The following is a 55,284-nucleotide window of genomic DNA, read 5'->3' as shown; positions in this document are numbered from 1 at the left end:
CCCCGACGACCGCGCCGACCGGGAACGCCGCGACCTGCGCGCCGATCCCGTGGAAGGCGATCCAGGCGCCGAGCGCGCACGCCGCCGCCCACAGCCAGAACGCCGGCCGCCGGGTCATCACGGGGCCGAGATCCGCAGGGTCCGCACGATGGCCTCGACCTCGGCGGCCAGCGTGCGGTAGGCGCCCGGCGGACCGGACGCCGTCACGGTCGCGCCGAGCGTGTCCCGGGCGAACACGGTCGCCGTGCCGGTGCGCTCCCGCCCGGCGAGCTCCCCGGTCAGCCCGGTCAGCCCGTGCGCGGTCGTGACCGGGACGGGCCGCGCGCCCAGCCGCGCCCGGCCGCCGGCGGCGACGATGCGGCCGAGGCCGTCCCACAGCTTCCGCGCGTCCAGCGGTGCCAGCGGCACGACGACGCGCACGTACAGGCCGACGCCGGCGTTGGACAGCTCCACGTTGTTCGCGAGAGAGGAGTCGGCCTTGTCGAGGACCCAGCCCGCGGACGGGACCGAGAACGTCACCGGGCGGACGCCGTCGCGTTCCGTCCCGACCGCGAGGACCGCCCCCGCGGCGAGCGGTTCCGCGCCGCTGCCGAGGGCCTTGTCGAGCAGCGGGAGCCCCGCGGCGAGCACCAGCAGCACGAGCGCCACGAGCCCCGTTCCCCACCAACTCACCCGCGCCACGCGACCCCCCGATGACGTGCGCTGCGGAAATGCCCCTTGACACAGGGACTAAACAAGATCAGTGCGCGCGAGCCGCCCAGTGCGCGGGCCGTCCGACCGCCGCCGGCAACCGCGTGCCGGCGTCGCCCCGGGCCGAGTCGAGCTGCGCCCGGGTGAGGAAGAGGCAGCCGGTGAGGTCGGCGCCGCGAAGGTCGGCGTCCCGCAGGTCCGCCCCGATCAGGTCGGCCCACCGCAGGTCGGCGCCGCGCAGGTCGGCCGCGATCAGGTACGCGCCGCGCAGGCAGGCGCCGCGCAGGTCGGCGCCCTTCAGCCGCGCTCCGATGAGGTCGGCGCCGCGCCGGTCCTTCCGGCGGCCGGGCACGCCGGCCCTGGCCAGCTCGCTCGCGCGCAGGAGCAGGGCGTTCACCCGTTCGCGCACCGCCGGAACGTCCGTCTCGGCGAGTTCCGCGGGGCGGCCGAGGGTGCGGCGCTCGACGTCGTCGTACGCCTTGCGGAGCTCGTCGCGGACGGGCTCGGCGGCCGGCATCTCCACGGCCTCGGCCAGGTACCAGAGCAGCTCGTGGAGCTGCCGCATGACGGGGAACACCTGGAACATCCCGCGGGCGACGTCCGGGTCGCCGCGCCAGTCGCGGCCGGCGAACGTCCGCTGCGACACCTTCTGGCCCGCGCCGAAGCAGTCGAACACCGTGCAGCCCTGGAAGCCGCGCTGCCGCAGCTCGGCGTGGACGCCGCAGCGGAAGTCGGCCAGCAGGTTGCGGCACGGCTCGCCCGCGTCCTTGTCCATCGCGAAGTCGGCCGACCTGGCGAACGGCAGCGCGACGCAGCACAGGCCGAAGCAGCTCGCGCAGTCGGCCTTCAGGCCCGCCCTCTCAGGCACCCCGCCCCCGTTCATGGACAACGCCCCATTGTCGCCCCCCGCCGCCCCTGCTCCGGACGGCCGGTGCGGGACGGCGGCGTGGGATAGAGTCCGGAAACGCCCATGACGACGCCCATGACCGAGTCCGCCATCGTCTCCCGGCTCCGCGCCGCCGGCTGCGTGTTCGCCGAGGACGAGGCGCGGCTGATCCTCGCCACCGCCCGCACGCCGGACGACGCCTCCGCCATGGTGGACCGGCGCGCCGCCGGGCAGCCCCTCGAACACGTCCTCGGCTGGGCCGAGTTCCTCGGCCTGCGGATCGCCGTCGGGCCCGGGGTGTTCGTGCCCCGCCGCCGCACCGAGTTCCTGGTCCGGCAGGCCGCCGCGCTCCTCCCGCCGCGCCCCGTCGTCGTCGACCTGTGCTGCGGCTCCGGCGCACTGGGCGCCGCGCTCGTCGCCGGACTGGACGAGTACGCCCTGCACGCCGCCGACGTCGAGCCCGCCGCCGTGCGCTGCGCGCGCCGCAACATCGCCCCGTTCGGCGGCCACGCCTACGAGGGCGACCTCTTCGCGCCGCTCCCGGACGCGCTGCGCGGCGGCGTCGACGTGCTGCTCGCCAACGTCCCGTACGTGCCGACCGGCGACGTCGCGCTGATGCCGCCCGAGGCGCGCGACCACGAACCGCGCGTCGCGCTCGACGGCGGCGCCGACGGCCTGGACGTCCTGCGCCGCGTCACCGCCGGGGCGGCGGACTGGCTCGTCACCGGCGGCCACCTGCTGTTCGAGACGAGCGAGCGGCAGGTCCCGGACGCGGTCGCCGCCGTCGAGCGGGGCGGGCTCGCCGCCGCCGTCGCGACGTCCGAGGAGTTCTACGCCACAGTCGTCATCGGGGCAAAGCCGGTGTAAAACCCGTCGCACGGGTACAGGTCGCCTAGGACGACCTGAAGGAGTGAAATGCAATGCGCCGCATCAGTGCAGCGCTCAGCGCCGTCATCGGCACGATCGTCAGCATCGTCACGCTGCCCTTCCGGGTCCTGCAGCGGTTGCTGACCCCCTCGCGCAGGACCCGCACCCACCGGTGACCGCGAGCACGTGGGACCGGCCGCCCCGGGCCATTCCCCCTACGGCCCGGGGCGGCCGCACGTGAAAATGCTTTGCGCGTTCCCCGGCTCTTCCCGCACCCTGTGAGTACCGAATTACAGGGGTCTGTAGCTCAAAGGGAAGAGCGCCCGCCTTGCATGCGGGAGGTTGCCGGTTCGAGTCCGGCCCGATCCACGCCGCAGAGGCCTGAACGGTGAGGCGCCTGGCTTCCAACCAGGAGAACCGAGTTCGATTCTCGGGTGCGGCTCTGGACTGGACCGGCGGGAGCAACGACCCCCGGCTGGTCCTGCACGTGCCCGAGGCGGGCGGACGCCACCGCCGCCGGCGGGCGCCCATGCTGGATCATCCAAGGGCAGGATGCGTGATTCTGGATCACGTCATGCAGGTTCGACCCCTGCTCCAGCAGCGATGCGTCAATGGCGCGCGTCGATCCGGGTGTGCGCCGTCGTCCAGGCGCGGGCCTGCTCGGTGAGGGTGATGCCGAGACCGGGGCGGGCCGGGACGTGCATGCGCCCGTCCTCGATCGCCGGCCTTTCGTTGAACAGCGGTCCGAGCCAGTCGAAATGCTCCACCCACGGCTCGCCCGGATAGGCGGCGGCCAGATGCAGGTGGATCTCCATCGCGAAATGCGGCGCCATTTGGAGATGGTGGTGGTCGGCCAGTGCCGCGACTCTGAGGAAATTGGTGATGCCGCCGATGCGGGGCGCGTCCGGCTGGATGATGTCGGCGGCGCGCCGGTCGATGAGCGCGCAGTGCTCGGCGACGCTGGTGAGCATCTCGCCGGTCGCGATCGGCGTGTCGAGCGCGGCGGCGAGCGCCGCGTGGCCCTCGGCGTCGTAGGCGTCCAGGGGCTCCTCGATCCAGGTGAGGTCGAACGCCTCCAGGGCGCGGCCCATGCGCTGCGCGGCGGGCCGGTCCCACTGCTGGTTCGCGTCCACCATCAGCGGGAACGCGTCGCCGAGCCGCTCGCGGACGGCGGTGACGCGGCGCATGTCCTCGGCGTGGTCGGGATGCCCCACCTTGATCTTGACGCCGCCGATGCCGGCGGCGGCGGCCGCCTCGGCGTTGTCGAGGACCTCCTCCAGCGGCGCGTGCAGGAAGCCGCCCGAGGTGTCGTAGCAGCGGACGGAGTCGCGGTGCGCGCCGAGGAGCTTGGCGAGCGGCAGGCCCGCCCGCTTGGCCTTCAGGTCCCACAGCGCGATGTCGATCGCGGCGATGGCCTGCGCGGCGAGCCCGCCGCGGCCGGCCGAGGCGCCGGCCCATGCGAGCTTCGTCCAGATCCTCCCGATGTCGCTCGGGTCCTCGCCGATGAGGGCGGGCGCGATCTCGGCGGCGTGCGCGAACTGGCCGGGCCCGCCGGCGCGCTTGGAGTAGCCGAACCCGATGCCCTCGTGGCCGTCCTCGGTGCCGATCTCGGCGAACAGGAACACGACCTCGGTCATCGGCCGCTGCCGCCCGGTCAGCACCTTGGCGTCGCTGACCGGGACGGCGAGCGGCAGCGCCACGGACGACAGCTCGATCCAGGCGACCCGGTCCAGGGTCGCCTCGCCGGCGGGGACCCCGGTCATCTCAGCGCGCCCGCTTCACGAGTTCGGCGAGGTCGGCGGTCTCGGCCTCGGTGAGGTCCGTCAGCGGCGGGCGGACCGGGCCCGCCGGGTGGCCGGTGACCCGCAGGCCCGCCTTGATGATGCTCACCGCGTAGCCCTTCTTGCGGTTGCGGACGTCGCAGTACGGCAGGACGAACTCGGCGAGCCGCCGTGCCACCTCGTCCCGGTCCCGGTCGCGGACGGCGGCGTAGAACGCGAGCGCGAACTCCGGGACGAAGTTGAAGACCGCCGAGGAGTAGGTCGTGACGCCCATCTCCAGGTAGGGGAGCGCGAACGTCTCCGCGGTGGGCAGCCCGCCGATGTAGACGAGCCGGTCGCCGAGCCGCGACCTGATCCGCGTCATCAGCTCCAGGTCGCCGACGCCGTCCTTGAATCCGACGAGGTTGGGGCATGCCTCGGCGAGTCCGGCGACCGTGGCGTCCTGGTAGACGGCGTTCGCGCGGGAGTAGACCGTCACCCCGAGCCGGGTCGCCGCGCAGACCGCGCGGACGTGCGCGGCCAGGCCGTCCTGCGACGCCTCCGTCAGATAGGGCGGGAACAGCAGGACCCCGTCGGCGCCCGCGTCCTCGGCGTCCCGGGCCATCCGCGCGGCCGTCGCCGTCCCGTACCCGGCGGGCGCGATCACCGGCAGGCCGCCGGGGGCCTCGGCGACGGCCGCCCGCACCACCCGCCCGACCTCGTCCAAGGTGAGCGAGAAGAACTCGCCCGTGCCGCCCGCCGCGAACAGGCCGGCGACGCCGTACCCGCCGAGCCGGGCGATGTGCCGCCGGTAGCCGTCCTCGTCGAAGGACAGGTCGTCGTGGAAGTGGGTGACGGGGAACGACAGGAGCCCGGACCCGAGCCGCGTCGCGATCTCTTCGGGCGCAGTCTGCTTCATGCCCCGAGGCTAGGATGGCCGATTGATCCAGGTCCAACACGAAAAATGCATCCACTGATACCCGCAGGGAATCGATGTTCACGCTCACCCAGCTCACGAACTTCGTGGCCGTCGCCGAGGAGCTGCACTTCGGCCGCGCCGCCGAGCGGCTCCGGATGACGCAGCCGCCGCTCAGCCGGCAGATCCAGCTGCTGGAGAACGAGCTGAAGGTGCGGCTGTTCGACCGGACGAACCGCTCGGTCCGCCTCACCCCGGCCGGGCGGGCGTTCCTGGTCGAGGCGCGCCGGCTGCTCCAGCAGGCCGACCACGCCGCGATGTCCGTCCGGCAGGTCTCGGCGGGGGATGCGGGCAGCATCACGCTCGGGTTCACGGCGGCGAGCGCGTACGCGACGCTCGGCCGGCTGCTGGAGGTCGCGCGGACGGCGCTGCCGGACGTCGGGATCGTCCTGCGGGAGATGGTGACCAGGGACCAGGTGCGGGCCCTCGCCGACGGCAGCCTTGACCTCGGGCTGGTGCGGCCGCCGGTCACCGACCCGGACCTGGAGGAGCGCCCGGCCGACCGGGAGGCGCTGCTCGCGGCGATCCCCGACGGCCATCCGCTGGCCGAGGGGGACGGGCCGCTCCCGCTGGCCGCGTTCGACGGGCGGCCGTTCATCATGTACTCGCCCGCCGAGGCCCGCTACTTCCACGAACTCGTGATCAGCCTGTTCCGGCAGGCGGGTGTCTCGCCCGTGTACGCCCAGTACCTCAGCCAGGTGCACAGCATCCTGGCGCTGGTCGGCTGCGGCTGGGGCGTCGCGCTGGTGCCCGCCGCCGCGTCCCGGCTCCGCTACGCGGGCCTGACGTTCCGGCCCGTGGACGTCCCCGGCCCGGGCCCCGTCGAACTGAGCCTGACCTGGCGCCGGAGCAACGACAACCCGGCGCTCGCCAAGCTGCTCCGGCACCTTTGACCCGCCTTGACCGGAGCGCGGGGCGTCACTTATTTTGTCGTTAAAATATTGGTCTTCAAAGTATCCGGCGGCAGGTGGAGGGACGATGAGCGATTACCCGGCGTATGCGCCGTCCGAGGAGCATGAGCTGCTGCGGCGTACGGTGCGTGAGCTGGCCGAGGCCAAGATCGCTCCTTTCGCGGCGGAGGTGGACGAGGAGTCCCGGTTCCCGCAGGAGGCCCTGGACGCGCTGGTCGCGGCGGATCTGCATGCGGTGCACGTGCCCGAATCGTACGGGGGCGCCGGAGCGGATGCGCTCGCCACGGTGATCGTGATCGAGGAGGTCGCGCGGGCGTGCGGGTCGTCGTCGCTGATCCCGGCGGTGAACAAGCTGGGCACGGTCCCGGTGCTGCTGGCCGGCGGGGAGGAGCTGAAGAAGAAGTACCTGGCGCCGGTCGCGCGGGGGGAGGCGATGTTCTCCTACGCGCTGTCGGAGGCGGACGCGGGTTCGGACGCGGCGGGGATGAAGACCCGCGCGGTGCGTGACGGTGACACGTGGGTGCTGAACGGCGCGAAGATGTGGATCACCAATGCGGGGGTGTCGGAGTACTACACGGTGATGGCGGTGACCGATCCGTCGGCGGGTGCGCGGGGGATCTCGGCGTTCGTGGTGGAGAAGGGCGATCCGGGGGTGTCGTTCGGGGCCAAGGAGCGCAAGCTGGGCATCAAGGGCTCCCCGACGCGGCAGGTGGTCTTCGAGGACACCCGCATCCCGGCCGACCGGATCATCGGCGCGGAGGGGACGGGTTTCAAGACGGCGCTGGCGACGCTGGACCACACCCGGATCACCATCGCCGCGCAGGCTCTCGGCATCGCCCAGGGCGCGCTGGACTTCGCGCTGGGGTATGTGAAGGAGCGCAGGCAGTTCGGCAAGCCGATCGCCGATTTCCAGGGTGTGCAGTTCATGCTGGCCGATATGGCGATGCGGCTGGAGGGCGCCCGGCAGCTGACCTACCACGCGGCGATCAAGTCCGAGCGGGCGATGAGCGGCGAGAAGATCCCCGACCTCACCTTCATGTCGTCGGCGTGCAAGGCACTGGCCTCGGACGTGGCGATGGACGTCACCACCGACGCCGTGCAACTGCTGGGCGGGTACGGGTACACCCGCGAGTTCCCGGTGGAGCGGATGATGCGCGACGCCAAGATCACCCAGATCTACGAGGGCACCAACCAGATCCAGCGCATGGTCATGGCCCGCCAGCTCCTCAAGTAACCGGCAGCCGCACCTCGAAGAGCGCACCGCCGCCGGGGGCCTCGCCGACGGTGAGGGTCCCGGCGTGCGCCCGCACCAGGTCGCGGGCGATGGCGAGGCCGAGCCCGGCGCCGCCCTCGTCGCGGCTGCGGGCGTCGTCCAGCCGCACGAACCGCTCGAAGATCCGCTCGCGGTCGCCGGCGGGCACGCCCGGCCCGTCGTCGGAGACCCGCAGCACCGCTCGGCCGCCCTCCTCGCGCAGCGACAGCCGCACGGACGTGTCCGCGTGCCGCTCGGCGTTGTCGAGCAGGTTGCCGAGCACCCGCACCAGCCGGCCCGGCACGCCCATGACCCGCGGGTCCGCCTCGACCGACGCCTGCACGGGGATCCGGTCGCGCGGCGCCCGCCGGTCCAGCTCGTCCCGGACCAGGCCGCCGAGCGCGACCGGACGGGCCGGGGGGCGCTCGCCCGCGTCGATGCGGGCGAGCAGCAGCAGGTCGGCGGCGAGATGCTGGAGCCGCACGACGTCCTCGACGAGCCCGTCCACGTCCAGCAGCTCCGGGTGCGCCGCCGCCACCTCCAGCTGCGTGCGCAGCGACGCGATCGGGCTGCGCAGCTCGTGCGAGGCGTCCGCGACGAAGCCGCGCTGCCGGGCCACGGACTCCTCCAGCGCGGCGAGGGTCTCGTTCGTCGTCGCGGCGAGCCCCGCGATCTCGTCCCGCGCGTCCGGCACCGGCACGCGCCGCGCCAGGTCGCCGGACGAGGTGATCTCCGCCAGCTCCGCCCGGACCGCCTCCACCGGGCGCAGCGCCCGCCGCGTCACCAGCCAGGTCACGCCCGCGACCACGGCGAGCAGCAGCGGCAGCCCGGCGAGCATCGCGCGGGCGACCGTCCCGGTCGCGTCCCGCGCGGCGGCGAGGTCGGCGCCCGCGTACACGGTGACCGTCTCGTCCCGGGGCGTCGTCACCTCGATCGCCGCGAACCGGTAGTCGGCGGTGCGCCCGTCCACGGTCGCGGTGCCGGTGGTGAGCTTCGGGTCGTCGTCTGACACCTCGCCGCGCCCCGGGTCGTCGTCGCGGTCGTCGCCGCGGTCGTCGTCGTCGCCGCGGGTGGCCGCGCCCGGCCGCACGCCGGGGGAGCCGGTGCCGCGGACGGCCTCCAGGTCCTCGCTCACCGCCCGGACGCGGCCGTCCTCGCCGACGACCTGCACCGGATGGTCCTCGGCGTCCGGCAGGTCGAGGCTCCGGTAGGCGACGCCCGTCGCGAGCTGCGACGCGACCTCCCGGGCCGCCACCTCGGCCCGCAGGTCCGCCTGCCCGGTGAGGTTCGCGCGCAGCAGCAGCACCACCGCGAGCCCGGCGGCGACCAGCGCGCCCGCCACCACGGCCGTGGCGCCGATGGTCGTCCGGGCCCGGACGGACCCCGGCCGCCCCGCCATGTCAGGCGCCCCCGTCCCGGGCCAGCCGGTACCCCGCGCCGCGCACCGTCGTGATCGACCGGCGCCCGAACGGGACGTCCAGCTTGCGGCGCAGCGCGCTCACGTACACCTCGACGATGTTGGGGTCGCCGTCGTAGGCGAAGTCCCAGACCGCCTCCATGATCTGCGCCTTCGACACGACCCGCCCCGCGTTCGCCGCCAGGTGCTCCAGCACCGCGAACTCCTTGGCGGTCAGCTCCACCTCCGCGTCGCCCCGGAACACCCGGCGGGACGCCGGGTCCACGGTGAGGTCGCCGAGCACGATGGCGGGCGCGGCGCCGCGCGTCCGGCGGCGCAGCAGCGCGCGGACGCGCGCCACCAGCACCACATAGGAGAACGGCTTCGTCAGGTAGTCGTCGGCGCCCGTGTCCAGGCCCTCGGCCTCGTCGTACTCGCCGTCCTTGGCGGTCAGCATCAGGATCGGCGTCTCGTCGCCCGCCGCCCGCAGCGCCCCGCACACCCGGTAGCCGTTCATCCCGGGCAGCATGATGTCGAGGATGATCAGGTCGTAGCCGCCGCCGAGCGCCCGGTGCAGGCCCTCGGCGCCGTCGTGGACGGCCTCCACCACGAAACCCTCGGCGGTCAGCCCCCGCGCCAGCGACGTGGCCAGGCGCTTCTCGTCCTCCACGATGAGCAGGCGCATGCCCTCAGCCTGCCAAACCGCGGCTGAAGGCGGCTTCAGGTTGCTTCAGGACCGCTACAGGAACGCCCGGCATCGTCGGTGGCGCAAGGTCAGACGACACGGAGGGCGGGAATCCGATGAAGATCGACGCACGGCGCATGGTGACGGGCCGCGGGCTGCTGGTGACCGTGGTCGCCGCGGGCGTCCTGGCCGGCGGGGGAGCGACGGCCGCCGTCGCCGCCGCGCACGACGACGACCCGGCCCCGCGCGCCACCCCGGCGGGCGAGCGCCACGACGACGCCGCCCCGAAGACGGCCGTGTCGCTCGCGCAGGCGGTGGACGCCGCGCTGAAGGCCGCGCCCGGCACGGTCGCCGAGATCGAGCTCGACGACGAGCACGGCAGGACGGCCTGGGAGGTCGACGTGGTCGCCGACAACGGGCAGCGGCGCGAGGTGACCGTCGACGCCGCCGACGGCAAGGTCCTCACGAACCGCGCCGACGACCGCGACGACCACGGCCGCGATGCCGACGGCCGCGATGACGACCCCGCCGCGCTGCGCGGCGCGAAGGTGACCGCGACGGCCGCCGCGGACGCGGCGCTGAAGGCGGTCCCCGGCCGTGTGACGTCCGCCGACTTCGAGACCGAGCACGGCAAGGCCGTCTGGGAGGTCGACGTCGCGGGACGGGACGGCGCCGGGCACGAGGTCACCATCGACGCCGGCAGCGGGAAGGTCCTCGCCGAGGAGGTCGACGAGGACTGACGAGGCGCCGGGCTGGGAAGGGACCTGTAGGAGGTGCGCATGAGCGAACAGAGACCCGGCCCCGACATCGACACGAGCGTCTCGCACGTGGCGCGCATCTGGAACTACTGGCTGGGTGGCAAGGACAACTATCCGGTCGACCGGGAGGTCGGCGACCAGATCCTCGGGATGCTGCCGGACGTGGCCCGGCTGGCGCGCGCGTCCCGGCTGTTCCTGAACCGGGTGGTGTGGCACCTGGCCGCCGAGGCCGGCATCCGCCAGTTCATCGACATCGGGACGGGCCTGCCCACGGTCGACAACACCCATGAGGTCGCCCAGCGGGCCGCGCCCGAGTCGAGGATCGTCTACGTCGACAACGACCCGCTGGTGCTGGAGCACGCGAAGGCGCTCCTCACCAGCACGCCCGAGGGCCACACGTCCTACATCCACGCCGACCTCCGGGAACCGGAGGCGATCCTGGAGGGCGCCGCCGAGACGCTCGACTTCGGCAGGCCGGTGGCGTTCACGCTGATGGGCATCCTGGAGTTCATCCCCGACGACGAGCAGGCGTACGGGATCGTGCGGCGGCTCATGGCCGCGGTGCCCTCGGGCAGCTACTTCGCCATGTACGACGGGACGAACGTCGTCCACGGCGAGGCGTCCGACCGGATCGTGGAGGTGTGGAACGCCGCCGGCAACGCGCAGCTCGTGCTGCGCACTCCGGAGCGGATCGCGGGGTTCTTCGAGGGGCTGGAGGTGCTGGAGCCGGGGATCGTCCCGGTCACGCACTGGCGCCCGGAGACGCCCGGCCAGCCGGAGGCCGTCGACGCCTACGGTGCGGTGGGCCGCAAGCCCTAGCGGGCGGCGCCCTTGACATGCAGCCATCCGGTTGCCTAATCTTTCAGGCAACCGAATGGCTGCATGTTTGGACGACGGCATGGACGAGGACGGGATCTTCAAGGCGCTCGCCGACCCGAGCCGCCGCCGGCTGCTGGACGGCCTCAACGCCCGCAGCGGCCAGACCCTCCGCGAGTTGTGCGCCGGGCTGGAGATGACCCGGCAGTCGGTCAGCAAGCACCTGGCGGTCCTGGAGGCCGCGGGCCTCGTCACGACCGTGCGCCGGGGGCGCGAGAAGCTCCACTACCTCGACGCCGCGCCCATCAACGCCATCGCGGACCGCTGGATGAGCCGGTACGACCGGGAGCGGGCGCGCGCGCTCGCCGACCTGAAGACCGCATTGGAGCAGACGCCGATGACCGCAAGCGAGTTCGTCTACACGACCTACATCAACACCACGCCGGAGCGCCTCTGGGAGGCCCTCACCGACCCCGCCTTCACCCGCCGCTACTGGGGCGTCTCCTTCGAGACCGACTGGAAGCCGGGCTCCGCGATCACCTGGCACGAGGAGAACGCGACGACCGCCGACCCCGAGCAGGTCGTCCTCGAAGCCGACCCCGGCCGCCGCCTCTCCTACACCTGGCACACCTTCACCCCCGAGTGGGCGAAGAGCGTCGGCGTGGACGAGGAGACCCGCCAGAAGCTCATGGCGGAGCCCCGCTCCACGGTGACGTTCGACATCGAGCCCGTGGGCGAGACGGTCAAGCTGACCGTGCTCCACCGGGCCGGCGAGGCGCTGCTCGGCATGTCCGAGCAGGGCTGGCCGCACGTGCTGTCCGGGCTGAAGACGCTCCTGGAGACCGGCGTGCCCCTCCCGACCGCCTGACCCGGCCGCCCTCTAGCATGATCGCGGTCGATCATGTGAGGAGCGGATCGTGCGAGAGATCGCGGTGTTCGGCGGCAGCGCCCACCCGGAACTGGCCGCCGAGGTCTGCGCCCACCTGGGCGTGCCGCTGAGCCCGTCGCGCGTCGACCGGTTCGCCAACGACTGCCTGGAAGTGCAGCTGCAGGCCAACTGCCGGGAACGGGACGTCTTCCTGATCCAGCCGCTGGTCGCGCCCGTGCAGGAGCACCTCGTCGAGCTGCTGCTGATGTGCGACGCCGCGCGCGGCGCGTCGGCGAGCCGCATCACCGTGGTCATGCCGCACTACTCCTACGCCCGCTCGGACAAGAAGGACGCGCCGCGCATCTCCATCGGCGGGCGGCTGGTCGCCGACCTGCTCGTCGCCTCGGGCGCGAGCCGCGTCCTCGCCATGACCCTGCACTCGCCGCAGGTGCACGGGTTCTTCTCCGTCCCCGTCGACCACCTGCACGCGCTGCGCGAGCTCGCCGACCACTTCCGCGGCCACGACCTGTCGAGCACCACCGTCGTGTCGCCCGACCTCGGCAACGCCAAGGAGGCGGCGGCCTTCGCCCGCCGCCTCGGCGTGCCGGTCGCCGCCGGGGCCAAGCAGCGGTTCGCCGACGACCGGGTCAAGATCAGCTCGGTCATCGGCGACGTCGCCGGGCGCGACGTCATCGTCCTGGACGACGAGATCGCCAAGGGCAGCACGGTGCTGGAACTGCTGGACCGGCTCCGCGAGCTCGGCGTCCGGACGATCCGCATCGCCTGCACCCACGGGCTGTTCGCCGCCGGCGCCCTGCAGCGGCTGGCGGCGCAGCCCGACGTCCTGGAGATCGTCTGCACCAACACGGTGCCCGTCCCGAACGGGAGCGAGAAGCTCCGCGTCCTGTCCATCGCCCCGGCCCTGGCCGAGGCCGTCCGCCGCATCCACGACGGCGAGTCCGTGAGCGCCCTGTTCGAATCCCCCTGACCGGGCATGTGACCCGCGTACACCCAGCGCATGGCAGGAGGCACCATGGCGGTCGCATCGTCCGCGTCGCCCGTCCTGGCCGGATCGGACGCCGTACGGGAATGGCAGGAGGACCTCTACCGGGACCTGCACCGGCACCCCGAGCTGTCGCACCAGGAGCACCGGACCGCGGGGAAGGCCGCCGAGCGCCTCCGGAGGGACGGACTCGACGTGCACGAAGGCGTCGGCGGCACCGGTGTGGTCGGCGTCCTGCGCAATGGCGACGGTCCCACGGTGCTGCTGCGCGCCGACACGGACGCCCTGCCGGTGCGGGAGGCGACCGGGCTCGACTACGCCAGCACCGCCACGGCGAGGGACGGCGACGGCAACGAGGTGCCGGTGGCCCACGCCTGCGGCCACGACGTGCACGTGGCCTGCCTGCTGGGGGCGGCGTCCCTGCTCGCCGGCGCCACCGGCCACTGGAACGGGAGCCTCGTCGCGCTGTTCCAGCCGGCCGAGGAGACCTCCGGCGGCGCCCAGGGCATGGTCGACGACGGTCTCGCGGACCTGATCCCGAAGCCGGACGTGGCGCTGGCGCAGCACGTCCTGGCCGCGCCGGCCGGGCGGCTCGGCACCCGGCCCGGTCCCGTCTTCACGACCGCCGACAGCATGCGGATCACCCTGCACGGGAAAGGCGGGCACGGCTCCATGCCCCAGGCCGCGGTCGACCCCGTCGTGCTCGCCGCGATGATCGTGGTGCGGCTCCAGACGGTCATCTCGCGCGAGACCCCGCCGGGGGAGACGGCGGTGCTGACCGTCGGCAGCATCCAGGCCGGCACGAAGAGCAACGTCATCCCCGACAACGCCGTGCTGCAGCTCAACCTGCGCTGCTACAGCGAGCGGACCAGGAGCGGCATCCTGGAGGCGATCCGCCGCATCGTCACCGCCGAGTGCCAGGCGTCCCGCTGCCCGAAGGAGCCGGAGTTCGAGCTGTTCGACCGCTTCCCGCTGACCGCCAACGACCCGGACGCGACCGACCGGGTCGCGCGCGCCTTCGCCGACGCCTTCGGCGACCGGGCGGGGACGCTGCCCGAGCAGACCGCGAGCGAGGACTTCAGCGACATCCCCGCCGCGCTGGGCGTCCCCTACACCTACTGGGGGCTCGGCGGTACGGACGCCGGACTCTACCACCGGGCCGAGGAGGCCGGGCGCGTCCTGCAGGACGTCCCGGTGAACCATTCGCCCGCGTTCGCGCCGGTCGTCCAGCCGACGCTGGAGACCGGGACCGCGGCGCTGGTCGTCGCCGCGCTCGCCTGGCTGGCCCGCTGACTCACCCCCGGCCGGAATCCGGGCCGGGCGAGGCGTCGTCGGACGGGCCGCTCACCGAGCGCTTCCCCGGCGGGCGCGGGGCCTGGAGCCCGTACCGGACGCCGAGCATCCGGATGATGAAGCAGGCCGCCACGGCGCCCAGCGCGGACGGCAGGCCGTAGCTGCCCGTCTCCACGGTCGCGACCGTGATCCCGGCCGCGACGAGGGCCGGGATCGCGTACAGGTCGCTGCGCAGCACCGTCGGGATCTGCAGGACGAGGGCGTCCCGGATCGTGCCGCCGCCCACCGCGGTGACCACCCCGAGCAGCAGCGCGGGCGCGATGTTCAGCCCGGCGGTGAGCGCCTTGCTCGCGCCGATGACGGCGAACGTGCTCAGCCCGACCGCGTCCATCACCGTGATCGGCATGTCGAGCCGGTCCAGCCGCCTGCTGAAGACGAACGCGATCAGCCCGCCGCCCGCGGCGAGGGCGAAGTAGCGCCAGTCCACGAAGGTGGCGGGCGGGATCGCGCCGATGAGGACGTCCCGGATGACCCCGCCGCCGAGCGCCGTGATCATCCCGAGCGACACGACGCCGACCACGTCCAGCCGGGCCGCGCGCACCGCCGTCAGCGCCCCGTTCAGCCCGAAGGCGAAGGTGCCGGTCAGGTCGAGCGCCAGCAGCAGCGGCGGTTCGGTGCTCATCCCCGATGCCTACCACGGGCCGGAGCGGCGGCGTTCACCGGCGCATGCCGCTGCCGCCGGGCTCCTCCTCGCCGTCGGTGCTGGGCTCCAGCTCCAGGTACTCGTCCTCGGGCCACAGTTCGTCGGCGAGGCCGGCGAGGTACTCCTCGTCGGCGGGATCGAGTTCGGCGACCATGGACTCCGGGTGCGCGGCCCCGGCGGCCGGCGGGTCGTGCGCGGCTCGTGCCGGCATCGGGCGGAGCAGGCGGGGCAGGCAGAAGCCGAACAGGGCGAGCAGGGACACGAGCACCAGGACTGTGATCACACCACACCGTCCTTTCGCGGTCGAGTTCCACATGATTCTTGCGTAAGTAGCAAAACAGTTGAACGTTATCGGGACGGTCCGCCCGATGGGAGCCCGACATGCGGAGCGCCGGGGACAATGGCCCGGTGGAGTCTCCTGTGGACGCGCGGGCGCGCGAGCTGGCGAGGACGATCTGGGACCACCTCGTCGTGTCCGACCCCCACCCCAAGGCTGACGTGATCCTCGCGCTGGGGTGCCACGACACGCGGGTGGCGGCCCACGCGGCACGGCTCTGGCTGGCCGGCCGGGCGCCGCTGGTGGTCGTCTCCGGCGGGCGCGGCAAGATCACCTCGGACTGGGCGGAGACCGAGGCGCGGGTGTTCGGGCGGGTGGCGCGGGCGCACGGCGTCCCGGCGGAGGCCCTGCTGCTGGAGGAGACGGCGGCCAACACGGGGGAGAACATCACCGCGTCCCGGCGGCTGCTGGAGGGACGGGGGATCGCGGTGGGGAGCGGGATCCTGGCCGCCAAGCCCTACATGACGCGGCGGGCGCTGGCGACGGCCCGGCGGCAGTGGCCCGGCCCGGCCTGGTCGGCCTCGGCGCCGGAGCTCGGGTTCGACGACTTCGGCGCGGACGAGCGCCGGTTCATCGAGCTGATGGTGGGGGACCTGCAGCGGATGGTGGTGTACGCCGAGCGGGGCTTCCAGGTGCCGATGCCGGTACCGCCGGCCGTGTGGGCGGCGTACGAGGAGCTCGCGCGGCTCGGGTACGACGGGCACGTGATCAGATGACCGTGCCCCGGGCGACTAGCCGGCCGTGACGGGACGGTGGGGAGCGATCGCCCTGCCGTCGGGGAGCAGTTCGCCGGTGTCCTCGAAGACGACGATGCCGTTGCACAGCAGGCTCCACCCCTGCTCGGGGTGGTTGGCGATGATGCGCGCGGCCTCGCGGTCGAGGTCGTCCGATGCCGGACAGTGCGGCTCGTGCTTGCAGATGGTGGCGTGCTGAGCGGTCACGGGTCGTCCCTCCACGGTGCCCCTGTGATTAAGGACATAGTGCAGCCTGCCGCCGCGCGTCCGAAATATGCAAGTGGATGGCGAATTCTTTACTGTTCAGCGCGTGTGAAGAGCGGAGAGATCGGGCAATCCGGACGTTTCACCGCACAATGTCCCCGGCGTCGTTCCCGGTATCGGGCTCGCCGCCGTGGTCCACGTCCAGGCCCACGACCGACGTGCAGCCCGTGCAGATCCATTCGGCGATGACGGCCTCGGAGTTGGTGCCGTGCGTCCGGTACGGGCGCTCGACCGCCCGCCGGCGCATCCCGTGGCCGCACGAGGAGTGCAGGATCCGGCCGCAGGTCGGGCACGGCCACACGTCCTCCCGGCGCAGGTCGCAGCGCGGGCACAGCGGCGCCTCGTAGTGCCCCGCCGGCTCGCCGAAGGCCATCTCCTCCAGCCAGTCGTGCTCGAGGTCGAGGTACTCGTCCCCCGGCCAGTGGTGGTCGGCGAGCCAGGCGAGGTACTCCTCGTCCCCGGGGCCGAGGACGGTCGTCAGCGACTCGGGGTGCCCGTCGTCCGAGCCGTGTCGGTCCGAGCGGGGTCGGCGCCTGCCGTGCCGCGCGGTGGCCAGGAGCGTCAGCAGGCCCAGGAGCGCGGCCGCGGCCAGGCCTGTCGCCAGGGGCATCGCGGCGTCCTTACATGATCTTGCGGCGGGAAGGTCCGATCATGAATGCACTTCACAAAACGCTGCGAACGCTACAACGCGGGGTTGACAACGGAAAAGTCGATCAGAAAGATCCTTTACTAAATCATGATCGGACTCGGTGTCCGAAACCGCGTCCTCACGCCGTCCGCAACCGCGCGGCCTGCGGGAACCGCGGACCGCGGGCCCCCGGGGCGGCCCGCGCCGCGCGGCCCGGTTTCACTCTCCGCTGAATCCGGGTTTTCCCGGAGTCAGTCCTTGCGGCCGAGCACGGCCACCATCTGGGTGTGCAGCGGGTGCTCCAGCGGCCCCGCCGGCCCGTCCGGACGCCACTCGGTCACGTGCGCGACCCCCGGCTCCAGGATCGTGAGCCCGTCCATGAACCGCTCGATCTCCGACGAGTGCCGGAAGTAGGAGCCGCCCAGCCCCGACTGCAGGATCCGCTTGGCCTCCTCGACGCGCGGGTCCTCGCCGGAGTCGTGCAGGTGCGTGAGGACGACGTGGCTGCCGGGCGCCAGGAACGGGACCAGCGCCTGGACGACGCCCGCCGGGTCGCGCTCGTCCGGCACGTGGTGGATGACGGCGGCCAGCACGATCCCCACCGGCCGCGACAGGTCGATCAGCCCGGTCAGCGCCGGGTCGGAGAAGATCTTCTCCGGTTCGTACAGGTCGCCCTGGATGAACGTCGCGACGCCGTCCTCGGTCAGCAGCGCGCGCCCGTGCGCGAGGACGATCGGGTCGTTGTCGACGTAGACGACCTTCGCGGCCGGGTTCGCCGCCCGCGCGAACTGGTGCACGTTGGACGAGGTCGGCAGCCCGGAGCCGATGTCGACGAACTGGTCGATGCCGAGGTCGCCGGCCAGGTAGGTCACCGCCCGCTCGATGGCGACCCGGTTGCCCCGCGCCACCACCGGGGCCTCCGGCACGAGCTGCATCACCATGTCGGCGACCTCGCGGTCGGCCGCGAAGTTGTCCTTGCCGCCGAGGAAGTAGTCGTACACGCGCGCGAACGTCGGCGTGGTCGGATCGATGCCGGGAGGCGCGCTCTCGGGGAGGTCGTCGGCCACGGTGTGCGGCTCCTTCTGTGCTGCGCCCGCGCTGCCCGCGCCGGACGGTCCTGGGGCCCCAAGCGTAAGCCCGGACGCCTTGCGCGGCAGGGGTTTTCGCGCCGAGCCTGCGGTTTTCCGCAGGGTGCGGGTGCGGGATCCGGCCGGACGGGTCGGCGGCGCTCTCCATGGTGGCGGGCGCCGCCGGTTCCTAGCGTCGTCGGCATGATCGGACTGATGAACGCGGCGTCGGGCGGGGCGCCCGCCGGCGGGATCGCCGGGTGGGCGACCGACCTGATGGACCGGCTCGGCGCACCCGGCGCCGGGCTGGCGATCGCGCTGGAGAACCTGTTCCCGCCGCTGCCGAGCGAGGTGATCCTCCCGCTCGCGGGGTTCACGGCGGCGCAGGGCCGGATGAGCCTCACCGCGGCGATCGTGTGGACGACGCTCGGCAGCGTCGCCGGCGCGCTCGCCCTCTACGGGATCGGCGCCCTCATCGGGCGCGACCGCGTCCGCGCGGTCGCGGCGCGGCTGCCGCTGGTCAAGGTCGAGGACCTCGACCGGACCGGGGCGTGGTTCGCCCGGCACGGCGGCAAGGCGGTGTTCTTCGGCCGGATGGTCCCGATCTTCCGCAGCCTGATCTCCGTCCCGGCGGGCGTGGAGCGGATGCGGATGCCGGTGTTCCTGGCCTACACCGCGCTCGGCAGCCTGCTCTGGAACACCGCGTTCGTGCTCGCCGGATACGGCCTCGGCGACAACTGGCGGACGGTCGAGGAGTACGTCGGCGTCTACTCCAAGGGGGTGGTCGCGGCCGCCGCCGCGGCGGCCGCGGCACTCCTCGCCGTGCGTATCGTGAAGGCACGGCGGGCCGGTGCCGGGGGGCGGCGGCCGGCGGGGGCGCACCGGGCGGAGGCGGGAGTACGCGAACGTGACCGCATCCACTGACGCCGTGCGCTCCGCACGCTCGGGCCGCCGCGGCCCCGCGGCGGTCGTGCGGGCCCTGGCGGGGCTGGTGCTGGGCGCCGCCACCGCCGGCGCGGAACTGGTGCTGCTGGCCGGGGCGGCGGTGCTCATGGCGTACTCGCTGGCCTTCTCCCGCGGCCGGCGGGCGGTCCCGGCGGCCGTCGCGGACGCCGCCGAGCTGCTGGCCGAGCTGGAGCTGCGGCGGCTGCGCGCCTTCCTCGGCGAGGACCGGGGCGTCCAGTACGGCCCGCTGCGGGCGCTCGCCTACCTCGTCCTGCGGGTGCCGGTCGGCCTGCTCGGCGCCGCGATCCTGCTGCTGATCGCCTACGGGGCGGTGACCGCCGTCCGGCTGGCGGTCAGCTGGTGGATCACCGGCGACTACCTCGACGGCATCCCGCCGGCCTGGTGGATCGTCCTCTACACCGCCGTCGCGGGCGGGGTGCTGCTCTTCCTCGCCGCGTACGGCCTGGTCGGCGTGGTGGCGCTGGAGAAGGGCGTGGCGCGGCGCTGCCTCGGGCCGAGCCCGCTGGAGGAGTACGAGCGCCGCATCGCGCAGCTGTCGGTCACCCGCGCCGAGGTGGTGGACGCGGTGGACGACGAGCGCCGCCGCATCGAGCGCGACCTGCACGACGGCGTCCAGCAGCGGCTCGTCGCGCTCGGCATGCTGATCGGCCGGGCCCGCCGCGCCGGCGACGGCGAGCGGGCGGCGGAGCTGCTGCGGCAGGCGCACGAGGAGTCGCAGCGGGCCCTCGCGGACCTGCGGGAGGTCACCTGGCGGGTGTACCCGGCGGCGCTGGACGGCGAGGGGCTGCGGGCGGCGCTGGAGACGGTGGCGGAGCGGTCCGCGGTGCCGGTGACGATCGACTACGACGTGCCGGGGCGGCCCCCGCACGCGGTGGAGACCGCCGCGTACTTCGTCGTCTGCGAGGCCGTCACGAACGCCGCCAAGCACTCCGGCGCGAGCGCCGTGCGGGTGGCGGTCGAAGGATCCGGGACAATGATCGGCGTGCGCATCGAGGACGACGGGTCCGGGGGAGCCGACCCCGGCGGCGGCGGGCTGGCCGGGCTGGCCCGGCGGGTGGCCGCGCTGGACGGGACGTTCAGCCTGCACAGCCCGTCCGGCGGCCCGACCGTGATCACCGCGGAGCTGCCGTGCGGGTGATGCTGGCCGAGGACTCGACGCTCCTGCGCGAGGGCCTGGTGCGGCTGCTCGCCGAGGAGGGCCACGAGGTGGCCGCGGCGGTCGGGGACGGCGACGCGCTGCTGGCCGCGATGGCGGCCTCGGAAGAGCAGGGCACGCCGGACGTCGTGGTGGTCGACGTCCGGATGCCGCCGACGCACACCGACGAGGGCCTGCGCGCCGCGCTGGAGATCCGGCGGCGCTGGCCGGGGGTCGGGGTGCTCGTGCTGTCGCAGTACGTGGAGAAGCGGTACGCCGCCGAGCTGATCACCGCGGACACCGCCGGGGTGGGCTACCTGCTGAAGGACCGGGTCGCCCAGGTCGACGAGTTCCTGGACGCGCTCGACCGCGTCGGCGCGGGCGGGGCGGCGTTCGACCCGGAGGTGGTCCGGCGGCTGCTGGCGCACAGCACGCACGCCGATCCGCTGGCCCGGCTCACCCCGCGCGAGCGCGATGTCCTCGACACCATGGCACAGGGCCACACCAACGCCTCGATCGCCGCCAACCTGCACATCTCGCAGAGCGCGGTCGAGAAGCACGCCAACGCGATCTTCGACAAGCTCGACCTGTCGCACGCCACCGGCTACAGCCGCCGCGTCCTCGCCGTCCTGCGGTATCTCGGGACGTGAGCGGCCCGCCCTGAGAATCGGACTAACTGCCATAAATCGGGTATGGGTCCTGCACCGATCCTCATCGTGGAGGGAGGAATCGTGGCGGACACCAACCGAGGCGTCGTCTACCAGGCACCGGGCAAGGTCACGGTCGAGGACCTGGACTTCCCCAAGCTCGAACTGGCCGAGCAGAACGGGCGCAAGCTCCAGCACGGCGTGATCCTGAAGGTCCTGGCCACCAACATCTGCGGCTCCGACCAGCACATGGTGCGCGGCCGGACGACCGCGCCCGCCGGGCTCACGCTCGGCCACGAGATCACCGGCGAGGTGATCGAGACCGGCAGGGACGTCGAGTTCATCAAGGAGGGAGACCTCGTCAGCGTCCCGTTCAACATCGCGTGCGGCCGCTGCCGCAACTGCAAGGAGCGCCACACCGGCGTGTGCGAGAACGTCAACCGGGAGCGGCCGGGCGCCGCCTACGGCTACGTCGACATGGGCGGCTGGCACGGCGGCCAGGCCCGCTACGCCGTCGTCCCCTACGCGGACTTCAACCTGCTCAAGTTCCCCGGCGACCGCGACACCGTGATGGCGAAGATGCCCGACCTGGCCATGCTGTCGGACATCTTCCCGACCGGCTACCACGGCGCCTACACGGCGGGCGTCACCACCGGCTCGACCGTGTACGTGGCGGGCGCGGGACCGGTCGGCCTCGCGTGCGCGACCGCCTGCCTGCTGCTCGGCGCCGCCGTCGTGATCGTCGGCGACATGAACGGGGAGCGGCTCGCGCAGGCCCGCGGCTTCGGCTGCGAGACGATCGACCTGTCGCAGCACGGCGACGTGGGCGCGCAGATCGAGCAGATCCTCGGCGTCCCCGAGGTGGACGCGGCCGTCGACTGCGTCGGGTTCGAGGCGCGCGGCCAGGGCCACGAGGGGGCGCAGACGGAGCAGCCCGCGACCGTCCTCAACACGCTGATGGCCATCACCCGCGCCGCCGGCGGGATCGGCATCCCCGGCCTGTACGTGACCGGCGACCCCGGCGCGGCGGACGAGAACGCGAAGGTCGGGCAGCTCGGCCTGCGGATCGGGACCGGCTGGGCGAAGTCGGAGTACTTCGTCACCGGACAGTGCCCGGTGATGTCCTACAACCGGCAGCTGATGATGGCGATCCTGCACGACCGGGTGCAGATCGCGCGGAACGTCAACGCGTCGGTGATCCCGCTGGACGAGGCCCCCGAGGGGTACGCCGAGTTCGACCGGGGCGCGGCGCGCAAGTACATCCTCGACCCGCACGGCGTGCTGGGGGCCGCGGCCTGAGGCCCGTCACCTGATGCCCCGGGCGATCCGCAGCGCCGTCGCCATGACGGTCAGCTGCGGGTTCACCTCGGGGCACGTCGGCAGCACGGAGGCGTCCGCGAGGTGCACGCCGCGGACGCCCCGCAGCCGCCCGGCCGGGTCGGCGGGGGCGGCGCCCGCGTCGGCGCCGAGCTTCGCCGTCCCGGTCGGGTGGAAGCCGGCCAGGTGCAGGCCGGCGCGCGGCGCCGCCGCGACCGCCTCGGCCAGCCCGTCCTCGTCCCGGACGACGGGCGTCCCGGCCAGCCCGGTCAGCACCTCCTCGGCCCCGGCGGCGAACAGGACCCGCCCCATCGCGACCATCGCGCGCCGGAGGCGCCCGGCGTCGCGCGGGGCGAGGTCGTAGCGGAGCAGCGCGCGGTGCCCGGAGCCGTGCACCCGGCCGGACGGCGCGTCGGCGATCATCGCGCCGAGCACGCCGAGACGGCGGGCGCCGTCCAGTTCGCCGCGCAGGTGCCGGCCGATGCCCGGCAGCGGGAACGAGGTCATGCCCGGCGGCGCCGCCGTCGCCTCGATGAGGATGCCGTCGCCGTGCAGTTCCTCGATGCCGACGCTCTGCATCACGCCCGACCACGAGTCCACGGGCTCGGCGAAGCGCCCCGCCATGTTGGTCGCGGGATGGACCGCCATGCCGCGTCCGAGCTCCGGATGCCCGCCGAGACCCGAGCGCCGCAGCAGCAGGGGCGTCTGCGTGGCGCCGGCCGCGACGACGACCCGGGGCGTGAGGATCTCGAAGGACGTGCCGTCCGGGCGGCGCGCGCGCACGCCCGTGGCGGTCCCGCGTTCGACCAGGATCCGCTCGGCCCGCGCACGGGTCACGATGCGCGCGCCCGCCTCGCACGCCTGGGGGAGCGCGTTCAGATGCACGCCGTACTTGGCGTTGTGGGGGCACCCCACGGCGCACTGGGCGCTGCCCCGGCAGCCCGGTGCGTTGCGGCGCAGCGGCGCGGCCCGCCAGCCGAGCCGCTCGGCGCCCGCGAGCGCGAGCAGCCCGTTGCGGCCGAGCGGCCCGGCCGGCTGCCGCGCGACCCGCAGCGTGGCCTCGACCTCGTCGAGATCCGCGCCGAAGTCCTCGACCGGGACGCCGAGGGACGCCCAGCGCCGCAGGACGCGTCCGGGCGTCCGGTAGCAGGTGCCGCTGTTGACGACGGTCGTCCCGCCGACCGCGCGGCCCTCCGGCAGCAGCACGGGCGGGCGGCCGAGCGCCACCGCCGCACCGCCGTCCCGGTACAGGTCGAGGAACCGGTCGAGCGGCGGGCGCGCCCGGAACTCGGCGACGGTGAACCGGCGCCCCTCCTCCAGGACCACCACCGACATGCCGCGCCGGGCGAGGGTCCGCGCCGCCATCGCACCGCCCGCACCGGACCCGATCACGACGGCGTCCGCCGTCGCGCAGGCCGGCCATTCGCCGGACGGCGTGCAGTCCAGCGCGGCGTCGGGACGCACCGGCCCCTCGGGCTCCGGCGGGCCGGGCAGCAGCGCGGTCCCGGCGGCGAGCAGCAGCGGGATCTTCACCGCCTCGACGACCCGGGCGGTGGCCGCGCGGGACGCCAGCAGCGCGCAGAGCGCGTCCCTCCGGCCCGCGTCCAGCCCCTCCAGGGGGCGGCCGGTGGTGAGGCGGGACAGCGCGTCCAGCGTCCCGGCTCCGGCGGCCAGCCCGAGCCGCGCCGGTCCGGGCAGCGTCCGCGCGATGGCCTCGGCGCCGGCGGTGACGCGGGCCAGCTCGGTCTCGTCCTCGATGCCGAGCAGCACCGCGATCGTCCCGGCCATGGCGCTCACCGCAGCCCCACCTCCGCGTGCCCGGTGCCGTCGAGCCGCCAGGCGCGCTCGGTCCGCCAGGAGCGCCCGGCCCGGCGCGCCAGGACGATCCGCACGTCGGCCCGCTCGGAGTTGTGGCAGACGGCGGGGGAGCCGTCGGGGTCGGCGTAGTCGACGGCGACGGTCTCCTCCGGCCGCTGGGAGACCTCGACGCGCAGCAGCCGGTCGCCGATCCGACCCCGGACCGTCCATACCGGCAGCCCGATGTCGGCCCGCATGCGGAGCGCCGCGAGCAGGGGGTCGCCGGACGGCCAGTCCCGCCCGTCCACCCGCAGCCGGACGAACGGCAGGGGCGGCAGCCGGTCCAGCCCCGGCCGCGTCGAGACGGCCGCCACGATCTCGCACACGTCCCCGCCGCCGAGGTCGGCGTGCAGCCACGCCCACCGGCGCGCGTTCCCGTGCCCGTAGATCCGGGCGGACCCGCCCGGCGCCCCCGCCGGCTCCAGGACCCGGCCGCCGAACCGCACCACGCCGTCGTAGGCGGCCGCCGGCTTCGGGACGATCTGCGCCGCCGGCAACAGCTCCCGCTCCCACGCCCAGCGCGGGAACGTGTGGATCGGCCGCCCGCCGCCCGACTCGCGCAGGTCCCAGGAGACCGGCCCGGCCGTGCCGGTGAGCCGGTCGCCGGTCTGCACGACGGGCCCGGCGGCGAACGCGGCGTCCTCGGGACGACTCCACTCGTACGGCCCGAACCGCCCGAGGACCGGCGTCTCGCCGGGCGGGAACACCGCGGCCCAGCCGTGCGCGCGCACCCCGCCCCCGGTCGCCGCGACCAGCTCGTGGTGGAGCCACACGCCGGTGCCGGTCGCCGGATCGGTCAGCGTCGTGTACCAGACCTCCAGCCGCCCCGCCTGCCCCCGCCACCGCGACCGCATCGGATCGGTCTCCCGCGCCGGGACGCGGAAGCTCGCCAGGAACGCCGCGAGGTCCCGGCGCACATGGAACCGCAGCCGCGCCTCGCCGACGACCGTCCCGTCCGCGTCCGTCACCGTGAGCGGCAGCGATGTCATCGACCGGACGGGCCGCCGCGCCGAGACCGACTTCCAGCCGTCCAGGTGCAGGCGCCGCCCGTCGGCGGCCGTGAAGTCCATCGTGTAGCGGATCCGCCGGGCGGCCACCGGCGCGACGCGCAACCGCCCGGACGCGGCCGGATCGTCCGCCCACCCCGGCACGGCGACGCGCCCGGTGAGCGCACCCTCCGTGTCGCCCCATGGACGCAGCACCTCGGGGAGGTCGACGTCCAGCTCCAGCCGCATCGGCCGACCGCGCTCCTCTCCCGCGAGCCGCAGGGTCCCCTCCATGACCTCGCTGAACGTCGTGCGGCGGGTGCTCATCGGGCGTCCAGCATGATCGCCTCGGTCTCCGCGAAGTAGGCGGCGGCCGCCGTCCGCGCGCGCTCGGCGTCGCCGTCGCACAGCGCGCGGACCAGCGGCGCGAGGCGGTCCGCCGCGGCGGCCGGGTCGGCGAACGCGTGCGTGAACCCCTCCCGGACGGCCATGTAGGCGTTCAGCAGGGCGTTGACCATGAACCCGTACACGCGGTTGCCGGTGGCCGCCGCGATGACCCGGTGGATCTCGCACTCGGCCAGCTGCGCGGCGTCCCCGTCCGCCGCCTCGCGGACCTCCGCCTCCAGCTCCCGCAGCCGCGCCCGCTGCGCGTCCGTCGCGTTCGCCGCCGCCTTGGCCGCCACCTGCGCGCCGACCTCGCGCCGCACCTCGAAGATCTCCACCATCCAGGCCGGGCCGACCGTGCTGACCAGCATCGGCAGCAGCTCGGGCCCGCCGAGCCGCTCGTAGTCGCGGACCCGCGTCCCCACCCCGTGCCGCGTCTCCAGCAGCCCCAGCTGCGCGAGCCGGACGATCGCGTGCTTCAGCGACGTCCGGGTGACCGCGTAGCCCGCGGCCAGCTCCCGCTCCGGCGGCAGGTAGGAGCCGGGCGGGTAGCGCCCGCTCAGCACGTCGTCGCGCAGCCGGTCGACGAGCGAGTCGACGACGGTGTCGCGGGGGATCGGCGAGGACGGCACGGGGCACCTCCAGAGGTCCAGTGGCTCAGCCACTGGACCACGCCGGACGTCCCGGCGTCAAGACCGTGGCAGGCTGGACACCCGGAGAACGAAAGGGGAACGCGCACATGCTCGGCACGCTCGACTGGGGACCGGCGGACGAACGGCACGACCTCCTCGCGGCGCCCGTCGCCGCCGCGATCGGCGCGGTCCCCGGGGCCGAGGTCGCGGAGATCGACCCGGAACTCGCCGACACCGCCGCGTTCTGCGAGCGCTACGGCGTCCCCCTCGACGCCAGCGCCAACTGCGTGGTCGTCGCCGCCAAGCGCGGCGGCGAGGTCTCCTACGCCGCCTGCATGATCCTCGCCACCGGCCGCGCGGACGTGAACGGCGTCGTCCGCAAGCACCTCGGCGCCCGCAAGGTCTCGTTCGCGCCCATGGCCGACGCGACGTCGCTCACCTCCATGGAGTACGGCGGCATCACCCCGGTGGGCCTCCCCGAGACCTGGCCGATCCTGGTGGACGAATCCGTGGCCGCCGCCCCGCGCGTGGTCATAGGCAGCGGCCTCCGCAAATCGAAGATCCTCCTCCCCGGCAAGGCCCTGACAACCCTCCCCACCGCCGAACTCCTGGCCCTTGCCCTCTGACCCGCTAACAGACCCGGGCCCGCGGCCTCTGCCGGAGCGGGTCGTGCGCCTGCTGACCGGGCTTCACGCCCCGCCCCGTCTCATCGCGCACCTGCGCATGGTGCACGACGTCGCCGCCGACCTGGTCGCCTGGGCCGGCGAGCGGTACCCGTCGCTCGCCGTGGACGCGGAGGCGGTGCTGTTCGGCGCGGCCACGCACGACATCGGGAAGGCACTGCACCCAGCCGAACTGTCCGGGCCGGGCTCCGAGCATGAGCGAGCGGGTTACGCCCTGCTCCGCGAGCGCGGCGTCGAGGAGCGGCTGGCCAGGTTCGCGCGCACGCACGCGTCCTGGGAGGAACCGGATATCGGTCTCGACGATCTCCTCGTCAGCCTGGCGGACAAGGTCTGGAAGGCCAAGCGCGTGACCGGTCTGGAGCAGCGCGTCGTGGACGTGCTCGCCGCCGCGTCCGGTGCGGAGAAGTGGCAGGTCTTCATGGACCTGGACGACGTCTGCGGCCGTCTTGCCGCCGGTGCCGACGAGCGGCTCGCCTTCCAGAGCGCTTACTCCGTCGAGTCGACGGCGTAGCGGGTGCCGCCGGCGGCACGGGCGCGGGCCAGGAGGCGGTGGTTGGCGGCGAGCATCTCCGCTACGGACGCGCAGCCCGGTGAGGCCGTGCGCAGGACGCTGAACAGGACCGTTCCGCTGCGGAGCGCCTTGACCAGGATCACGCCGCTGAGGCCCAGGTCGGCCGCCGTCATCTCGGCCAGCGTCGACTCGATCACGGCGGCCGCGTGCGGTGCGGGCAGGAAGACCATGGCCCACGGGTGCGGGCGGGCCCACTCGCCGAGCGCGACCAGTTCCGCGACATCGGGGCGCATCCGGTCGGCGAAGTCGAGGTAGGTGAGGCTCTCGGTCTCGGTGGTGCCGGGCGGCGGCTCGCCGTCGTCCCCGTACAGGACGGCCTTGGCCTCGAACCGCCAGCCGCCGTCGGACGGTTTGGTCCGGCCCGAGATGTAGTCCGCCGTTGTCTCGCGCTGGACGCGGAGGAGGTCGGTCGCGTCACGGCACGGGATCGTGCACGACAGCACGCGCTCCGGGGCTTGGACCAGGCTCAGTGTCGCTCTGGTGATGACGCCGTGGCGGCCCAGTCCGCCGCGGACGGCGTCGAACAGGTCCGGGCGCTCCGTGGGGGAGCAGGTGAGGACCCGTCCGCCGGTGACGACCTCCAGGGCGAGCACATTGTCGGCCTGCGTGCCGTGCACGTGGGACGTCCCGCCGATGCCGCCCGCCGAGATCGTCCCGCCGACTGTCATGTCCAGATGGTCGGTGAGGACGGGCGGGGCCAGGCCCAGCGGCAGCGTCGCGGCGAGGACCTCCCGCCAGGTCGTCCCCGCGCCGGCGGACGCGTGCCGCTCGCCGACCTCGCGGACGCCCGCGAGCCCGCGCAGATCGAGGGAGACGCCGGTGGTCAGCGACTGGCCGAACGTCGAGTGACCGGTGCCGCGGGGGACCGCCTCCAGGCCCTGCGCGGCGGCGTCCCGGACGGCGGCGGCGACCTCCTCCGGCGACGCGGGCCGGACGACCCGCGCGGGTGAGCGCTCCACGATGCCCCCGAAGTCGCGCACGGCGGCCCGTCAGCGGTCGCGGAGGCGGTCGGCGACGCGGGTGAGGGCGTCGCCGAGCAGGTCGATCTCGGCCGGCGTCAGCACGTCGATGAGCGCCTCGCGGACCACGCGGCGATGGCCGGGACGGACGCGGTCGAGGGCGGCGGCGCCGTCGTCGGTCAGCTCGGCCCACACCGAGCGCCGGTCCGACGGGCAGCCCGTCCGCTTCACGAGCCCGGCCCGTTCGAGCTGGGTGACCTGGTAGGTGAGGCGGCTCTTGGACACCATCACCTCCCGCGCCAGATCCGACATGCGCAGCCGGCGGTCGGCGGCGGAGCGCAGCCTGACCAGCACCTCGAACTCGGCGTGCGACAGCCCGCCGTCCCGCTTGAGCTGCCGCTCGACCTCGTGGTCGACCAGGTGGCCCGCGGCGAGGAAGGCCATCCATGCGCGCAGCTCGCGTGGTTCCAGGACGTCCCCCGCTTCGTTCATACGGTGATTCTAGTTGGCATGAAAACACCCTTGAAGTTTCTAAATGGTCTGAATTTGAATCATCTTGCTAGCGTTCCGCTAGTTCCGAAAGCCCCGAGTTGGAGGAGACGAGGCATGCTCCCACCCCGCCGCCACCCCGCCCTGCCCGACACCGGCCTGCTCCTCGGCAGGATCGCGGTCGGCGCCGTCTTCGTCGCGCACGGCTGGCAGAAGCTCGCCGACGAGGGCCACGCGGCCGTCGCGCAGTCCTTCGAGCACCTCGGCATCCCGCTGCCGGGGCTCGCCGCCGTCTACGGCACCTGGGTCGAGCTGCTCGGCGGCATCGCGCTCATCGCCGGGGTCCTGGTGCCGCTCGCCGGCGTGCTCATCGCCCTCGACATGGCCGGGGCCTTCTGGTACGTCCACATGGGCAAGGGGCTGTTCAACCAGGAGGGCGGCTACGAGTACGTGCTCGTCCTCGGCGCCGTCTGCCTGCTGTTCGCCTTCACGGGCGCCGGGCGCTTCTCCGTGGACTCCGTCCTGTGGGGGCGCCGCCGCGAACCCCGGCCCGAGCGGCAGTCCGTACCCGCCTGACCGGCGCGCCCGGCCCGCCGATGTGATCTGGATAACTCTCGGGTACGCGGCCGGGGTGCCGTGACGGCGGTGTCAGCGCCGGTCACCTGGCGGGAAAGGAATATGGCCCGCTCCAAACCCCCGGCCGCGTCCTCCCGGCCGCCTGACACCCGCCTTTTCAGCCCCCCGCTCCTTAGCGTCGAAGTGACAAGATGTTCCTGATGACCGTTTTTGGGCATGAGTGATCGCTGAGGGGTTCCTGGAGAGGCGGGTCGCAGGTGTCGCGCGGTAGTGAGTTCGTTGTGGTGGCCAATCGGCTTCCGGTCGACCGGATCGTCGGAGCGGACGGGGTGCCGCGCTGGCGGCGCAGCCCCGGCGGCCTGGTGAGCGCCATCGCCCCGGTGATGCGCCGGCGGCAGGGCACCTGGATCGGCTGGACGGGTGCGCCGGACGAGGAGATCGAGCCGTTCGAGGAGGACGGCATGTCCCTCCACCCGATCACCCAGTCCGCGCAGGAGGTCGAGCTCTACTACGAGGGCTTCTCGAACGCGACGCTATGGCCGCTCTACCACGACGTCGTCGCGCCGCCGGTGTACGACCGCGCGATGTGGGACGCCTACGTCCGCGTGAACAAGCGGTTCGCGGAGGCGGCGGCGAAGGTCGCGGCGAGGCACGCGATCGTCTGGGTGCAGGACTACCAGCTCCAGCTCGTCCCGTCGATGCTGCGCGAGCTGCGGCCCGACCTGCGTATCGGCTTCTTCCTGCACATCCCGTTCCCGCCCGTCGAGCTGTTCTGGCAGCTGCCGTGGCGGCGCCGGATACTGGAGGGCCTGCTCGGCGCCGACCTGGTCGGCTTCCAGCTGCCCGGCGCGGCGGCCAACTTCGTGCGGCTGTGCCGGCGGCTGCTGGACGCCCGCTACATCAAGCAGGACGTCTTCTGGGACGACCGCGTCGTCCGGGCCCGCGCGTTCCCCATCTCCGTGGACGTCGGCGAGCTGAACGACCTGGTCGGGCGGCAGGACGTCCAGGAGCGGGCGCAGGAGATCCGGGCCGACCTCGGCGACGCCACGGTCCTGCTCGGCGTCGACCGGCTCGACTACACCAAGGGCATCACGCAGCGGCTGCAGGCGTTCGGGGAGCTGTTCGAGGACGGCCACCTCAAGCCGGGCCAGGCGGTGTTCGTGCAGATCGCCACGCCCAGCCGGGAGCGGGTCGAGCAGTACCAGCTGCTCCGCGAGGAGATCGAGCAGCTGGTCGGCCGGATCAACGGCGAGCACGGCGAGATCGGGTTTCCGGTCATCCACTATCTGCACAGTTCGTATGACCGCCCCGAGCTGACCGCGCTCTACCTGGCGGCGGACGTGATGGTGGTGACCCCGCTGCGGGACGGCATGAACCTCGTCGCGAAGGAGTACGTGGCGTGCCGCAAGGACCTGCGCGGCGCGCTGGTGCTGAGCGAGTTCACCGGCGCCGCGGCCGAGCTGAAGCGCGGCGGGTTCATGGTGAACCCCTACGACATCGACGGGCTCAAGGGCACGCTGCTGGCGGCGCTGGACGCCGAGCCCGCCGACCAGGCGCGGCGGATGCGCTCGATGCGCCGCCGCGTGATCGAGAACGATGTGGACCGCTGGGCCCAGGCGTTCCTCAGCGAGCTGGAGAATCCGGAGCGGTCCCGGCCCGCGGAGCGTGCTCCGGTGCCGCCGGAGGGCTGATCCGCAGGTCGAAGGCCGCCCAGACGGCCTTCCCGCCGGTGGCGAGCCGCGCCCAGCCCCACGCGTCGCTGATCGCGCCGACGACGACGAGGCCGCGGCCGCCCTCGACGAAGCGGTCGGGGTCGGCCGGGACGGGCTCGGGCGCGCGTCCCGACGGGTCCGTCACCGTGACGACGAGGCGCCGCGGGTGCCCGACCAGCACGAGCTGGATCGGGCACAGCGGCAGCGGCTGAGGCAGCCCCTCCAGGCCGTGCCGCAGCGCGTTCGTCACCAGTTCCGACACCGCCACGACCACGTCGCCGGCGTCGCCGCCCGCGCCCCATTCGTCCAGCGTGGCCTGGGTGAACTCGCGCGCCGCCCGGGGCGCGGTGATCTCCGCCGGGAGCACCCGGCGCGCGGTGCGCGGGGTGCCGCCGTGCGGGGCGGGCCAGAGCCCGGCGAGGCCGGGCACGGCCACCGGGGAGCTCGGGTGCGGATTCGCCGGCGCGTTCGGCGCCGGCGGCATCGGCGCCGCGTCCGGCCAGGGCGCGTGCACCGCGGCGGCGTGCCGCGTCCGGCGGCCCCCCATGGCGGCGGGGGCTGCGACGTCGTCTGCCTGGTCAACGGTCATGGTCAAACCTCAGAGGCGTGCGGAGTGGTCACCGGTGAGCGTTCGCTATCTTGCTCCCCAAGCCGTGCAGATGCAAGACCGTCTGCATGAACGAATGCAAGAACGAATGCACGTGCATCTCGTACCATTGTGTGGGGTGGGGCGAGATCGCGGTCTCCCCGCGGGGAGACCAAGACGCCTAGAGGGGGCAGACATGGACGGCCACCACATGTCGGACGTCCGGCGCAGCGGGCTCGTCTGGCAGAAGAGCAGGCGGAGCAACCCGTCCGGGAACTGCGTCGAGATGGCCGAACTCCCCAGCGGGGAGATCGCCGTGCGCAACTCCCGGGACCCCGAGGGAGCGATCCTCGTCTACACGCGCGAGGAGGTGGAGGCCTTCGTGGGCGGAGCCAAGGACGGTGACTTCGACCACATGCTCGTCTGACGGCAGAAAACCGAACGACATTCCATTCGACGGTCCGGCCCGGTAGGTTGCGGCCATGCACCTGGGGCAGATCGCAGCTCAGACGCCCGACAAGCCCGCCGTGATCATGGCGGGCTCCGGGCGGGTCGTCACCTTCCGGGAACTGAACGAGGAGTCCAACCGGCTCGCGCAGCTGCTCCGCGCGGAGGGGCTGCGCCCGGGGGACCACATCGCGTTCATGCTGGAGAACCATCCGCTCTACCTGGCCATCGCCTGGGCCGCCCAGCGGTCCGGGCTCTACTACACCGCGATCAGCTCGCGGCTCCAGCCCGAAGAGCTCGCCTACATCGTGGCCAACTGCGAGGCCAAGGTCTTCATCGCGAGCGCGTCGGTGGAGGCGGCCGCGAAGTCCGCGCCGGACGTGCCGCTGCGCCTCATGCTGGGCGGCACGGCCCCCGGCTACGCGTCCTACGAGGAGCGCGTCGCCCGCTACCCGGCCACCCCGATCGAGGACGAGTGCGAGGGCATGGACATGCTCTACTCGTCCGGGACGACGGGCCGCCCCAAGGGCGTGAAGCCGCCGCTGTCCAAGGCGCCCATGGGCGAGGCCGGGCCGCTCTACATGCTCATCTCGACCCTGTTCGCGGCCGACGCCGACTCGGTGTACCTGTCGCCCGCGCCGCTCTACCACGCGGCGCCGCTGCGGTACTCGCTCATCTTCCACCGGCTCGGCGCGACCGTCGTGGTGATGGAGAGGTTCGACCCCGAGCAGGCCCTCGCCACCATCGAGAAGTACCGCGTCACGCACAGCCAGTGGGTCCCGACCATGTTCATCCGGATGCTGAAGCTCCCGGACGAGACCCGGGCCCGCTACGACGTGTCGTCGCTCGCCTGCGCCGTGCACGCCGCCGCGCCCTGCCCCGTCCCGGTCAAGGAGCGGATGATCGACTGGTGGGGCCCGATCCTGCACGAGTACTACGCCGGCACCGAGGGCAACTGCTTCGTCTACACCAACTCGGCGGACTGGCTCACCCACAAGGGCACCGTCGGGCGTCCCATCCTGGGCGAGGTCCACGTCTGCGACGAGGACGGGAACGAGCTGCCGGCCGGGGAGCCCGGAACGCTCTACTTCGGCAACGGCCCGCAGTTCGAGTACCACGCCGACGAGGAGAAGACGGCCGCCTCCCGCGACCCGCGGGGCCGCGGCTGGACGACCCTCGGCGACGTCGGCTACGTCGACGAGGACGGCTTCCTCTACCTCACCGACCGCCGCGCCTACATGATCATCAGCGGCGGGGTGAACATCTACCCGCAGGAGGCGGAGAACGTCCTCGCGGTGCATCCCAAGGTCGCCGACGTCGCGGTCTTCGGCGTCCCGGACGCCGAGATGGGGGAGGCGGTCAAGGCCGTCGTCCAGCCCCTGTCCATGGACGCCGCCGGCCCGGACCTGGAGGCCGAGCTGATCGCGTACTGCCGCGACCATCTCGCGCACTACAAGTGCCCGCGGTCGATCGACTTCCGTCCCGAGCTGCCCCGGCACCCGACCGGGAAGCTCTACAAGCGGCTGCTGAAGGACGAGTACTGGTCGGAGAGGCCCTCCGCGACGGCCTGAGAGGGCCGTGAACGGCGAAACCCCGGCCGGTCCCACTCGGGGACCGGCCGGGGCCTGAACGCGCCGGAGACGTCCTGTGCGGGCCCTGCCCGCCCGGTGCCGGTCGCGGTATCGGTCGCGGCGCCGGGCGGGGCGAGGGCTCAGTGCATCGGCATCGGGGCGTCGACCGCCGGCGTCTCCGGCTTCTTGCGCGGCAGCAGCAGCGCGGGCAGGAACGCCAGGGCGATCAGCGCGACCGCGTACCAGTAGGTGTGCTGGAAGGCGTCCGCCATCGGCCCGGCGATCTTCTCCATGATCGCCGGCGGCACCTTCTCGGAGCTGCCGATCTCGCCGCCGGCCCCGCCGCCGAGCTTGGCGGTGAGCTGGTTCGCCAGCAGCACCGACATCAGCGCGGTGCCGATGGACGCCGACACCTGCTGGATGATGTTCAGCATCGTGCTGGCCCGCGGCACCTCGTCGTGCGCCAGGGTCTGGATGGCCGCGGCCATCGTCGGCATCATCGTCAGGCCCATGCCGAGCCCCATCACGAACAGCACCGTGCCGAGCGTCCAGTAGGACGTGTCGCCCTGCAGCACCGCCGCGAAGGCGGCCACCGACGCCACCACCACGACCAGGCCGCCGAGGACGACGCGTCCGGGCCCGATCCGGTCGGTGAGCTTGCCGCCGATCGGCATCGTGACCATCGCGCCGAGCCCCTGCGGGGCCAGCAGCAGGCCGGACGCCATCGCGCCCTCACCGCGCACCACCTGGTAGTACAGCGGCAGCAGCAGCATCGCGCCCATGAACGCGGTCACGAACATCACCATCGTGCCGGACGCCGCCGCCACGGACCGGCGCTTGAGCAGCCGCAGGTCGATCAGCGGGCTGCGGGCGAGCAGCGCCCGGATCACGAACCCGACCATCAGCACGGCGCCGACGACCGTGAACACCAGCGGCTCGGTCTTCAGGAAGTCGCGCGACTCGGCGCCCTTCGCGACCCCGTAGATCAGGGACGCGAGACCGGGCGACAGCAGGAGCAGGCCGAGCAGGTCGAGCCGCTCCGCCGGCTTCGGCTCGTCCTTCTTCAGGATCTTGGCCGCCAGGAACAGCGAGACGATGCCGATCGGCAGGTTGATGAAGAAGATCCAGCGCCACGACACGTCGTCGACGAGGTACCCGCCGATGATCGGGCCGAGGATGGGCCCGAGCAGCATCGGCACGCCGACGATGCTCATCACCTGGCCGACCCGCTGTGGCCCGGCCGCCTGGGTCATGATCGTCATACCGGCCGGCATGATCATGCCGCCGCCGAGGCCCTGCAGCACCCGGAACAGGATCAGCGACTCGGCCGACCACGCCAGGCCGGCGAGCGTCGAGCCGAGCACGAACAGCAGGATCGACACCATGTACAGGCGCTTGGTGCCGAACCTCGCACACGCCCACCCGGTGACTGGGATGACCGTGGCCAGCGCCAGCGTGTAGCCGGTCGCCACCCACTGGATCGTCGCCAGCGAGGTGTTGAACTCCTTGGCCAGGTCGTTGATGGCCACGTTGACGACGGTCACGTCCAGGATGGACATGATCGCGCCGAGGACGACGACCCCGGCCACGGCCAGCACACCGCGGTCGAGACCACCGCCGGCGTCGGGTTGCTTCAGTGGGCCATCCGCCGTCGCTTGAGACGCGGGAGCGGTCAACTCTCTTCCAATCGTCAGGGCCCGCACGCGGGCACGCAGGACCGTGGGCACGTTTTCAGGGGGTAGGTCGCAAAAATACTGCAGCGACTGACACTTTCGCGAACCGTTAAACTTCGCGCGCTCCGGGAGTATTCCAGCGGGGTCCGACAGATCCCCCCAGCTCCCCGGGCTCCACCCTGTGACCTCGACCGCAGTCGAGGTCAACGAGATGTGACACACGCGACACCGCACTCCTCCCTTCGCGCTGGGCGTATGGACCCCCGCCGCGCCGAGAACTCATCGCCACGGATCGGACAACTCACCGCGCCCTCGCCGCCGGGCCGCCTCACCTGCGTCGGCGCACGGAAAGTAGTCACGCAATCACGACAATTCGCCCCGCCATCCGGGACGCGGACCGGGGTCAGCGGTAACCGGTCAGGCCGTCCGCGAGTTCCTCCACGTCGCCGTCGCGGACGGCGTAGAGGGCCTGCTGCAGAGCGAACGTGCCGCGGATCGCCGCGATGCGGGCGAGGAGCCCGCTGCCCGACGCGTTGCCGAGGGCGAGCACTCGCTCCAGCAGTTCGCGGCCGTAACTGGCGCCGATGGCGGCGAGGTCTTCGGCCGGGTCGCCTAGGGCGACGCCGTCCCAGTCGAGCACTCCGGAGAGGCGCGGCAGGCCGTCCGTCCACTCCCACAGGACGTTCTCGGCCCCGAGGTCACCGTGCACCACGGCCCCGGTGACATGAGGAAGTCCGTCGAGCGCCGAGAGTTCCCGCTCGGCCCGCAGCCGCCCGCCGCCGGACATGAGCGGGAACAGCTCCGCACGCACGTCCTCCGCGAACAGGTGCCAGCGGCCTGCCGGTGTCTGGGGGATGACCGCCCGGACCGCCTCGTCGGCGCCGGCACGGGCCAGGCCGGACAGTAGCGCGGTGTACTGCACCGCCACGGCGTCTGCCACGCGGACGTCATGGAGCGCGTCGGCGTCCAACGGTTCCCCGGGAATGCGGCTGAGCACCAGAAAAGGCCGCTGGCCCGTGCCGGCGGCGCCGCCCTGCGACAACGGCTCAGGCGTGCGGAAGCCGAGGCCGAGGGCCGCGAGCGTGCGAAGCACGGCCGCCCGCTCGGGTAGCCGCGCGGCCGCCGCCGGGGTCCGAGGCAGGCACACGACGCGGTCGGCGCCAATGACCACGATGTGGAATTGCCCCTGACGCACCACCAGGCCGCCCGGGTCGTCGTCGGGCAACAGACGGGTCAGCAAGTCGCGATGAGTCGTACGGATCCCCGTCCAACCACCCACCCTACGAACCTATCCAGTCAGGGTCCTAGCCTCGATCTTTCGTGAGGTCGGTTGGGTCGGGGAGCGACCGGACCGATTCTTCGTTTTCGGTGGCGGGTCAGCGGTGGGGCCCGACTGTCGCGTCGGGTGGGCGGGGTTCCAGGGGCCCCGATGGTTCTCCTTCCTGGGGTTGATGGGATGGTTGGTGCTGGTCAGGGCGCCGGGAGCGTCTGCAGGCGCTCGATCGCGGTGGTGATCAGGTCGGTCCAGGGCCAGTGGCGGGCCAGCCGGAGCCGGAGTCGTCTGCCGCCGCGGGCCAGGCGGGCGGCGGCCGAGTAGACGCGCAGGCGCAGGCGTTTGGGTTCCCAGCGGCGGGCCGGGTGATCGGCGAAGGCGAGCATCTGGGTCCAGGCGGTCAGGTCGGTGGCCAGCGCGATGAGTTCGAGCCAGATCTGGTTGGCCGCTGCGCTGTGCAGGGGCAGGTTGCGCAGGCCGGTGTGCTTGGCGCAGCGGATGCGGTCTTCGCAGCGGGCGCGGCGGCGGTGGCGTAGTTCCAGGTCGGCGAGCTGCCCGTGCTTGCCGCCGGGCCGGGTGCCGGTGACAAAGCAGGTGAAGCGGTGCCCGTCGATGTCGGTGAACCGCAGTTGCGCGCCGGGGTGGGGGCGTTCGCGGCGGACGATGACCCGCATGCCCTTGGGCCAGCCCGTCAGGTCCAGCATGCCGGTCAGCTCGGCCACCCACGCGCCGGGGCGGGGCTGCCGGTCGGCGTCGTAGGCGGCCTGCCACACGTGTTCGGGCAGGGCGAGGATGGCGGCGCAGATGTCATCGGTGAGGCCCCACCCGATCGAGTACTTGAGGCGGCGGGCGGTGACCCAGTCCAGGAACTCGTGGGTGCCGCCACCGGCATCGGTCCGGATGATGACCTGTTTGTGCAGGCGGGTGGGGATCTGGTTGAGGGCGAGGCGGCCTGCGGTGATGTGGTCGGCGGCGGTGTTGGAGCCGGCGTTGCCCGGCCGCAGCACCAGCGCGGCGGCCTCACCGGTCCCGCCCGCACCGTGGTCGATGAACGCGGTCATCGGGTGGAACCCGAAGGTGCGCTTCCACGTTGGGGCGGCGTGTTCCTTCTCCGAGTGCGCGAGCACGATCGTGGCGTCCAGGTCCACCGGGATCGGGCCTCCGCCCGTCCCGGGGGCGTGCTCGGCGGCCAGTTCCCAGGCCCGAGCGCGGGCCGACGAGCGGGCCTTGCGGATCGCCCGCAACGCCTGCGAGCCGGCCTGGGCGAGGGTGGTGACCAGCCGTGACACCGTCGGATCGGAGGGCACCGGCCCGAACAGCTCCGGCTCGGCCCGCAGGACCGCGATGTCGGACAGGCAGTCCCCGCCCAGCGCCAGCATCACCGCCAGGTCCGCGACGACCTTGCCCGGATCGTGGGTCGCCCGCGGCTTGCGCCACCGCTCCAACCCAGCGGAAAGCGGCTGGTCGAGCCCGGTGGCCCGGAGCGTCTCGGTCAGCAGCACCCCGCCGGCCTGCCCGACGATCCCCGCACCGTCCGAAGACACCGCGAGCTTGGCATGGCGACCTGTAGTCTTCACGTGAAAAGTGCTTTCGGACTGGTGCGGACAAGACTCTCGACAAGCCCTATCCTCCCAGCTCGGGGGCACTTTTCTTGTCTAAACGGTCACTCCCGACCCGCCGCCCGGTGAAAGCCCGAGGCTAACGGACTATCACACGCCGCCCCAGCGCCTCGGCGCCTCGGACCTCCTGTCCTGAATCGATGAAGACGGTGACCTTGCGATTGCGTCCCAGCGGGCTGAGGTCGAGACCAGGCGCTGCGCCCGAGAGGTAGAGCTCTCTCAGCCGAGGCAGGGATCCCAGCGGACGGAGGTCGGTCACGGAGCTGCAGCCACTGAGCCACAGGGTCCTCAGCTGGGAAAGTCCTTGCAGCGGCGTGAGATCTTCGATGCGGGTCTCTGTGAGATTCAGGGACCGAAGTCCGGTGAGCGATGAGAGTGGCGCGAGGTCGCTGACATGGTGACATTTGCCGATGTAGAGCCCGGTCAGTGGGAGGCCGATGAGCGGGCGGAGGTCCGTCACCCACGCGCATTCATTGGCGACGAGTCGCTGGAGCCCGGGGTTCGCTTGGCGGATCCCCTGCAACCCCTCGCCAAGTTGTGAACCGCTCACTCCGAGCATCTGCAGCGATCCCAGGGCAGGAAGCGCGGAAAGGCTGGTCAGCTGGAAGCAGTCGTACAGCCAGAGAGTGGTCAGTGACTTCTGCCGCCGCAACACGGTGTAATCGCTGATCTTCGCGCATGTGGGGAGCCAGAGCTCGTCCAGTTGGGGGAGGGCTCCCAAGAATGAGAGATCGTCAAGGCCGGGAAAACCCAGATGCAGTTTCCGCAGGACCGGCAGCTCGGGGAGGCGGACCGCATCGCTGATCGGCTCGTTCGAATAAAGAGTGAGGTCGAGCAGCGTTTGCGCGTGCGTGATTAGAAAGCGGAGATCTTCGAAACGATGCTGCTGGATGTAGAGGGACGAAAGCGGCGGAACCCTGTTGAGCGAGCTCACCTGCTGCGGCTTGTCGACCAGCATAACCGTGCCTCCTTCGGGAGACTGGGCTAGGACACGCTCGGCGAACTCCTCGGCGTCGAAGTAGTCCCACGCCGCGGCCACGGTCTCTCGGACTTGCGCCCGGGCGTCGCGGGCGTACCGTGCCAGTACGTCCAAGGCGTCGGATCCGTTGATGAGCCAGGCCGCCCGGACGGTGGCGCAAGCGGCGGCATCGCTGAGCCCGTCCAGCGTGGCGGGCAGCCGGGCGAGGACGGGTTCGCCTGCGGTGGCGAGGGAACGGGCCGTTGTTTTGTCGCGGGGTGGGATCAGGTCGTCCAGGCAACAATCAAGGTCTCCACGGAGGTCGTCTGGTATCGACGGGAGCGTCTCCAGGCAGGCGACGGCCACTAGTTTCAACGTGCGGGTGCGTCGTGACTCGGACCGGGCGCGGCTCAGGATGCCGGAGAGAAGTTCGTGCCTCAGCGGCTCGTTCGCGTGGCCGGCGGCCATGATGACGGTTTCGCGCCACGTGTCGCGGTGCGCGTACCTGATGAGGATGTCCATGTCGCCGAGGTCGGCGGCCTGCTTGGCGGCGAGGTACTCCTGGACGGTCCGGTGGACGAAGTCGATGCGGCCCGGGACCGGCTCGCGCAGGACGCCGCTGCGCTGGAGCAGCTCGTCCAAGACCGCGCTCGACGTGACGCGGACCTGCGGCATCGACGCCAGCCGGTCGGCGACGAGCCGCTCGACCATGGGCTTCGGCAGCTCCACGCGGGAGCTGGTGGAGAGGTGCCAGGCGACGTCCTGCAGTATGCGGATCTTCTGCTCGCGTTCGAGGACGCTCGGAATGCCGCGCTTGGTGTCGCGCGCCTCCAGGAGCATCTCAAGGGCGGCGCCATAGAGACCCATGCGATTGCGGGGGAGGGCCTCGCGGTCGAGGTTGAGCGCGCAGAGCATGGCGGCGAGCAAGGGGCTGGAGGCGAGGGCCCGGAGATGAGGAGCGGCCTCTAGCCGTGCCAGGAGGCGCGCCTCGTAGGACGGGAGACGCTCCAACTCGCACGGCAGGTCGGCGCAGTCGCGGACGGCGGTGTGCCAGTGCTGGACGAGCGTCCGGATGTCCGCCGGGGAGAGCTGCTCAAGGAAGGCGGTCGCGAACCCCTCAGCACGGAGCCAGTCGGAGCCGGCCGCCGCCGGACGTGAGGTGACGATGATCCGGATATCGCGGAACTCGGTGACAATCCGCTTGAGCCATTCCCGGACTGCCTGGCGCTGCGTGCCGGTGACCTCGTCCACGCCGTCCACGAGGAGCAGTGCCCGGCCGGACGCGAGCTGCCGGTGCGCCCACCCGCGCGGCATGATCCCGGCGAGGTGCCCGGCGACATCGTCGATGAACTCTTCGGGACGCGGCAGTGGCCTGCCCGCATGGCTGCGCAGCTTGATAACGAACGGGACGGACCCGTTCCACTCACTCAGCGGCCCGCTGAAAGAACCCCTGGCGGCCGTGACCGCGAGCCATCGAAGCAGCGTGCTTTTTCCACCGCCGGCCTCGCCGCGCAGCAGCATCAGCCGATGGTCGCCCAACGCCGCCTCGACCCGGACGGACCCGGTCGTGGCCTCGTCCCGCCAGTCGCTGACCGGCACGGCATGCGGCCGCGAAGAGCGGTGGGCCCGCTTGCTCTCGCCCGAGACGTTGAGGCTGATGTAAGCGACGCTCAGTGTCGTCTGCGGACGGGTGAACCGCTCGAACCGGACGCCGAACAACTCCAGCGTGTCGAGAGACTCGCTGATGGAAGCGAGATACCGGCGGGTGAACTCGTCGTCGTCCGACGTCCCTTCCGGTGCGTCGAGGGTGCGTGCCGGGAGCCGAGCCAAGACGGCGCCGACCTGGTCGGCCAGCCCGCTCAGCCTGCCCAGCATCTCCACTGATGCGCGCGGTCCGAACTGCGGGAGGTGGACGATGATGCGGGCGAGGCAGTCGCAGCACTCGTCCAGCACCACCTCGTACAGGCGGGCACCGGCCTCGCCCAGTTCGAACTCGGCCCGCCGCACCGGAAGCCGCGTCCGCAGGCCGCGCGCCAGCTTCACCGGGTCGGCATCGGCTGCGAAGAAGGCGTCGTCCGACAGATCGGCTCCGTCGAGAGTGCGGACGACCTCGTGCAGCGCAGCCTCGCGGTCGCCGTCGGTGAGCCCGCCGAATTCGCGTCCCGCGAAGGTCAGGAGCCGTTCGGCGACCGAATCGGCGATGCCGTCGAACTGCCGCTGGACACGCCGCCGCTTGATCTCGTCCGGAAACCCCGTTTTGATCAGCTCGACGAGGTCCTTGCCGGCCCCGTCCCTGCTCGACCGCCCGGCGAGCCACCGCCCCACGGCCAGCCGTGTCACCGACATGCCAACTCGCACTGCGGCGACCTCGACCGACACGGCACCCCCAGATTCCACGGAAGCCGCCATTATCGCGAGAAACTGGGCGCGGTATCCCGGCTTTCCCGCGTCCGTGTTCGGACGTCAGGTGCGGGCCATCTCGAACCACACCGCGTGGCCCCCGGCTCGCTGGGTGACGCCCCAGTCGCCGGCCATGAAGGCGACGATGCGCAGGCCCCGTCCGCAGACGTCCATCTCGTCCACCGTGGCCAGGTGCGGGACGGTCGTGGAACCGCCGTCGTCGATGACTTCGATGCGGACGAGTTCGTCCGAATAGCTCACCTCGACGCGGATCTGTCCGTCCTTTCCGGATTTGGTGTACCGCACCGCGTTCGTGATCAACTCGCTCAGGCAGAGCGAGGCATCGTCCAGCGCGGGGTGGTCGCCCAGCACGTCCCGAAGCCACCGCCGCGCGTGGCCGGGCGCCCGGTCCATCCCCGGCAGTAGAAGCGCGTCGAACTTCGCCGTCGGCACCGTCATCACTCCACTCCTCTCGGTTCGTCGTCGCCGAAAAGAATGGGCAGGGCGGGTCGGTGCAAGGGATGCGTTTGCGACCCTCGTCCCGAGGTCCCGGGGCAAACCGGCCCCGGTCACTTTTGACCGAGTCACCGTGTCCACCTCGGCGAACCTGACCCACGATTACGCATTGTTAGGTCATGATTACGTCATGGACAGAGCGCAGCGTCCCACCATGCGAAGCCGCAAGCTCGGCGCGATGCTGCGTGAGCTGCGGGAGAGCCGCGACCTCAACCTCCAGAAGGCGGCCCGTCTGCTGAACCGCACGCCGTCCTCCCTGAGCAAGCTGGAGACCGGCAAGCGAGGCATCCGCCGCCCCGCCCTGGAGCACATGCTCGACCGCTACGAACTCACCGACCCCAACCAGCGGGAGGTCCTCTACAAGCTCGCACGTGATTCTGGGAAGAAGGGCTGGTGGCTCCGTCACGAGGGCAAGATCGCGCCGTCGACTCTGGATTACATCTCCCTTGAGGCTGAGGCGACGTGCGTCAAGAGTTTTGAACTACACCTCGTCCCAGGGCTCCTCCAAGACGAGGCATACGCCCGTGCGGTCATTAGTTCCAGCATCCCGCTGGAGGGACCACATGATGTGGAGGGGCTGACCGAGGTCCGTCTGCGTCGTCAGCAGGTTCTACTCAAGGAGAATCCGCTTCGGCTCTGGGTCATCGTGAGTGAAGCGGTGCTGTATCAGGAACAGGGCGGGCCGGAAGTAATGAAGGCCCAGCTCAGGCGCCTAGTTGAGCTCTCGTTGTTGCCTAACGTTACATTTCAAGTGCTTCCGTTCACGGCTGGCTCCCATCCTGGTCACAATGGGTCCTTCACGACCCTGGTCACGAGCGACCTGTCCGTGGTGCTCGTCGAGAACCTGACCACAGGCTGGTACCTGGAGGATCAAGAGGTGATTCGTCATCATGATCTCGTTTTCGACCACCTGAGGGCTGCCGCGTTATCACCTACAGACTCCCGAGCTTTGATCGAACGGTTACTCTCAAATCCATGAGCACTACTCAGTTTTCCCGTTGGCGGAAGAGCAGCCACAGCGGTGGTGGCGGATCTTCATGCGTTGAGGTGGCCGCGTTGATCCACCAGGGTGTTGCGGTGCGGGACTCCAAGGATGCGGACGGGCCGATGTTGTCCCTCGCGCCGTCTGCGTGGGTGTCGCTCCTCACCGGCATCAAGGGCGGCTCCTTCGACCTCACGCTTTGATACCGCGCATGCGTTGGGGGCGGCCGGTCCAGGCCGCCCCCTTTCCTTTGTTGGCGGAGGGCTGGTGTCGAGACGTGACCAGTCGTCGGTTCGTCTTCTCCGCGTGGCGTTCGACCCGGGCCGCTGACCTGCGGTTACTGGAAGGTCCAGAGGCGGGTTGTGCCGGTGCCGCTGGTGGTGGCGAAGCTCTGGCCGTGGGGTGCGAAGGCCATTGACTGCTCGTCGTCGGGGTCGCCGGGGAGTGTTGCCGTGTTGCGCCCGGTGGGGACGTGCCACAGGCGGATGTTCTTCTGGTCGGCGGTGACCAGCGTGTTGCCGTCCGGACTGAAGCCCAGGGCTTGAACCTCGCCGCCTAGGTCTCTGATGGTGGTCTTGAGGTCGCCGTCGGCCGCGTGCCGTATTTCGTATCCGTAGTAGCCGCCGGTGGAGGCCGCCAAGGTCGTGCTGTCCGGGCTGAAGGCCAGGCAGGGGATCTCGGTGGCGTTGCGCGGTGAGATCTCGGTGGCATTGCCGGTCGCGACGTCCCAGACGGTGAAGCGTCCGGAGAAGGCGTAACCGCCGGCGAGGGATTTGCCGTCCGGGGAGAAGGCCAGCGCTCTGGCGTAGGAGTCGGTCTTCATGGAGACGGACTCGCCGGTGGTGATGTCCCAGACCTGGACGAAGTGGGGGCCGTTGCCGACGCTGACGGCGAGGGAGCGGCCGTCCGGGCTGAACGCGAGCGACTGGACGCCCTGTATCTGCGGGAAGGTCTTGCGGATCTTCCCTGACGCCACGTCCCACAGGTGGACGCCCTTGTCGTCGCCGGAGGTGGCAAGGGTCTTCGTGTCCGGGCTGAAGACCATGGGGCGGCGGTAGGTCTTGGCAGTGTCGTCGATTTTGTGAGTGGTGACCTGCGCGGTGGCCAGATCCCAGCGCAGGATGGTGGAGAACCCGGCGCCCCACAGGGTCTTGCCGTCGGAGGAGAACGCCACGGCGTGGACCGCGACCTCCGAGCTGGGCAGGGTCGTGCCGGTGGGGACGCCGATCGGGGTCATCGGAGCGTTCCGCCCGGCGGCGGGCGCGTCCGAGGGCCACAGCAGCACGGTCGGGACGGCCACGGCGGCGGCCGCTGCGACGGCCGCGCCGCCGAGCAGCACGGCGCGGCGCGGGAGGCGGTGCGGCGGCGGGCCGTTGAGCGCCGCGAGGACCTCCGCGACGGACGGGCGCCGCGCCGGGTCCTTCTCCAGGCAGCGGACGATGACGTCGCGCAGGTGCGGGTCCGCCAGTCCGGCGACGTCGGGCGGCGCGCCGACGATCTTGTGGACGATCGCCGGGACGGTCGCCGCGTCGAACGGGCCGCGCCCGGTCGCGGCGTAGGCGAGCACGCAGCCGAGCGCGAACACGTCGCTCGGCGGTCCGGTCGCGTCGGCGCGCACCTGCTCGGGCGACATGAACGAGAACGTGCCGACGACCGCTCCGGTGGAGGTCAGCGCGGTCGCGTCGGCCGTGCGGGCGATGCCGAAGTCGATGATGCGGGGGCCGTCCGGGCTCATGATGACGTTGCCGGGCTTGAGGTCGCGGTGCACCAGCCCGCACGCGTGGATCGCGGCGAGGCCCTCGGCCAGCCCGGCGCCCAGGTCGCGCACCGCGTCCGGGGCGAGGGGCCCCTGCCGCTGGACGGTCTGCCGCAGCGACGGGCCGGGGATGAACGCGGTCGCCATCCACGGCGACGCGGCGTCGGGGTCGGCGTCGATGACCTGCGCGGTGTGGAAGCCGCCGACGCGGCGGGCGGCCTCGATCTCGCGGGCGAACCGGCGGCGGAACCCCGGGTCGGCGGCGAACTCGGCGCGGACGGTCTTCACCGCGACCTTGCGCCCGCTCGGCGAGGCCCCGAGGAACACCTCCCCCATGCCGCCCGCGCCGAGGCGCCCGTGCAGCCGGTAGCGGCCGGCCTCGCGGGGGTCGTCGTCGCGCAGCGGATCCACGGGTCAGACCTTCCAGAGCGTGACAGTGCCGTCCGGCTTCGAGCTGCCGACGGCGGCGACCAGCCCGCCGGAGGCGAGGGCGATCTTGGCGATGGGCTGCGGGTGCCCGACGAGCGTCGAGGTGAGCGCGCCGGTCGCGGTGTTCCAGACGCGGACGGTCCGGTCGGAGCAGGCGCCGAGGACGGACGCGCCGTCCGGGGAGATCCGCACGTCCCGCACCTTCGCCTCGCCCGCGTCGATGACGCGCACGGCGCGGCGGGCGGCGACGTCCCAGATCCGGACGGTCGAGTCCGCGCCGCAGCTCGCGAGGCGCCGCCCGTCCGCGCTGAACGCGACGCCGGTGACGTTGGAGGCGTGCCCGGTGAGCCGGCCGCGGCCGCGGAGCGTCCGGCCGTCGAGGAGCTGGACGGTGCGGCCCGGCGGCTTCTTGTAGTAGCCGTCGACCCCGACCGCGACGGTCCCGCCGTCCGGGCTGAACGCGACCGCGTTGACGCCGCTGTGGCCGAGGTCGAACTCCGCCCGGGTGCGGCCGGTGGCGGCGTCGAACAGCCGGGCGTCGGGGTTGGCGCCCGCGATCGTGCGGCCGTCCGGGCTGTAGGCCAGCGCGTTCAGGCCGTACTCGCCGGTCCGCACGTTCACCTTGAGGCGTCCGGTCGCCACATCCCAGACGAGCAGCTGGCCGGGAGAGGTGGACGAGCCGGCGAGGGACGCGCCGTCCGGGCTGAACGCGAGCGCGCCGACCCAGCCCGCCCTGCGGATCGTGCGGAGCACGCGCCCGGTCGCGACGTCCCACAGCGTGATCGTGGAGTCGAGGCCCCCGGCGGCGACCGTCCGCCCGTCGGGGCTGATGGCGACCTCGTCGAGGGTCTTGACGTCCGGGGCGCTGAGCGACCCGCTGTGGGGGATCAGCCCCTTCGGCCGGGACGGCGAGGCGGGCGGTGCGGCGGTGGCCGGCTTCTCCTCCCCGCGCGTCAGGAAGAACGCCACCGGGGCGCCCAGGGTGATCGCCGCGACGGCGCCCCCGCCGATGAGCAGCGCTCGGCGGCCGACGGGTGCCGGGGCGGCCGCCGGGGCCTCCCGCAAACGGGTCGCGGCGAGCGTCGCGTTGGCGTGCGTGTCCGCCTCGTCGCCGGGCGGGCCGGTGTCTGGCGGCGGCTCGATGCTCTCCGGTGCGGTGATGAGCGTGTCCACGTCGGGCCGCCGCGCCGGGTCTTTGGCGAGGCACGCGGCGATCATGGTGCGGAGGTCCTCCGGGAGCGCGGACAGGTCCGGCTCCTCGTGCAGGACGCGGTGCACGATCGCCGGGATCGTCTCCGCGTCGAACGGGCCCCGCCCGGTCGCGGCGTAGGCGAGCACGCAGCCGAGCGAGAACACGTCGCCGGACGGTCCCGGCATGTCGCCGAGCACCTGCTCCGGCGACATGTAGGCGTAGGTGCCGACGACCGCCCCCGCCGAGGTCAGCGCCGTCGCGTCGGTCGCGCGGGCGATGCCGAAGTCGATGATCCGGGGGCCGTCCGCCGCCATGATGACGTTGCCGGGCTTGAGGTCGCGGTGGACGAGCCCGCACCCGTGGATCGCGGCGAGGCCCTCGGCCAGCCCGGACGCGAGCGCCCGCACCGCGCCGGGATCGAGCGGCCCACGCCCGCCCACGACCTCCCGCAGGGACGGGCCGGGGATGAACGCGGTGACCAGCCACGGCGACGCGGCCTCGGCGTCGGCGTCCACGACCTGCGCCGTGTGGTACCCGCCGACCCGGCGGGCCGCCTCCACCTCGCGCGCGAACCGCGCCCGGAAGCGGTCGTCCTCGGCGTACTCGGCGCGGATGACCTTGACGGCGACGCGGCGGGCGCCCGGCGAGACCCCGAGGAACACCTGCCCCATGCCGCCCGCGCCCAGCCGGGCCTCGAGCTCGTAGGGGCCGATCCGCCGGGGATCGCCGGGACGCAGGGGTTCCATGCCTCACCCGCCAAGGGTCGGGACGTGTACCGGCATTGTCTAGCAGACACAGATGTCTTTTCGACGCCAGTGCGCCCGTACTGTGACGCACGGCATGCCAGCCCGAGCACGTCACGGCCACCACCGACCGTGCCGGACCGTCCCGGCCGCGGCGGACGCCCCGGGCTCAGAACTAGCGGGGCGATCAGTCAGGAGGGACGGCCGGCCAGGCCGGGCAGGTCCACCTCTCGCCGTGTCGCTCGACGAGGAAGGGGTGGGCGTGGGGGAGCGGGGAACCCCACACCTGCGCGCCGAGGGTGCACAGGTGGCTCAGGGTGACGGTGAGGCTTGCCACGTGGCCGACTGCGGCTACCGTCTCGCCGGGGTGGGCGGTCGCGATCTGGTGGAGTGCCGCCGTCACGCGGGCGATGACCTCGTGGCCGGACTCGCCGTCCGCCACCCGCTGCGCCAAGTCCCGCTCGGTGATCCAGGCGCGGAGGACGTCGGCCGTCCGGGCGCGGACGGACGGGTCGCGCGACCCCTCGTGCTCGCCGATCCCCACCTCGGCCAGCTCCGGGATCACCGTGACGGCGACACCCGGCGGGGCCAGGAGCCGGGCGGTCTCCCGGGCGCGGACGGACGGGCTCGAGTAGATGCGGACGGTCGGCTCGGACGCGAGGAGGCGCCCGGCGGCGACGGACTGACGGCGGCCGCGGGCCGTCAGCGGAGCGGCGGGGACGGCGCCCGCCACGCCCTGTGTGACGTTCTCGGACTCGGCGTGGCGCAGGCACCATAAGCGGACGCGGGCGTTCACGAGTCGCGGAGCGCGGTGGCGACGACCGTGGTGTAGCCCATCGTGAACGCGCCGCCCGCCGCGTCGATGGCGGCACCGATGTCCGCGAGGATCTGCTGCTGCTTGTCCGCCGGAACCCGGGAGTGCAGGCCGAAGGTCGGGACCTGCTCCAGCCATTCGTCGCGCGTGTAGTGGCGCTCCCAGGGGAAGCGCCACTCCTCCGGCTCGCCGAAGCCGCCCGCCTCGCGCATGCCGTCGGACGCCTTGTCGCACATCAGCGAGTACGCCTCCGGGCCGGGCAGCGGGCGCTGGAACAGCGGCGAGTCCGGCCTGGCGCGGCGGTACGCGGCGGCCATGGCGTCACCGAGGCCGGACGGGGGCCGGAACGAGTGCCAGAACACCGCCAGGCGTCCGCCGGGGCGCAGCGCCCGCGCCGCCTTGGCCGCGCCGGCGACCGGGTCGACCCAGTGCCACGCCTGCCCGGCGACGACCGCGTCGAACGTCCGGCCGGCGGGGTCCCAGTCCTCGATCGTGGACACCTCGACCGGGACGCCGGCGCGTTCGGCCAGCTCCGCCATGCGGGCGTCGGGCTCGACGCCGAGGACGCGGCACCCGGCCGCCTGGAACTGGCGGGCCGCGATGCCGGTCCCGCAGCCGACGTCGAGGACGTCGGGCCCGGCCGCGGCGAGCCGCGCCACGAGGGCGTCGGGATAGCTCGGGCGCGTCCGGTCGTAGCGGTCGGCGTCCGCGCCGAACGACTCCGCGACGTCGCGTGCCCGATGGGGCTCGTTCGATAGAGTGGGCATGTGCCCACCATAGTGGGCGCTTGCCCACTCGTCCAGGGAGAGGATGCGCGGTGCCGACAGGGGTGGCCCTCCGGGATGTGCGCGAGCAGCTGTTCGACGCCGCCGAGCGGATCCTGCTCCGGGACGGCCCGAGCGCGCTGACCAGCCGCGCCGTCACAGACGAGGCGGGCGTCGCCAAGGGCGTCCTGCACCGGCACTTCGCCGACTTCGACGCCTTCCTGGCCGAGTTCGTCATCGACCGGGTCGACCGGATGGACCCGCAGGCCGCCGAGCTGCGCGCGTCCGCCGGGACGGGCACGGTCGCCGGCAACCTCACCGACGCGCTGACGGCGCTGTTCGAGTCGGTCGCCGTCGCGATCGTCCCCCTGGTCACCTTCCGGACCCAGCTGCGCGTCCTGCTCCGGCGGACGCTGCCCGCCGGCGTCCCCGTCCTGACGGAGGCGGTGGGGGTGGTCGAGTCCTACCTCGTCGCCGAGCGCGACCTCGGCCGCATCGCGCCCGGCGCCGACGTCGGGACGCTCGCTCCGACGCTGATCGGCGCCGCGCACCTCCTGTTCGCCGACCGCTCCGGGCCCCGTCCGGAGCGCGACGCCGTCCAGAAGATGGTGTCGGCGGTCATCGCCGGAGCCGTCCGTTGACCGCTACTCGGGGGCGAACAGCGTGCGCTCCACGTGCTGCGTGTCGGTGTACTCGCGGACGGACGCGATCCTGCCGTCCCGCACGGTGAAGACGCCCAGGCACAGGTTGTCGTAGGCGCGGCCGTTGCGCGCCGTGCCCCGGGACGTCCACTCGGCCACGACGCGGTCCCCATCGGCGATCACGTTGGTGAGGACGACCTTGGGCTCCCCACCCGGCTGGAAGAGCCTCCCGGCGCCGCCGAGGAAGTCGCCGACGATCGCGTCCCGTCCCTTCCAGGTGCCGGTGAGCGGCAGGTCGCCGGGATAGGTCCAGGTGGCGTCGTCGGCGAAGCTCGCGGTGATCGTGTCCAGGTCGCCGTTCGCGACGGCCTCGACGTAGCGGGTGACGACCAGCGCCGCGTTCTGGCTCAACCGGGTGGCGAGCCAGTCGAGGGTCTCGGGGAGCCAGGTCCAGCGGGTGTTCTCCAGAAGGTGGCCGCCCTCGGGGATCAGCACGTACTCGCCGCCCGACCGGCGCGCCAGTTCGGCGCCGTTCGCGACGCCCGGGATCACGTCCAGACCGCCGTCCAGCACGCGCATCGGCTGGGGGACGTCGGGCGCGGTCACCCGCCGGGCGAACTCGCGGGCCGCGGCCTCGCCGCCCGTCCGCAGGACGAACGTCTCCGTCACGTACGGCGGAAGCTCGTCCCAGGCCAGCGCGGTCGGCCCGCTCACGGTGACGACCGCCCGGACGCGCGGCTCATGGTGCGCGGCGACCGCGGCGAGGAATCCGCCCATGCTGAGCCCGATCACGCCCACGCCGGCGGGCGGCGCGCCGACGACGTCGAGGGCCTGCCGGACGACCCGCTGGTAGTCCGGTTCCCAGGCGCTGCGGACGGCCAGTTCCCCCTGCCCCGGCCCGTCGATCGCCAGGACGGAGAGCCCCCGCGCGACGAGCGCTTCGGCGATCGGCATGAACTCGGCCTTTCCGGAGTTCATGCCGGGCACCAGCAGCACCAGCGGAGCGTCCGGGGACGCACGGTGCAGGATGCCGGTGAAGTCGGGCCCGGTGACGTGCTCGGCGTCCGGTGCCAGCAGCGCGAGGGAGCGGCGCAGCGCGCCGGCCGACGCGGCGGCGGCCCGCTCGTGCGCGGCGAGGTCCGGGTTCGGCAGGACGGTCGCGAAGTGGAACCACAGCGCGGCGTCCCGGTAGGCGTCGCCGGCGGAACGCGGCAGCCGCGCCCGCCCGGCCATGGCGAGGTGCTCACGCGCCGTCCGGGCGAACGCGTCCGGCCACTCGCGCAGGGACGCCAGCCCGCCGGTGACCGCGTCGTACTGGTAGGGGTCGATGCCCGCCGCGATGGCGCGCGACCGGTTCGCGGCGACGAACGGCCCGACCGGTTCGTCGAAGAAGGTGCTCATCGGGTGCTCTCCAGGGTGAGGACGGCGTTGCCGCGGATGCGGCGTTCGCGGAGATCGGTCAGGACGGCCGCGGTCTCGGCCCACCCGGCGACGCGGCCGATCTCCGGGTGGAGGCGGCCCGCGGCGGTCAGCCGGACGAGGGTGGCCAGGTCCGCGCCGAACGGCTCGCCCGCGTAGTGGAAATGCCGGATGGAGGCGGATTCGGGGCCGTCGAAGAAGGCGAAGAAGTCCAGGGTCACGGGGCGGCGGGCGGCCTGGCCGAACCAGATCAGCGTCCCGCCCGGCGCGACGCGCGCCAGAGCGCGCGGCAGGACGTCCCCGCCCGTCGACTCCAGCACCGCGTCGAACGGCCCGGCCGCGTCCGCCACGTCGTGGACGACCGCGGCGCCCAACTCGGCGAGCCGCCGGCCGCGCTCCGGCGTGGCCGTGACCGCGGTGACCTCGGCCCCCGCCGCGGCCGCGAGTTCGGTGAAGTAGTGGCCGACGCCGCCCGAGGCGCCCGTCAGCAGCACGCGCGTCCCGGCGGTGGCGCCGGACGCGCGCAGCAGGCGCAGCGCGGTGAGCCCGGCCAGCGGGAGCGCGGCGGCGACCGGAGCCGGCACCGAGGCGGGGATCTCGGCGAGCGACCCGGTCGGGACGGCGGCGTACTCCGCCCACCCGGCCGCCGGCGGATGCCCGACGACCCGCGCGCCCGCCGCGGGCCCCGACCCGTCGCACGCGGGCTGGACGACGAGCCCCGCGACGTCCTTGCCGGGCCGCCACCCCGGCCGGTCCGACTCCAGCTGGAACGTCTCGCCGCGGTTCACCGAGAACGCCGCGACCTTCACCAGCGCCTCGCCGGGACCGGGGACGGGCTCCTCGACCTCCCTGAACACCACCGATCCCGCATGCGGAACAAGAGCTTTCATACCGGCAGGAAAGCGCCGGGGCCGGAGGCCCGTCCAACAGCCGCCCGGCTCGTTTGACAACCATCGGTTGTCGTCCACGATGGGAGGCATGGACCTCGACCTCGGCCAGGTGCGCGCGTTCGTCGGCGTCGCCGACCACCTGCACTTCGGGCGCGCCGCCGAGGACCTGGAGATCAGCCAGCAGGCGGTGTCCAAGCGGATCGCCGCGCTGGAGAGGTCGCTCGGCGCCGCGCTCTTCACCCGCGGGACCGTGCGGCTCACCGAGGCGGGGCGGCGGTTCCTCGAACCGGCCCGGGAGGCGCTGCGCGCCGCCGACGCCGCCCGCGACGCGGTCCACGCCGGGGCCCGGCCGCTCCGCCTCGACGTGTGGGGCCACCTCTACGGCCCCGCCCGGACGGTCGGCCCGGTCGTCGACGAGCGGCCGGGGCTCGCCGTCGAACTCGGCATGAGCCGCGACCTGCCCGCCGCGGCGGCCGCGCTGCTGCGCGGCGACATCGACGCCGCGTTCGGCCGCGTCCACCCGCCCCTCCCCGACGGCCTGGCGCACCGCCTCGTCCGGCTCGAACCCGTGGATCTGCTGGTCGGCGCCGGGCATCCGCTGGCCTCGGCGGCGGCCGTCCGGCCGTCCGAGCTGGCCGGCCGCGAGCTGTGGTTCCCGGCGGCCGTCGACCGGCTCGACTTCATCAAGCGGTTCTGCGACGCGTTCGGCGCCCGCGCCGCGTCCGGCGGCGCGAACCTCGGCGTCGACCACCTCCTGGCCGACCTGAGGGCCGACCCCGGCCGCATCACCCTGTTCCCCGCCGATGCCCCGCTGCCCGACATCCCCGGCATCCGGGCCGTCCCGATCGTGGAGCCGACCCCGCTGTACGCGTGGTCGCTGATGTGGCCGCGGCAGTCACCGCACCCGGTGGTGCCCGCGCTGGTCCGCGCCTTCGCCGAGCGGGGGCGGCGGCGCCGCTGGCTGGACTACGACCCCGACCGCGACTGGCTCCCCGCCGACCCCGCCTGAACCGCGCGGCGGGTCAGGCGGAGCGCAGCCGGGCGTAGACGTCGCCGGACCGGCCGCGCGGGCGGATGCGCTCCAGTTGCCGCCGCAGCTCGGAGGCGTCCAGCCACCGGGGGCTCGCGAACCGCATCGTCTCGATGGGGGAGTAGTTGTACTCGTACGAACCGAGCTGCTCGACGATGCGCAGCGCCTCCATGGACGCGTCGTGCGCCGACGGGACGTACTCGAACGACAGCGCGCGAACCGGCTGGGACAGGCCCGCGAGGACGTCCGCCTCGAAGCCCTCCACGTCGATCTTGCAGAAGGACGGCGCACCGTGCGCCGCGATGAGGTCGTCCAGCGTCGTCACCGCCACCTCGACCGACCGGTCCCAGCGGACGCGGGCGAAGCTGCGGTCCGCCGTCACCGACGTGATCCAGCCGGGCGACATCGAGGACACCGTCGGGGTGGCGCTGGACAGGGCGAGCCGAGCCTTCCCGGGCTTCGCCCCGGCCGCGCCCGGCACGATCGCGACGTCCCGGTCGCGGCCGTAGAAGAGCCGCAGGACGCGCAGGCAGTCGGGCTGCGGCTCGACCGCGACCACGCGCGCCCCCAGGTGCCGCCACACCCGCACCCGGCCGCCCACATGGGCGCCGATGTCGAACGCGACGTCGCCGTCCCCGATGAACTCGCCGTACAGGCGCATCGCGCGCCGGTGCTTGCCCGGAACCCCGTAGTACATGACCAGCGACCGGGCGATCCCGTAGGCACGCAGCAGCATCCGCCGACCCTACCGCGCCCCTGCCCGGAACGCGGCGTGCAACAGAATCGGGGGTCCGGGCGTCCTGGGGGCGATGGGAAGGAAGGCCTTTGGACGACGACGACGGCGTGGGGTACGAGGAGTTCGTGGCGAGCCGCGCGCAGGCTCTGCTGCGGTACGGCTTCGTCCTCACCGGCAATGCCGATGACGCGGCCGACCTGCTGCAGGAAGGGCTGATCAGGCTGCGCGGCGCATGGGGACGGGTCGTGAACAAGCGCGACCCCGAGGGCTACGTCCGCACGATCATGGCGCGGCAGCACATCAGCATGTGGCGGCGGCGCAGGCGCGAACACCTGATGAGCAGCGTGCCGGAGCGGCACTACGACGACCGCGGGCTGGAGCGGGCCGAGCACGACCCGAGGCTCTGGGAGGCGCTGGCGGCGCTGCCCCGGCGGCAGCGGGCGGTGCTGGTCCTGCGCTACTACGAGGACCTGTCCGACGAGGAGATCGCCCGGACGCTCGGCATCTCCCGCGGAACGGTCCGCAGCCAGGCGGCGCGCGCACTCGACAAACTACGCGCGGCCCGGCGCCCGGCCGCCGCGCAGACGGCGGGAGGGCACATGGTGGGAGGGCACAGTGAGCGATGATCTGGGCCGCGCGCTGCGCGGCACGCTGGCGACGGCGGCGCAGGAGGCGCCGTCCGTCCGGCCGGAACTGCTGGACCGGGTGGAGGCGGTGCGCCGCGGCAGGAGGCGCCGCAAGATGGCGGCCGCCGCGCTCGGCACGGCGGTCGTCGTCGGCGGTGCGGGCGTGCTCGGCACGCAGCTCGGGACCGGTGACGGCACGGTGCCCGTCGCTGCGGCCGGTGCGCTGAAGCCGGTGGCGCGCGCCGACCTCGGCGCCCCGGTCAAGGTCCGCGAACGGTGGCCGGACGCCGTCCGGGAGCTCCCCGCCCGGCTGCCGGACGGGAGCCGCCTGCAGCCCGTCGCGCTGCTGGACGGCGACATCCTGGTCGGTACGACCGAGTCGTCCCTCCAGCGCCCGGACCGGCTGTGGTCCTACGACCTCGGCGCGCGCAGGGCCAAGGTGATCACCAACATCGTGATCCCCCGCGGCTCGAAGATCTTCGCGTCCGACTTCGCCGTCGGCGGCGGCCGGGTCGTCTGGTGGCTGTCGTACCGGGTGGACGGCCGCGACACGGTCGAGATCTGGGGCGCCCCGGTCGCCGGCGGCGCCGCGCACAAGATCACCGGGATGCCGGGGGCCGAGGTCTCCACGCTGCTCATCGATGGGGACGACGCCGTCTGGGCCGCGAGCGGCGGCGTGTACAGGGCGCCGCTGACCGGTGGCGCGCCCGCGAAGATCCCCGGCACCGAGGGCTTCGGGATCGTGTCCTGGCCCTGGATCGGCTCACCGGCGCCCTACGGGGACAAGCTCGGATACGTCCGGTACCGGACCCTCAAGAACGTGCGGACCGGAGAGCGCCGCGAGGCCCGCCTCGCGCCGTTCAAGGGTGCGTGGTCGTGCGGGGTGACGTGGTGCGTCGGCGGCTCCGCGACGGGCGTCCGCTACAACGGCGGGATGCCGCCGATCGCCGTGCAGCGCAGGGACGGGAAGGCCGGCCGGACGCTGCCCGTGAAGGGCGACATGCTCGCCCCGGCGGCCGGCGTCGTCTACGGGCGGTTCCTCCCGTACTACCCGGACGGTCCCGCGTCGAAGACCCACCTCCTGTACGACGTCCAGACCCGGAAGATGCTCGACACCGGCATCCGGCGGGGCAACGAGGTGATGGGGGGCCGCACGAACGAGCGCGACCCGCAGGACTTCTTCACCGGCGACGACGGGACGACGCTGCTGGACTTCTCCAAGATCGGCTGACGGCCCGGCCCGGCGCACTCGACCGCCGCCCGTCCCGCGCTCGCGGGGCGGGCGGCGGCCGCGCGGCGGGTCAGGACGGCGGCAGGCCCAGCGCGCGGGCGATCAGCATGCGCTGCACCTCCGAGGTGCCCTCGCCCACTTCGAGGATCTTCGCGTCGCGGTAGAAGCGGCCGACCGCGT

Annotated in this window: 57 protein-coding genes and 3 tRNA genes (2 of these 60 only partly in view); 29 read left to right on the top strand and 31 right to left on the bottom strand. The window is 73.0% G+C overall.

Going from position 1 to position 55,284, the window contains the following annotated elements:
• From ABFX46_RS36570 to ABFX46_RS36560, 3 genes are all read right to left on the bottom strand, one after another.
• Positions 1-118, bottom strand: partial view of a PrsW family glutamic-type intramembrane protease gene (locus tag ABFX46_RS36570; RefSeq protein ID WP_346048554.1) — the 5' portion only. 980 nt of this gene lie to the left of the window's left edge; 118 of the gene's 1,098 nt are visible here — the first part of the coding sequence; the start codon lies at positions 116-118; the stop codon falls past the left edge of the window.
• Entirely contained in the window at positions 118-672 is a 555-nt protein-coding gene (locus tag ABFX46_RS36565) for a hypothetical protein (protein ID WP_346048553.1), read from the bottom strand. Before ABFX46_RS36565 ends, ABFX46_RS36570 begins: the two co-directional genes overlap by 1 nt.
• Before the next feature lie 67 nt (positions 673-739).
• Complete coding sequence (locus ABFX46_RS36560; RefSeq protein WP_428831350.1) at positions 740-1,558, bottom strand: pentapeptide repeat-containing protein; 819 nt, start codon at positions 1,556-1,558, stop codon at positions 740-742.
• A gap of 102 nt (positions 1,559-1,660) precedes the next feature.
• Between ABFX46_RS36560 and ABFX46_RS36555 the strand changes: the two genes are divergently transcribed.
• From ABFX46_RS36555 to ABFX46_RS36535, 5 genes are all read left to right on the top strand, one after another.
• Positions 1,661-2,443, top strand: coding sequence for a putative protein N(5)-glutamine methyltransferase (locus ABFX46_RS36555; protein ID WP_346048552.1), 783 nt, complete (start codon positions 1,661-1,663; stop codon positions 2,441-2,443).
• A gap of 53 nt (positions 2,444-2,496) precedes the next feature.
• Positions 2,497-2,619, top strand: coding sequence for an LPFR motif small protein (locus ABFX46_RS36550; protein WP_346048551.1), 123 nt, complete (start codon positions 2,497-2,499; stop codon positions 2,617-2,619).
• 120 nt (positions 2,620-2,739) lie between these two features.
• A tRNA-Ala gene (locus tag ABFX46_RS36545) sits at positions 2,740-2,812 on the top strand.
• 1 nt (position 2,813) lies between these two features.
• A tRNA-Gly gene (locus ABFX46_RS36540) sits at positions 2,814-2,885 on the top strand.
• Positions 2,886-2,973: 88 nt separating this feature from the next.
• A tRNA-Gln gene (locus ABFX46_RS36535) sits at positions 2,974-3,044 on the top strand.
• A gap of 7 nt (positions 3,045-3,051) precedes the next feature.
• On the opposite strand, the gene ABFX46_RS36530 is transcribed toward ABFX46_RS36535, so the two are convergent.
• Positions 3,052-4,206, bottom strand: coding sequence for an L-talarate/galactarate dehydratase (locus ABFX46_RS36530; RefSeq protein ID WP_346048550.1), 1,155 nt, complete (start codon positions 4,204-4,206; stop codon positions 3,052-3,054).
• 1 nt (position 4,207) lies between these two features.
• Positions 4,208-5,122, bottom strand: a complete 915-nt coding sequence (kdgD, locus tag ABFX46_RS36525; protein WP_346048549.1) for a 5-dehydro-4-deoxyglucarate dehydratase — start codon at positions 5,120-5,122, stop codon at positions 4,208-4,210.
• Between the two features lie 74 nt (positions 5,123-5,196).
• Between kdgD and ABFX46_RS36520 the strand changes: the two genes are divergently transcribed.
• Together ABFX46_RS36520 and ABFX46_RS36515 are read left to right on the top strand one after the other, a co-directional pair.
• On the top strand, positions 5,197-6,072 hold the full coding sequence (locus ABFX46_RS36520; protein WP_346048548.1) for a LysR substrate-binding domain-containing protein: 876 nt from the start codon (positions 5,197-5,199) through the stop codon (positions 6,070-6,072).
• An 85-nt stretch (positions 6,073-6,157) separates the two neighbouring features.
• Complete coding sequence (locus ABFX46_RS36515; RefSeq protein ID WP_346048547.1) at positions 6,158-7,324, top strand: acyl-CoA dehydrogenase family protein; 1,167 nt, start codon at positions 6,158-6,160, stop codon at positions 7,322-7,324.
• On the opposite strand, the gene ABFX46_RS36510 is transcribed toward ABFX46_RS36515, so the two are convergent.
• Entirely contained in the window at positions 7,317-8,741 is a 1,425-nt protein-coding gene (locus ABFX46_RS36510) for a sensor histidine kinase (protein WP_346048546.1), read from the bottom strand. The genes ABFX46_RS36515 and ABFX46_RS36510 overlap by 8 nt on opposite strands.
• Position 8,742: 1 nt before the next feature.
• Positions 8,743-9,423, bottom strand: coding sequence for a response regulator transcription factor (locus ABFX46_RS36505; RefSeq protein ID WP_346048545.1), 681 nt, complete (start codon positions 9,421-9,423; stop codon positions 8,743-8,745).
• Between the two features lie 116 nt (positions 9,424-9,539).
• On the opposite strand from ABFX46_RS36505, the gene ABFX46_RS36500 reads away from it, so the two are divergent.
• The 5 genes from ABFX46_RS36500 to ABFX46_RS36480 are packed head-to-tail and all read left to right on the top strand — an operon-like array spanning position 9,540 to position 14,161.
• Complete coding sequence (locus ABFX46_RS36500; protein WP_346048544.1) at positions 9,540-10,163, top strand: PepSY domain-containing protein; 624 nt, start codon at positions 9,540-9,542, stop codon at positions 10,161-10,163.
• A 39-nt stretch (positions 10,164-10,202) separates the two neighbouring features.
• Entirely contained in the window at positions 10,203-11,000 is a 798-nt protein-coding gene (locus ABFX46_RS36495; protein ID WP_346048543.1) for an SAM-dependent methyltransferase, read from the top strand.
• A gap of 55 nt (positions 11,001-11,055) precedes the next feature.
• Positions 11,056-11,865: an ArsR/SmtB family transcription factor gene (locus ABFX46_RS36490; protein ID WP_346048542.1), complete on the top strand. Its 810-nt coding sequence runs from the start codon at positions 11,056-11,058 to the stop codon at positions 11,863-11,865.
• Between the two features lie 49 nt (positions 11,866-11,914).
• Positions 11,915-12,853 carry a ribose-phosphate diphosphokinase gene (locus ABFX46_RS36485; RefSeq protein WP_346048541.1) on the top strand — a complete coding sequence of 313 codons (939 nt, stop codon included), beginning with the start codon at positions 11,915-11,917 and terminating at the stop codon, positions 12,851-12,853.
• 45 nt (positions 12,854-12,898) lie between these two features.
• Positions 12,899-14,161, top strand: coding sequence for an amidohydrolase (locus ABFX46_RS36480; RefSeq protein ID WP_346048540.1), 1,263 nt, complete (start codon positions 12,899-12,901; stop codon positions 14,159-14,161).
• Position 14,162: 1 nt separating this feature from the next.
• On the opposite strand, the gene ABFX46_RS36475 is transcribed toward ABFX46_RS36480, so the two are convergent.
• Both ABFX46_RS36475 and ABFX46_RS36470 read right to left on the bottom strand, forming a co-directional pair.
• Positions 14,163-14,843 (bottom strand): trimeric intracellular cation channel family protein, encoded by a 681-nt coding sequence (locus ABFX46_RS36475; protein WP_346048539.1) that lies wholly within the window; start codon positions 14,841-14,843, stop codon positions 14,163-14,165.
• Between the two features lie 34 nt (positions 14,844-14,877).
• The gene (locus ABFX46_RS36470) at positions 14,878-15,147 is read right to left on the bottom strand and encodes a hypothetical protein (RefSeq protein ID WP_346048538.1); all 270 of its coding nucleotides are present in this window, start codon (positions 15,145-15,147) and stop codon (positions 14,878-14,880) included.
• Positions 15,148-15,272: 125 nt separating this feature from the next.
• On the opposite strand from ABFX46_RS36470, the gene ABFX46_RS36465 reads away from it, so the two are divergent.
• Positions 15,273-15,917: a YdcF family protein gene (locus ABFX46_RS36465; RefSeq protein ID WP_346048536.1), complete on the top strand. Its 645-nt coding sequence runs from the start codon at positions 15,273-15,275 to the stop codon at positions 15,915-15,917.
• A 15-nt stretch (positions 15,918-15,932) separates the two neighbouring features.
• Here the strand turns inward: ABFX46_RS36465 and ABFX46_RS36460 are convergent, their stop codons facing one another.
• The 3 genes from ABFX46_RS36460 to ABFX46_RS36450 form a co-directional block, all read right to left on the bottom strand.
• Positions 15,933-16,121 (bottom strand): DUF5999 family protein, encoded by a 189-nt coding sequence (locus tag ABFX46_RS36460; protein WP_346048576.1) that lies wholly within the window; start codon positions 16,119-16,121, stop codon positions 15,933-15,935.
• Positions 16,122-16,281: 160 nt separating this feature from the next.
• Positions 16,282-16,809 carry a hypothetical protein gene (locus ABFX46_RS36455; protein WP_346048535.1) on the bottom strand — a complete coding sequence of 176 codons (528 nt, stop codon included), beginning with the start codon at positions 16,807-16,809 and terminating at the stop codon, positions 16,282-16,284.
• A 269-nt stretch (positions 16,810-17,078) separates the two neighbouring features.
• Positions 17,079-17,894: an SAM-dependent methyltransferase gene (locus ABFX46_RS36450; RefSeq protein WP_346048534.1), complete on the bottom strand. Its 816-nt coding sequence runs from the start codon at positions 17,892-17,894 to the stop codon at positions 17,079-17,081.
• A 204-nt stretch (positions 17,895-18,098) separates the two neighbouring features.
• Here ABFX46_RS36450 and ABFX46_RS36445 point away from each other — a divergent pair, with 204 nt between their 5' ends.
• The 4 genes from ABFX46_RS36445 (at position 18,099) to fdhA (ending at position 21,941) form a co-directional block, all read left to right on the top strand.
• Complete coding sequence (locus ABFX46_RS36445) at positions 18,099-18,818, top strand: DedA family protein (RefSeq protein ID WP_346048533.1); 720 nt, start codon at positions 18,099-18,101, stop codon at positions 18,816-18,818.
• Entirely contained in the window at positions 18,802-19,998 is a 1,197-nt protein-coding gene (locus tag ABFX46_RS36440; RefSeq protein WP_346048532.1) for a sensor histidine kinase, read from the top strand. The genes ABFX46_RS36445 and ABFX46_RS36440 overlap by 17 nt, the downstream gene beginning before the upstream one ends.
• The gene (locus tag ABFX46_RS36435) at positions 19,989-20,645 is read left to right on the top strand and encodes a response regulator (RefSeq protein WP_346048531.1); all 657 of its coding nucleotides are present in this window, start codon (positions 19,989-19,991) and stop codon (positions 20,643-20,645) included. Before ABFX46_RS36440 ends, ABFX46_RS36435 begins: the two co-directional genes overlap by 10 nt.
• 81 nt (positions 20,646-20,726) lie before the next feature.
• Complete coding sequence (fdhA, locus tag ABFX46_RS36430) at positions 20,727-21,941, top strand: formaldehyde dehydrogenase, glutathione-independent (protein ID WP_346048530.1); 1,215 nt, start codon at positions 20,727-20,729, stop codon at positions 21,939-21,941.
• Positions 21,942-21,947: 6 nt separating this feature from the next.
• Here fdhA and ABFX46_RS36425 read toward each other — a convergent pair whose 3' ends face one another.
• From ABFX46_RS36425 to ABFX46_RS36415, 3 genes are read right to left on the bottom strand one after another with little or no spacing between them, the layout of a single operon-like run.
• A complete protein-coding gene (locus tag ABFX46_RS36425; RefSeq protein WP_346048575.1) occupies positions 21,948-23,747 on the bottom strand; it encodes a GMC family oxidoreductase in 1,800 nt (599 codons plus the stop codon).
• A gap of 5 nt (positions 23,748-23,752) precedes the next feature.
• On the bottom strand, positions 23,753-25,129 hold the full coding sequence (locus ABFX46_RS36420) for a hypothetical protein (protein ID WP_346048529.1): 1,377 nt from the start codon (positions 25,127-25,129) through the stop codon (positions 23,753-23,755).
• On the bottom strand, positions 25,126-25,818 hold the full coding sequence (locus ABFX46_RS36415) for a FadR/GntR family transcriptional regulator (RefSeq protein ID WP_346048528.1): 693 nt from the start codon (positions 25,816-25,818) through the stop codon (positions 25,126-25,128). Before ABFX46_RS36415 ends, ABFX46_RS36420 begins: the two co-directional genes overlap by 4 nt.
• Positions 25,819-25,925: 107 nt before the next feature.
• Between ABFX46_RS36415 and ABFX46_RS36410 the strand changes: the two genes are divergently transcribed.
• Positions 25,926-26,444, top strand: a complete 519-nt coding sequence (locus ABFX46_RS36410; RefSeq protein WP_346048573.1) for a YbaK/EbsC family protein — start codon at positions 25,926-25,928, stop codon at positions 26,442-26,444.
• A 43-nt stretch (positions 26,445-26,487) separates the two neighbouring features.
• Complete coding sequence (locus ABFX46_RS36405; RefSeq protein ID WP_346048527.1) at positions 26,488-27,012, top strand: HD domain-containing protein; 525 nt, start codon at positions 26,488-26,490, stop codon at positions 27,010-27,012.
• Here the strand turns inward: ABFX46_RS36405 and ABFX46_RS36400 are convergent.
• On the bottom strand, positions 26,988-28,052 hold the full coding sequence (locus tag ABFX46_RS36400) for an FAD-binding protein (protein ID WP_346048526.1): 1,065 nt from the start codon (positions 28,050-28,052) through the stop codon (positions 26,988-26,990). The two genes, ABFX46_RS36405 and ABFX46_RS36400, sit on opposite strands and share 25 nt — an antisense overlap.
• A 9-nt stretch (positions 28,053-28,061) precedes the next feature.
• Complete coding sequence (locus ABFX46_RS36395) at positions 28,062-28,523, bottom strand: MarR family winged helix-turn-helix transcriptional regulator (protein ID WP_346048525.1); 462 nt, start codon at positions 28,521-28,523, stop codon at positions 28,062-28,064.
• Between the two features lie 114 nt (positions 28,524-28,637).
• On the opposite strand from ABFX46_RS36395, the gene ABFX46_RS36390 reads away from it, so the two are divergent.
• Both ABFX46_RS36390 and ABFX46_RS36385 read left to right on the top strand, forming a co-directional pair.
• Positions 28,638-29,096 (top strand): DoxX family protein, encoded by a 459-nt coding sequence (locus ABFX46_RS36390; protein ID WP_346048524.1) that lies wholly within the window; start codon positions 28,638-28,640, stop codon positions 29,094-29,096.
• A 284-nt stretch (positions 29,097-29,380) separates the two neighbouring features.
• Positions 29,381-30,787, top strand: a complete 1,407-nt coding sequence (locus tag ABFX46_RS36385) for an alpha,alpha-trehalose-phosphate synthase (UDP-forming) (RefSeq protein WP_428831349.1) — start codon at positions 29,381-29,383, stop codon at positions 30,785-30,787.
• On the opposite strand, the gene ABFX46_RS36380 is transcribed toward ABFX46_RS36385, so the two are convergent.
• A complete protein-coding gene (locus tag ABFX46_RS36380; RefSeq protein WP_346048521.1) occupies positions 30,720-31,397 on the bottom strand; it encodes an ATP-binding protein in 678 nt (225 codons plus the stop codon). The two genes, ABFX46_RS36385 and ABFX46_RS36380, sit on opposite strands and share 68 nt — an antisense overlap.
• A 193-nt stretch (positions 31,398-31,590) precedes the next feature.
• On the opposite strand from ABFX46_RS36380, the gene ABFX46_RS36375 reads away from it, so the two are divergent.
• Positions 31,591-31,821 (top strand): DUF397 domain-containing protein, encoded by a 231-nt coding sequence (locus tag ABFX46_RS36375; RefSeq protein ID WP_131944820.1) that lies wholly within the window; start codon positions 31,591-31,593, stop codon positions 31,819-31,821.
• Between the two features lie 55 nt (positions 31,822-31,876).
• A complete protein-coding gene (locus tag ABFX46_RS36370; protein WP_346048520.1) occupies positions 31,877-33,412 on the top strand; it encodes an AMP-binding protein in 1,536 nt (511 codons plus the stop codon).
• Positions 33,413-33,552: 140 nt separating this feature from the next.
• Here ABFX46_RS36370 and ABFX46_RS36365 read toward each other — a convergent pair whose 3' ends face one another.
• The 5 genes from ABFX46_RS36365 to ABFX46_RS36345 form a co-directional block, all read right to left on the bottom strand.
• Positions 33,553-35,001, bottom strand: a complete 1,449-nt coding sequence (locus ABFX46_RS36365) for a DHA2 family efflux MFS transporter permease subunit (protein WP_346048519.1) — start codon at positions 34,999-35,001, stop codon at positions 33,553-33,555.
• A gap of 487 nt (positions 35,002-35,488) precedes the next feature.
• The gene (gene vph / locus ABFX46_RS36360) at positions 35,489-36,346 is read right to left on the bottom strand and encodes a viomycin phosphotransferase (RefSeq protein ID WP_428831351.1); all 858 of its coding nucleotides are present in this window, start codon (positions 36,344-36,346) and stop codon (positions 35,489-35,491) included.
• Positions 36,347-36,555: 209 nt separating this feature from the next.
• Positions 36,556-37,935, bottom strand: coding sequence for an IS1380 family transposase (locus tag ABFX46_RS36355; protein ID WP_346048515.1), 1,380 nt, complete (start codon positions 37,933-37,935; stop codon positions 36,556-36,558).
• A 121-nt stretch (positions 37,936-38,056) separates the two neighbouring features.
• On the bottom strand, positions 38,057-41,314 hold the full coding sequence (locus ABFX46_RS36350) for an NACHT domain-containing protein (protein ID WP_346048514.1): 3,258 nt from the start codon (positions 41,312-41,314) through the stop codon (positions 38,057-38,059).
• Between the two features lie 84 nt (positions 41,315-41,398).
• The gene (locus ABFX46_RS36345; protein ID WP_346048512.1) at positions 41,399-41,794 is read right to left on the bottom strand and encodes an ATP-binding protein; all 396 of its coding nucleotides are present in this window, start codon (positions 41,792-41,794) and stop codon (positions 41,399-41,401) included.
• Between the two features lie 187 nt (positions 41,795-41,981).
• Between ABFX46_RS36345 and ABFX46_RS36340 the strand changes: the two genes are divergently transcribed.
• Together ABFX46_RS36340 and ABFX46_RS36335 are read left to right on the top strand one after the other, a co-directional pair.
• Positions 41,982-42,830 carry a helix-turn-helix domain-containing protein gene (locus tag ABFX46_RS36340; protein WP_346048510.1) on the top strand — a complete coding sequence of 283 codons (849 nt, stop codon included), beginning with the start codon at positions 41,982-41,984 and terminating at the stop codon, positions 42,828-42,830.
• Positions 42,827-43,036 carry a DUF397 domain-containing protein gene (locus tag ABFX46_RS36335; protein ID WP_346048509.1) on the top strand — a complete coding sequence of 70 codons (210 nt, stop codon included), beginning with the start codon at positions 42,827-42,829 and terminating at the stop codon, positions 43,034-43,036. Before ABFX46_RS36340 ends, ABFX46_RS36335 begins: the two co-directional genes overlap by 4 nt.
• Before the next feature lie 134 nt (positions 43,037-43,170).
• Here ABFX46_RS36335 and ABFX46_RS36330 read toward each other — a convergent pair whose 3' ends face one another.
• The 4 genes from ABFX46_RS36330 to ABFX46_RS36315 form a co-directional block, all read right to left on the bottom strand.
• Positions 43,171-45,000, bottom strand: coding sequence for a WD40 repeat domain-containing serine/threonine protein kinase (locus ABFX46_RS36330; protein WP_346048508.1), 1,830 nt, complete (start codon positions 44,998-45,000; stop codon positions 43,171-43,173).
• A gap of 3 nt (positions 45,001-45,003) precedes the next feature.
• Positions 45,004-46,956 (bottom strand): WD40 repeat domain-containing serine/threonine protein kinase, encoded by a 1,953-nt coding sequence (locus ABFX46_RS36325; protein ID WP_346048507.1) that lies wholly within the window; start codon positions 46,954-46,956, stop codon positions 45,004-45,006.
• Positions 46,957-47,140: 184 nt separating this feature from the next.
• Entirely contained in the window at positions 47,141-47,749 is a 609-nt protein-coding gene (locus ABFX46_RS36320; RefSeq protein WP_346048505.1) for a histidine phosphatase family protein, read from the bottom strand.
• The gene (locus ABFX46_RS36315) at positions 47,746-48,534 is read right to left on the bottom strand and encodes a class I SAM-dependent methyltransferase (RefSeq protein ID WP_346048504.1); all 789 of its coding nucleotides are present in this window, start codon (positions 48,532-48,534) and stop codon (positions 47,746-47,748) included. The genes ABFX46_RS36320 and ABFX46_RS36315 overlap by 4 nt, the downstream gene beginning before the upstream one ends.
• 50 nt (positions 48,535-48,584) lie before the next feature.
• On the opposite strand from ABFX46_RS36315, the gene ABFX46_RS36310 reads away from it, so the two are divergent.
• The gene (locus ABFX46_RS36310; protein ID WP_346048503.1) at positions 48,585-49,172 is read left to right on the top strand and encodes a TetR/AcrR family transcriptional regulator; all 588 of its coding nucleotides are present in this window, start codon (positions 48,585-48,587) and stop codon (positions 49,170-49,172) included.
• 3 nt (positions 49,173-49,175) lie between these two features.
• On the opposite strand, the gene ABFX46_RS36305 is transcribed toward ABFX46_RS36310, so the two are convergent.
• Together ABFX46_RS36305 and ABFX46_RS36300 are read right to left on the bottom strand one after the other, a co-directional pair.
• A complete protein-coding gene (locus ABFX46_RS36305; RefSeq protein WP_346048502.1) occupies positions 49,176-50,573 on the bottom strand; it encodes an alpha/beta fold hydrolase in 1,398 nt (465 codons plus the stop codon).
• Complete coding sequence (locus ABFX46_RS36300; RefSeq protein WP_346048500.1) at positions 50,570-51,448, bottom strand: zinc-binding dehydrogenase; 879 nt, start codon at positions 51,446-51,448, stop codon at positions 50,570-50,572. The genes ABFX46_RS36305 and ABFX46_RS36300 overlap by 4 nt, the downstream gene beginning before the upstream one ends.
• 121 nt (positions 51,449-51,569) lie before the next feature.
• Between ABFX46_RS36300 and ABFX46_RS36295 the strand changes: the two genes are divergently transcribed.
• Positions 51,570-52,490, top strand: a complete 921-nt coding sequence (locus tag ABFX46_RS36295) for a LysR family transcriptional regulator (protein ID WP_346048499.1) — start codon at positions 51,570-51,572, stop codon at positions 52,488-52,490.
• A gap of 13 nt (positions 52,491-52,503) precedes the next feature.
• On the opposite strand, the gene ABFX46_RS36290 is transcribed toward ABFX46_RS36295, so the two are convergent.
• Positions 52,504-53,247: an FkbM family methyltransferase gene (locus tag ABFX46_RS36290; protein WP_346048498.1), complete on the bottom strand. Its 744-nt coding sequence runs from the start codon at positions 53,245-53,247 to the stop codon at positions 52,504-52,506.
• Between the two features lie 89 nt (positions 53,248-53,336).
• Here ABFX46_RS36290 and ABFX46_RS36285 point away from each other — a divergent pair, with 89 nt between their 5' ends.
• The gene (locus ABFX46_RS36285; protein WP_346048496.1) at positions 53,337-53,873 is read left to right on the top strand and encodes a SigE family RNA polymerase sigma factor; all 537 of its coding nucleotides are present in this window, start codon (positions 53,337-53,339) and stop codon (positions 53,871-53,873) included.
• Positions 53,863-55,104: a TolB-like translocation protein gene (locus tag ABFX46_RS36280; protein WP_346048495.1), complete on the top strand. Its 1,242-nt coding sequence runs from the start codon at positions 53,863-53,865 to the stop codon at positions 55,102-55,104. The genes ABFX46_RS36285 and ABFX46_RS36280 overlap by 11 nt, the downstream gene beginning before the upstream one ends.
• 70 nt (positions 55,105-55,174) lie before the next feature.
• Here ABFX46_RS36280 and ABFX46_RS36275 read toward each other — a convergent pair whose 3' ends face one another.
• Positions 55,175-55,284, bottom strand: partial view of an acyl-CoA dehydrogenase family protein gene (locus ABFX46_RS36275; protein WP_346048494.1) — the 3' portion only. It continues 1,039 nt past the right edge of the window; 110 of the gene's 1,149 nt are visible here — the last part of the coding sequence; the start codon falls outside the window, past its right edge; its stop codon occupies positions 55,175-55,177.

The sequence above is a fragment of the Actinomadura chokoriensis genome, from assembly GCF_039529475.1.
Taxonomy (GTDB): domain Bacteria; phylum Actinomycetota; class Actinomycetes; order Streptosporangiales; family Streptosporangiaceae; genus Spirillospora; species Spirillospora bangladeshensis.
Note: the sequence above shows the minus strand (reverse complement) of the source record. Positions and strands in the feature narration are given on the sequence as shown.

Coding starts and splice junctions, on each gene's coding strand:
- ABFX46_RS36555 (WP_346048552.1), top strand. CDS start 1,661: ATGACGACGCCCATGACCGAGTCCGCCATCGTCTCCCGGCTCCGCGCC.
- ABFX46_RS36550 (WP_346048551.1), top strand. CDS start 2,497: ATGCGCCGCATCAGTGCAGCGCTCAGCGCCGTCATCGGCACGATCGTC.
- ABFX46_RS36530 (WP_346048550.1), bottom strand. CDS start 4,206: ATGACCGGGGTCCCCGCCGGCGAGGCGACCCTGGACCGGGTCGCCTGG.
- kdgD (WP_346048549.1), bottom strand. CDS start 5,122: ATGAAGCAGACTGCGCCCGAAGAGATCGCGACGCGGCTCGGGTCCGGG.
- ABFX46_RS36520 (WP_346048548.1), top strand. CDS start 5,197: ATGTTCACGCTCACCCAGCTCACGAACTTCGTGGCCGTCGCCGAGGAG.
- ABFX46_RS36515 (WP_346048547.1), top strand. CDS start 6,158: ATGAGCGATTACCCGGCGTATGCGCCGTCCGAGGAGCATGAGCTGCTG.
- ABFX46_RS36510 (WP_346048546.1), bottom strand. CDS start 8,741: ATGGCGGGGCGGCCGGGGTCCGTCCGGGCCCGGACGACCATCGGCGCC.
- ABFX46_RS36505 (WP_346048545.1), bottom strand. CDS start 9,423: ATGCGCCTGCTCATCGTGGAGGACGAGAAGCGCCTGGCCACGTCGCTG.
- ABFX46_RS36500 (WP_346048544.1), top strand. CDS start 9,540: ATGAAGATCGACGCACGGCGCATGGTGACGGGCCGCGGGCTGCTGGTG.
- ABFX46_RS36495 (WP_346048543.1), top strand. CDS start 10,203: ATGAGCGAACAGAGACCCGGCCCCGACATCGACACGAGCGTCTCGCAC.
- ABFX46_RS36490 (WP_346048542.1), top strand. CDS start 11,056: ATGGCTGCATGTTTGGACGACGGCATGGACGAGGACGGGATCTTCAAG.
- ABFX46_RS36480 (WP_346048540.1), top strand. CDS start 12,899: ATGGCGGTCGCATCGTCCGCGTCGCCCGTCCTGGCCGGATCGGACGCC.
- ABFX46_RS36475 (WP_346048539.1), bottom strand. CDS start 14,843: ATGAGCACCGAACCGCCGCTGCTGCTGGCGCTCGACCTGACCGGCACC.
- ABFX46_RS36455 (WP_346048535.1), bottom strand. CDS start 16,809: ATGCCCCTGGCGACAGGCCTGGCCGCGGCCGCGCTCCTGGGCCTGCTG.
- ABFX46_RS36445 (WP_346048533.1), top strand. CDS start 18,099: ATGATCGGACTGATGAACGCGGCGTCGGGCGGGGCGCCCGCCGGCGGG.
- ABFX46_RS36425 (WP_346048575.1), bottom strand. CDS start 23,747: ATGGCCGGGACGATCGCGGTGCTGCTCGGCATCGAGGACGAGACCGAG.
- ABFX46_RS36420 (WP_346048529.1), bottom strand. CDS start 25,129: ATGAGCACCCGCCGCACGACGTTCAGCGAGGTCATGGAGGGGACCCTG.
- ABFX46_RS36410 (WP_346048573.1), top strand. CDS start 25,926: ATGCTCGGCACGCTCGACTGGGGACCGGCGGACGAACGGCACGACCTC.
- ABFX46_RS36395 (WP_346048525.1), bottom strand. CDS start 28,523: ATGAACGAAGCGGGGGACGTCCTGGAACCACGCGAGCTGCGCGCATGG.
- ABFX46_RS36390 (WP_346048524.1), top strand. CDS start 28,638: ATGCTCCCACCCCGCCGCCACCCCGCCCTGCCCGACACCGGCCTGCTC.
- ABFX46_RS36380 (WP_346048521.1), bottom strand. CDS start 31,397: ATGACCGTTGACCAGGCAGACGACGTCGCAGCCCCCGCCGCCATGGGG.
- ABFX46_RS36375 (WP_131944820.1), top strand. CDS start 31,591: ATGGACGGCCACCACATGTCGGACGTCCGGCGCAGCGGGCTCGTCTGG.
- ABFX46_RS36370 (WP_346048520.1), top strand. CDS start 31,877: ATGCACCTGGGGCAGATCGCAGCTCAGACGCCCGACAAGCCCGCCGTG.
- ABFX46_RS36345 (WP_346048512.1), bottom strand. CDS start 41,794: ATGACGGTGCCGACGGCGAAGTTCGACGCGCTTCTACTGCCGGGGATG.
- ABFX46_RS36340 (WP_346048510.1), top strand. CDS start 41,982: ATGGACAGAGCGCAGCGTCCCACCATGCGAAGCCGCAAGCTCGGCGCG.
- ABFX46_RS36335 (WP_346048509.1), top strand. CDS start 42,827: ATGAGCACTACTCAGTTTTCCCGTTGGCGGAAGAGCAGCCACAGCGGT.
- ABFX46_RS36325 (WP_346048507.1), bottom strand. CDS start 46,956: ATGGAACCCCTGCGTCCCGGCGATCCCCGGCGGATCGGCCCCTACGAG.
- ABFX46_RS36315 (WP_346048504.1), bottom strand. CDS start 48,534: ATGCCCACTCTATCGAACGAGCCCCATCGGGCACGCGACGTCGCGGAG.
- ABFX46_RS36305 (WP_346048502.1), bottom strand. CDS start 50,573: ATGAGCACCTTCTTCGACGAACCGGTCGGGCCGTTCGTCGCCGCGAAC.
- ABFX46_RS36295 (WP_346048499.1), top strand. CDS start 51,570: ATGGACCTCGACCTCGGCCAGGTGCGCGCGTTCGTCGGCGTCGCCGAC.
- ABFX46_RS36290 (WP_346048498.1), bottom strand. CDS start 53,247: ATGCTGCTGCGTGCCTACGGGATCGCCCGGTCGCTGGTCATGTACTAC.